The following is a 45,089-nucleotide window of genomic DNA, read 5'->3' as shown; positions in this document are numbered from 1 at the left end:
CCGATTCTGTTGAAAAACTCCCTTCGAGATTTCTGCCCACAAAAGTGCATTGCTTACGCTGAATTCTGAGCCATTTGCGGGGCAGAACTGCCTTGGATTTCACGTAGCAACGCGCAAATCAGCCACTTTTTGAGCTACGAACAGGCGACTTTGGCCAACACCGACTTTTTCAACAGAATCGGTCGACTCCGGCCTGTCGTGACCGGCAGCAGTCGACCCATTAATCAGTAGGGAACAGACCACGGTTTTGGCTTGAATGATCAAGCAGAAGCGAAATTAATCGTCGTCCCCTATTGCTATGCAGGTCTGTGACCGCACCCGGACACTTCGGCGGCACCAACATTTCTCTGGGGTGGATTACCGCCAGGGCGGTAAGCAGTAGGGCCAGCCTTGCCGCTTGATCCATATGGGTGACAGGCGCGACTCGGTCGTAGCCAGGAATGAGGAAACGGACTCGACCGGATCAACCAATCAGGTTTGGAAACGAACAACCCCTGCCGACAAGCAACGGCAGGGGATGCATGGTTTCGGTCTTGACGAAGGGCCGGCTATTGGGTGTCCCCCTTCTTGCGATCATTGACGAAGCCGTCCGACAGGGTCTTGAGGAAAGCAACGATGGCGTCCTCATCCTCTTTGTCGAGCTGAAGGTTGCCCAAGGGGACGCCGCCGAAATTTCCTCGCGTGACATTCTGGGGCACCTCGGGTGGCGGCCAGTTCTCGGACGGAATGTCCCGAGTGTTGTAGAAGTGGACTACGTCTTCGAGCGTCCGGAGAGCACCGTTGTGCATGTAGGCCTTCGGAAACCCGACGCCGGGGCGTTGATCAACGTTTCTCACAGTCGGAAACTTGAACTTCCCGTCGTTTGCCTCAGCCAGGGGAGCCCACTCCGGCCGGGTGCGCAGGAAGTCGCCCAAGCCCAAGTCGACGAAGTCCTTGCCAAGTGGATTGATGGGCGTCCCATCGTCCAGAAACTCCGTGTCCATGTCGTAGAACGGGTTTTCCGGGTTCCTCGGCGTGCCGATGTTCGCGAAGCCGAAGCTGGTGAAAAGCGGTGGCTCTCCGTTGGGCCCCGGGATATGGCTCACGTGACAGGCCGAGCAGTGTTGTCCGAACTTGGTGAGCCCGTGGAACTCCTTGTCGGTGAGGATTCCCCTCGGGTCCAGAACGCTCCTGTCGCCCTCCGCTGGACGCCCACAAGCGGCGAAAGCGTTGCCAGCTTTGAGGCACGCCGTGAAGTATGCATCGAACTTCGAGCTGAAGGGGCTGACCTCCCGTGAGCCTTCGTATGCGGCGATGGATAGGCCGATCCGGGCGTGGGTCCCTTCGATCCCGCCAGTACTGCAGTCGAGTGAGCCCGCCCCCCAGACCTGCTCGAACAGCGCGACGTATTGCGACCTGGCGACTTGCTCGCAGACGGCCTCCCGGGTCGGGTTATTCTGCTCAACAGGGTTGAGGAAAGGGGCTAGCGCCTGGTCAGCGGCCGGGTTTCCGAGCAACTCGCCCGTCGCGCGGCCGTCCCAGAAGTTACCACCGACGAACCTCCCGGTGGCCGGATTCGCCAGGTGAAACAGCGGGCTGAACGTCGCGTAAGCCGAACTCGGTGGTTTGCGGTTCCCGAAGAGATGCCGATCGGCCCCGCGAAAGACGGACCCATGCATGTTGACGCCGGCAACGCCTCCGGTCCACCCGGCAGCGGGCAGGTGGCAGGAGCCGCAAGACTGCGATTTCGCCGGCTGCGAGATGTTGTCGAAGAACAGTTCCTTGCCAAGTTGCTCCAACGGGGTCAGGACGACCTCCGAGCTGGATCGAACCACATGAGCGGCCAGCAGAATTCCCGCGGAGGTCAAAGCGAATCCGGTCCAGACCTTGAAGTCGAGCCGCGCAGGCCCTTTCTTGATTGCCTCGATCCCCTTTTGAATGAGGCGGGTCAACGTCGCATAGCTTTGCATGTGCTACCTCCAGAGACGGGCGCTTCCATGCGGTTCCACGTAGACGATAGATCGACTCGCCGCGGTTTCAGGCGAGGAGTGGAGCGGGGGGACAAACGGTGGGAGAGGGGGGCTGGAAGGTCCGCCATCGTTATGCGGACCCGCGAAAAAGGGGGCGCACACGGATTTATTTATATGACAGACCGCCTGCTTCTGGCCGCTTTCTGCCTGTTCCCACCGGCAGCTTCGGGCCGATTCTGTTAAGAAAGTAGCTGCCGCCCCATGCCGCCGGCAAAATCACGCGCTCAGTGAGCGTGGGGGCAGACAGCATGATGGGGCAGTTACCGGGAGGACAGGCGCGCCTGTTTTACTCGTTCAATCTGGACGAGCACGTCCCGCCCCAACACCTCCTGCGCAGCATCGATCAGTGCCTGGATCTCAGCGACCTGCGTGCTCACTTGGCCGACTTCTACAGCCCCATCGGGCGACCGTCGATTGATCCGGAGTTGATGGTGCGCATGCTGGTCGTTGGCTACTGCTACGGCATCCGTTCCGAGCGGCGGCTATGCGAAGAGGTGCACCTGAACCTGGCCTATCGCTGGTTCTGCCGGCTGCGCCGTGCTACCGCGAGCTGAGGGTTCCGAGGCCAAGAAAGTGGCCTCGTATCAGCTGCTGGCCCACTGCACCGAGAAGACCAATGCGCCGGCCAGTGTTAGCCAGTGGCAACGGGTGTTTGAACGGCTGGGGCTGAATCTTTCCGTGCTCGCTACGGGTTGCTGCGGCATGTCTGGCACCTATGGCCACGAAACCCGCAATCTCGAGACGTCCAAGGCCATCTACGCACAGTCGTGGGGGCGCCTGATTGAGCGACATGGCCACAACGGGAACCTGTTGGCCGATGGCTATTCATGCCGTAGTCAGGTCAAGCGAATGGAAGGGAAGGCGCTGCCGCACCCCTTGCAGGCGCTGCTAGATCATTTACGTGAGGGTGACGCGAACAGCTGCGCTTGAGGCCACTTGAGCGCTTGCGCCGTGGTGGGACGTCGTCACCGGTGTTCGCCAGGACTTAGTCTACGGGGTTAGTGAGGCATAAGAATGAGTCGTCCAACGCTGGTGATCGCTTACGCCAGCAGGTTCAGTATCCTCCTTGACTGACCGGCATCAGGGCGAGCTCGCTCCCGCAGGGTGTGGGCTTAACCCAAGGCTGTGAAATCGCTGGCGTGCAGATCCTGGACGCCCACCAGTTGGATTTCGAACTCGGGGGTGGCGTCGGCGTTGACACTGCCCTGGAGCATGCCATTGGCAAAGCGCAGTTGACCGGTGGCGTTGGCAGGGTCGAAGGCGTTGCTGCCGATGAAGGTGAAGGCGTCGACAGTTGCGGTCAGCGGGTTGGCGTCCAGGCCGGTGAAATCCAGATGATCGCCCTCGGTGCTCTTGAAACCGTTGATCACATCGCGCAAAGCCCCGACGCCCATGTCCGACAGCGCACTGAACGCGAAGACATCCGTGCCAGTGCCACCGGAGAGGTTGTCGCTGCCGGCACCGCCGATCAGCCGGTCATTGCCCGAACCACCAACCAACGTATCGTTGCCTGCACCACCGTTCAGAACGTTTGCGGCGCTGTTGCCCGACAGACTGTCGGCGTAGGCGCTTCCCGTCAGGTTTTCGCAGAATTTCAAGGTGTCGAGCCCGGAACCCGTGGTGTTTTGTTGCGCTGACGTCGACAGGTTTACGGTAACGCCGGACAGGGCACGCTCGAAGGACACCGTGTCAATGCCATCGCGCCCGTCGAGCACGTTGTTGCCGGCTCCGGCGAACAGCGTGTTGCTCAGCGCGTTGCCCGTGCCATTGGCGGCGCCAGCGCTATCGATATACAGATGCTCGACGTTGTTGCCGAGGGTATAGGCCGCCAGGCTGCTGTGCACACTGTCGATTCCTCCAGGCGCCGCACTGCTGTTGGTCTCGATCACGGTGTCTTCGGCGTTGTCGACATAGTAGGTGTCGTTGCCATCGCCGCCGCTCATGCTGTCGGCCCCGGCGGCACCGTCGAGCAGGTTATTGGCGGCATTGCCGGTGATGAAGTTGTGCCGCTCATTGCCGGTGCCGTTGATGTCCGAGACGCCGGTGAGCACCAGGTTCTCGAGATTGGCGCCCAGTGTCCAGCTGACGGAGGCCTGCACCGTATCGATCTGCGAGGTCGATGTACTGGTTTCCACCACGCGGTCGAACGCGTTGTCGACCACATAGATGTCGTTGCCATTGCCACCGGTCATGGTGTCGGCGCCAAGGGATCCATCCAGTGTGTCGTTGCCCGAACTGCCCACCAGGGTATCGGCCTGGTGGGTGCCGGAAATCATGTTCCGGGCGTTGTCGAAAATGTCCTGCACGCTGTTGTTGTCGTTGGGGTTGCCCTGGAAGCCGAGGTCATCGGCAATGTAGTCGGCCAAACGCTGGCCGACGATCTCCGCTGATTCTTCGTGCAGATGCCAGACGTCGTCGGGATACGCCAGCGGATCGACTTCGTGGCGCAAGGGGAGGTCGGTGTAGTCCACCGCCAGCTTGACGTCGGCGCGCTCGGCGGCGATGGCTTCCTGGGCAGCGCGGACATAGCCAACCCCCTCGACGATGGAGGCAATCTTCTCTTGCGAATAACCACGGGCACGCGCCGCATCCTGATCGTAGTGACCGGTTTCCATCATGTACACGCTGAAGTTGCCGAACTGGGCATGCAGGTAATCAAACACCTTCAGGGTCGCGGACTTGTACGCCGCTGCTGCCGCTGCTTTGTCCGTGGCGCGGGCGATCTCCTGCGCGGCTTCCTCGCCCTGACCCCAAATGATGCCCATGGTGACGTTATTGATCGATTGCAGTTCGCTGAGCTGGTCCCGCAGTAGAGTTACGGCGCGCAACAACGCGGCCCCGGGTTGGTTGGTGTCGGTCAGCCACCAGCACAACTCGAGTTCCCCGGCGCTGAGCGTCGACAGGCCGGTGACCGTGCTGCCGCCCACTGCCATGTCGATGCCGTTGCCATTGGCATCGGTGAACTGGCTGCGCACGTCATAGGGGGTGTAGCGGTCCAGGTCGTTGACCAGCATAGAGGTGCCGGACTGACCGTCGTCCTCGGTCATGCGCAGCAGGCGCGCATTGGATTGGCCGAGGGTGGGCAGGTAGAGGATGTCCTGCTGGACGCGCTCGCCGAACACAAAGTCGCTGGCGGTCAGAGTATTGAGGCAGTTGCCGTTGAGGGCGATTTCAAAACGATTGCCATCGGCATCCGCTTCGGCGGACTTGATGTAGGTCTTGTCGCCGGCCGCGTTGAGGGTGATGTACAACGTGCCATTGTGGCCATCACCGAGGCCAAGAAAGCCCAGGCCCGAAACATCGATCTTGTCGACACCCACGGTGAAGTCATAAATCGTGTCGCTGGCCGTGATACCACCGGTGTCGTAGTCGCGGTAACTGTCGAGCAAGTTGCTGTAGCGACAGGTGTCGGCACCGGCGCCGCCGTACAGCGAGTCGCGTCCGGCGCCGCCGTCGAGCTTGTCGTCGCCCGCGCCGCCACTGAGGCTGTCGTTACCCGCCAGGCCGAGCAGGGTGTCGGCCGAATCGCTACCCAGCAGCGAGTCACTGGCGCTGGTGCCGGTGATCACACGATTGAAGATGAAGTGGCTGGCGGTCAGGGTGCCGGTGAGGTTGCCCGAGAGAATCAGCTCGAAGCGATTGCCACTGGCATCGGCATCGTAGTCCTTGATGTAGGTGCGGTCGCTGCTGGCGCTGTAGCTGAGCTGCAGGGTGCCGCCACGGCCATTGCCCAGTCCTGTGAAACCGAGGCCGGCGAGATCGATCTTGTCCTGCGTGACGTCGAAGTCGGTGATGGTGTCATCGAAGCTTGTGGTTGCGTTGCGGTAACTGTCGGACTGAACGGTGAAACGGAACGTATCGGCGCCAGTGCTGCCGGTGAGTTTGTCGATGCCTGCACCACCCACCAGAATGTCGCCACCGGCCCCGCCATTGAGGGTGTCGTTGCCGGCAACGCCGTAGAAAATCTCGCTGGCGGCGCTGCCCAGCAGGGTGTCGTTGCCGGCCGTACCTTGCACGATGGTCATCGGCACCGTGGCGCTGACATAGCTGCCGTCGCCATAGATCAGCGTGGCGCCGTTGCTGGTGTGACTGATGGTGTTGCCGATGATGGCATTGCGATCGGTGCCGTCTTCATTGCGCTCTGCAACGCCGTAGGTCGACAGGTTGCTGCCGCTGATGATGTTGCCCTGGATGGTGTTATCGCTGCCGTTGAAGTACTTGCCGGACACGCCCAGGGTATCGTCGTAGGATTGGATGATGATCTCCGGGACGGGGCTGCCCAGGGAATTGTTGTTTAGCGTGTTGTCGATGATCTCGACGTGGTTGCTGCCGTAGATGCGCACCCCTGCGCTGGCGTTGTCGTGAATGTCTACGTCGCTGACGGTCACCTCGCTGGACAGTTTGATCAGCACCCCTTCGGCGCCGTTGCCGTACACCTCGCCACCGGTGATGGTGATGTTGCTGGGGGAGGGGATGTCCTCGCTGCCGCGCTGCACCACGATGCCAGTGCCTCTGTTGTTGTAGGCAACGTTGTTGGTGAGCGTGAAGTCGTGGGTGCTGGTAACGATGTTGAAACCGTGCCGGTCGTTGTCGTAGGCGACGTTGTTTTCGAAAGTGCTGTCACTGAGAAAGTCGGCAACGAAGCCGTCCAGGCCGTTGCCGTGGGACACGCTGTTCTTGATGACCATGTTCACGGTCTGCTCGTGGGGGTCGAAACCGTATCCGGAGCAATCCTTGATCTCGACGCTGTCGAGGGTGACGTTGGAGTCGTAGCCCGCTTCGCCGGGAATGTAGCCGTTGAACCAACCGTCGATCTTGCCCGTGGTGTTGTCGCGGTTGCCGTCGATGGTGAGGTTGCTGACGCCGAAGTCGTGGGTTTGCTCGCCATAGGCGGAGCGGATGACTCCGGTGATCTTGGTGTCGGAGCCGTCAGCCACCTTGACGGTGGTTGCGCCCATGCCGTCGCCATACAGGTAGACATTGCTCTTGAGCATCAGGCAGCCGTCGGAGGGTTCCTCACCTCCCGAAACGATATAAGTTCCGGTCGGCATGTACACCTGCCCCCCGCCTGCAGCGGCCGCCGCATCAATTGCATTTTGTATTGCCGCCGTGTCGTCAGTGATGCCATCTCCTTTGGCGCCAAAATTTTGTACATTAAAAATCATGAGTTTATCTCCGTGTCGGCCGAAAACCTCGGTAGTGCCAATATTCAATCGACAGCTACCGTTTTATGGCCCAACGGAGCGCAAAAGTTGTGACCGCATATCGGGCGATCGTCAAAAAACCGAACGAGCTGATTAGAGGTTATGTGATGTTTCGAATAAATAACGTTTTATTGACGTTCGCTCAGGTAGCGAGGTCGCAGTGGACCAGCCAAAGAGTTGGCGGAAAGCTGTGTGGAAGGGGTCTGGATAATCCGGGGCGATTCAAGCTGACGTCCGAGACCGAACGCCGGGAAACGCGTTCTTCGGAATACGTACAGAACATTTCCGGCATCGTGCGCAACCAGTTGGATACCAATGATGCGGTATTAACGCGTCACAACCCATGACGTTGCTGTTTGAACGTCAACTGCGGTTTGGAGATGTTCTGACCCATTTTCGAGTTGTGTTTCTCAACGACTTTTTGTCGAATCAAGGCCTTACGAACCTTATGAACACTTCGAACATGGCATCTGGTTTAACAGTGTGGGTCGTTTCGCCAAGCGTTGCGCCCTGTGGGCGCCTCCGCGCAGCGTCACTACAGCACCTCCCGCTGTTTCTTGAGTGACGAGGCCGTTGCACCTCAAAAGGCCTGCGCCGTTGCAAATGTTCTGTAACAACCCCAGAGCGTCGTTGCCTTCTGTCTCCAGGGGCTAGGGACGCTCGTCCCCCAGGTAAGCTCCGTTTCGTTCGCGCCGCATCAGCTCCGGCTTGCATCTTCCTCATGCTCTGGCAGGGCATGGCCGGTTACCGCTGCACACCGCGGATTAGAGTGTGTTCAATTGCAGGCCATGAACCACCAGTTGCTGACGCTGGCCGCTCAGTCAGACCTCGATATCGACATGCTCCGGGACGTGGCCGCCCAATGCACCAGCATTCAAACCGGTTGGGGCCGGTTGCACTCAGCCCTTGTCGGGACGGATGAACCCAGCCTGCTTCTGCAGTGTTACGCCGCCCAGTCGCCGGTCTCCGACGCTATCGCCAGGTTTGGGAGGTGATATGAGCCAGATCACTGAACACGTCGGCATTCGATCTACCGTGACGGGAGACTTAAAAGCGGTATCGGCTCGACTGAGTGCCGAGAATGCTGAGCAAGTCGTCGCCATTACGGTGGACCATGCCTCGGGTGAGACATTGGCCGCACTAGGTGAAGCCCTGGAAGCTGCCGCGCGTTTTATGACCGAAACGATGCTCAACCCTCAACAGGCTACCGTTGAGCAGCTAGTTTCGCTGCTGCTGCCGAAGGTACCGATCCGACCGGGAGCACTCAAGGAGGCGCAGATGCTGGCCATGGCCAAAAAGGCCATCCTGGAAAGCGGCGACTGGCTGTCTGCGCGAGACATTGCGACTCTGGCCGGATTGACCTCGGAGAATCCAAGCTCTCGCCCCAGCCGATGGAAACGAGAAGGACGGATCTTCGCTATCCGCCACAATGGCAACGACTACTTCCCGATCTACGCCTTGTCCAAGGATTCGGGGTTTCGCCCGCTTCCAGCGGTGGCCGAAGTACTGAAAGTGTTCGCAGGGCAGAAGGACGACTGGGGCCTGGCCTACTGGTTCGCATCAGTAAACAGCTTCCTTGCCGGCAATCGGCCTCAGGACCTGCTCATTACCGATTCGGACCGCGTCGTGGCGGCTGCAGCGGACGAAGTTGCGGGCATTGTCCACGGATAATCGACCGCGCCCGCGGGGTCGAGCGGAGCGCGATAGCCATTCCTGACGATGAGCGCCGCCGACTGCTCGGCAGTGAAACAGCCTTCGCGTTGCTCTTGGGGGGAGCGCGGGCGTTCATCACCGGGGAGAAGAGGAGGGCGCTGCTGGAAGGATCGCCTCACCTTTCAGATGACCTTATTGATAGCTCTTGGTCTCTGATTGCCAAGTTACCTAACGGTTTGGCGGTTTATTGCACGAAAATTTGTTTATGCGCAATTATGTGGAGACACATAATTGGCATCGAGGAAAGGGAGTGCAATGGCGGTGCCCTGATCCTGAGAATGTAGTGGGCATAATTGAACCAGGAATTGCTAGCGCTAAGTTTTCAGAACGATAGGTCAGATGCCGGCGGTTGGGCTTGAGCGATGAGGGAGAGGAGGGGAGTGCTGGGGGAAAATGGCCAGGTAAGCCCGCGCCCGTTCAATCTTCTCGAGCGTCAAGTACGGGTAGTCCTCCTGTAACACGGCGAACGACTCACCGGCGTCGAGCCGCCCCAGCGTGATATCGACCGGCAGGCGCGTGCCGCAGAAAACAGGTCGGCCGCCTTGGATCTCGGAATCGCAATGTACCGTCTCCTTGATGGCTGTGAGCTGGATCATTCGACTCACCACCCGCACCAGTTCCTTTTCCAGGTTGACCACTACGGAATCCAGCTCTATTCGGCCCATCCCCGCCAGCTCGCCCGTCTGGCGTAAGCCTTCCACGACTTCCAGCACTGCGGGGGCATAGAGCGTCGTCCAGCGCAGCATCACTTGCTGGCGGGCAGCGGCCGTTAGGATTTCCTTGAACGCTTTATAGAGGCTCACCGTCAAAGCGGCACCAAGTAGATCGAAGGTCCTGGGCCGTGAGCCTGCGAAAAATAGCGTCTGGAATTCACCGGCCTCCACCAGGTTGTCGACTGCCGACTCTGAAACCTGGGCCACGAAGCCGACCTCTGACGCGGAACCCGTTAGTCGCGTTAGCCGGTCCCTCATAGCGCTCCACCTTTAGGACGTGCGGTACGCAGATTGTGCTCCGTTTAGAAACGCGAAGCAGTCCTCTTGTCGCTGTAGGCGGGCGAGAGAGGGTCCATAGCCAGCTATCTCGTCGGGAATGAACCTGAACCGCAAAATGCAGCGATGCAGGTGCGAAGCGCCACTCACCGAACGAAAGCCATGACTCGTCCATCCGCCGTGTTCAGCGGGTTCATGTCCAGGTAGTTCCCTGGCCCGTGGAATCGCTAGCACTTGTTGGGCTCACTTTGACCCCGGCCGCAGCCCTGGGCACGAGCTAGAGCCCCGCGCAAGCAAATTTCGCGTGTCGGATTCATCAGCGCGTCACTTTCCAATTTCTCTTCACCAGGAATCTGACTTGCAAGCCGATTAGCTTGTTGATCCAGCCCGGGCATTCGGCCGGAGCTGAATGGCGCCCTGAACCCGGGGCGTGAAATTGCTGTGCATCCAAAGGCATAGCGGGTCAGCAAGTCGCCGAGCATCTTAGATTCAAGCTCGCGCACAGCCTGCGTGAGTGGCGAAGTAAATCTGGGTGTTGTCGGCGAGCGGGGCTGTTTCCAGTTTTACTTGCTCGGTTTTTCCACTTTTAGTTCACCGGACTGCACTGGAGCACTTCAATCGTCCAGGCACCCGATATTGAATTTAACATAATATAGATTATGCGAAGCCATGGTAATGAACCGCCCCAACCAGGGCAATCAGAATCAGCGCAGGTAAATGACCCAGTTACCGAAGCTAAAGCACGACACTTCGAGCATCTCGGCGCACCGCCTGGGGAGGCACACCATAACCTCGCATAAAAGCTTCGCGCATGTGTCGACGATCGCGAAACCCGGTTTCCCTCGCGATCATTTCTAGAGAGTGGCGGCTTTGCTCGATCATTAACCGCGCAGCCTCCAGCCGCAGACCTTCGATGGCCTTCGCTGGCGATTGCCCGGTTTCCGCGGTGAACACTCGGGTGAATTGGCGCGGGCTCAAGTGTGCGGTCTCTGCCAACTCCTCTACGCTGAGCGGCCGCGTCAGGTTTTGACGCACATAGTTCAGCACGTTCTGCATGCGATCCGACTTAGGGGCCAAGTCAAGCATCTCTGAATGTTGCGATTGCCCACCCGAACGGCGCTGGTGCATCACTAAATTGTGCGCAACCGAACGCGCTACGTCTGCCCCAAGGTCCTTTTCTACCATACCTAGGGCGAGGTCGAGTCCTGCGGTCATGCCGGCAGAGGTCCAGATTGGTCCGTCGATAATGTAGATGCAGTCATCGTCGACATCGATGTTCGGATAGCGCTTTTGCATTTCTTGGGCGAAAAACCAGTGGGTCGTGGCGCGGCGCCCGGCGAGCAGACCGGCCTCGGCCAAAACGAAGCCACCGGTGCACACGCCAGCGGTGCGCCGTGCTTGGCTACCGGCCTGTCGCACGAAGTCCAACACGGCCTCCACAGGCTCCGCAGTCAGTGGATCGCTGACCCCGACGATGATCCACGTGTCAGCCAGTCTGGGCGCCTCCATTGGACGCGTATCAACTGCGAGCCCCAGCGACGAGAGCACCAAGCCGCCAGCCGGCGAGAAAATCTCAATCGTGTAGAAAGGGCTCTTCACAACGAAATTGGCGTATTCGAACACCGTCTGCGTCGCCAATGTAAGCATCTGGAACCCATCCGTCAGCAGATAGCCGATGCGGTGCATACACTTTTCCTCCGATGTCCTAAAAGACGACCATAAGCGTCATTTAGGGCGTCGTCAAATCGGTGCAATATCAGCTTCAGGTTCACTCTCCCTCGGAGATCCAACATGGCTCACGCACATCCCGGCACCGCGCTCATCACGGGAGCCTCATCCGGAATTGGTGCGACCTACGCAGACCGTCTGGCGCGTCGCGGCTACGACTTGATCCTCGTGGCCCGCAATCGCGAACGTCTTAATGCCCTGGCTAACCGCATCATCCGAGAGACTCAGCGGACGGTTGAAGTACTTGAAGCCGATCTCAGCGACCGCAACGCCCTGGCCGGCGTTGAAACCAAGCTGATAGAAGACGTGGGCATAATTGATGTTGAAATAAACTTGGTCTAACTCCGGCTTTTAACTCAGTTTACCGTCTGATTTGTTGCGCCGGAACCGTGGCATCACTGAATATTCTGTCGATAGAAGTGGTGCGCTCAACCCAATATGTGACGATCCCAATGTGCGGGGAACTTCTAAACTCTAATGAAGTTCCCTTGCCTGCAAATTGAGGTGCTTACTGATGAAAACTTTTCTGGTTACAGGCGCTACCGGCGCAACAGGTTCTCCGACTGTCAAATTCCTGTTGGAGAAAGGTCATCGAGTAAATGCGTTTGTTCACAGCGAAGATGCGCGCGCCCAAAAGCTTCGAGATCAGGGTGCTAATGTCTTTGTGGGAGATCTGCTAAACCTCAAGCACGTTCGCACGGCAATGGAAGGCGTTGATGGGGCATACTTCTGCTATCCACTAACCGGGGGATTAGTTGAAGCGGCAGTGATATTTTCCCAAGCGGCAAGAGAACAAGGGATAAAGCACATTGTAAATTTGTCCCAAAAGCAATCACGTCCCGATGCGCGTAGTCCGGCCACCCTAAATCACTGGATGTCCGAGCAAGTGTTTATTTGGACTGGGATCCCCACCACTCATCTGCGTATTACCTTCTTTGCCGAGTGGATGCTCTACATTGCGCCCCTGATTCGGGATGGCCGGTATGTCACGCCATTCGACCCAGACAGCCGATTTGCTCCCTTGGCTGCAAGTGATATCGGACGCATCGTTACAGGTATCCTGACCAATCCTGAAGGGCATGGCCATCAGACTTATGAACTGCATGGGCCAGAAGAATACAGCCACCAGGAACTAGCCGGCCTCCTGAGTACTGTTCTAGGCAAGGAGGTGCGCTTTGAACAGATCCCGGTTGAGGACTTCGTCTCCCTGCTGGGTCTGGACCACGATCGCTCCTATCTTTCGCATTTCAGTGCAGTAAAGATTGACCAACGTGAAAGGCGTTTGGAAGGTTTAGACAGCATCGGTACCGCTATCATCGGCCAGCCCCTGCTGACCCCTGCGCAGTTTATCGAACTGCACCGTAATCTGCTGACTTAAACCCATCTCGGCATGGGGCATGATAACTGACTGCTCCATGCCGACTATTTTCAACTGTGACGATGTGGTCGTCTCGGCCACCTGCCAACCAAAGCGGCAGCTTCGATGCTGAACAGTACAAAGCTGCTAGATGAGCTGAAGTCACTCGAAATCGACTGTGTGAATCGCCTCGGTTTTGTAGACGCGTGCGAGCGTCAGCAATGGGGCGATTCTAGTAAAAATGCCCGCTGCAATTTTCGTTCACGCAAGTGCGTGGCTGAAGTCGCTCCGCCCTGCCCCGCTGTCTTTTCGCAGTGGTGGCTCATGGCGCCGCTAAAAGTAGTCTGCATGGTTCGAGATGGACCGAACGAGGATCTGGGCTACCTCTGTTAGGGCGCCAATGACGTCAGCTACTCCATCCATTGCCGGCGAAACCCGGCAAGCGTTCATCGAAGGCACCTGGCTGATCCCTGTATTCAGGGCAACTACTGCGTCTTGCCTTGCCCGGGAAACAACGACTCGAATCGCGGCGTCGCCCGGGCAACGAAACCCTGCCCCTGGCGCATGATGAAATAGGCGGCGACGTCATGCCGCTCGGCGAAGGCATAGCCCTCCTCTGGGCCGAGCACCATCAACACCGTAGACAAGCCATCGGCATGCAGCCCCGAAGGGTCGACCACCGTCACCGCCGCCAGCGCGTGCTTCACCGGCCTGCCGACACGTGGATCGAAGGTGTGCGAATAGCGCTGGCCACCTTCCTCGAAATAGTTGCGGTAATCGCCGGAGGTGGAAACGCTGTAGCCATCCAGTGCAATGGCGCGCTCCACTTGCTGCTCGCGCCCGCCGCTCGGTACTTCCAGGGCGATGCGCCAGGGCGAGCCATCCGGCTTGCGGCCGACCGCCTTGAGTTCGCCGGTAATTTCAACCAGATAGGCCTGGATACCCAGGGCCGAAAGCCTGTCGCCGACCCGATCCACCGCATAGCCGGCGACCATGCTGTCGAAATCCAGTTGCGCCGCCACATCCTTGCACAGCTTGTCGCCATCCAGGCGCAGGTGCTGTTGCCCTACCCGTGCCTGCTCCCGTGCCAGCGCGCTCGCATCCGGTACCTGCCCCCCCCGTGACTGCGGACCGAAGCCCCAGAGGTTCATCAATGGCAGCACCGTCAGATCGAAAGCCCCGCCACTCTCTCGGAACAGAAACCCACCGTACTCCAGCAATCGACGCATATCTTCCGGCAATGCCTGACAGCCGCCGGCCGGCAGATCGTTGAAGCGGGAAACCACGGAGTCGCCGCGCCAGGTGGAAAACTGCTGGTCGAGCGCCCCGAGTATCGTCTCGACTTCGGCCTGTACTCGCTGCGAGTCGGGCGTCTGCGCGGTGGGTACGTACTGGATCGAATACGTGCTCCCCATGGTCGGCCCGGAAAGCTGCTCGATCCGTTCGCCGCAGCCATACAGCAACGTCAACAGCATCACCAGCAGGCTTGCGCGTATCAATCGGCACCTCTCTGTTCCGGCCGCCCCACCGCGGCCTGACATCGTTCCGACGCTCCCACGTGGGCTGGGAATAGGCCTACCGTTTGTCAGGGAATATGATCAAAAACTGAACAAAACCTTCATTCGGTGCTCTTAGTCCCGTCAGTTATCGAGTGTCGCCCTCGCGTTTCGCTCAATTTCCCGGAAGCAAAAAACCATTATGTGCATTAGCGCGTAGGGGTGTTTTTTGCCCCAAAAAATTGGAGGACAGAACATGTCTAGCCATTCGTTGCAGAGCGTCGAGCGCATGCAGAACCCCGTCCGCGCCCAGCGTCAGCCGCAGCAGAAGCCCTTCTTGCGCCGCCTGCTGGCCATCGCCTCACCCTCACAGCGTAGCTGGCACGGCGGGCTCAAGCTCAGAGGCTACAAGCAATTATCCAACGCCACGCCGGTTGCCCCGATCGAGGTCGGAAACATACAGCTGGCGATCCCGCTCGAGCGGGGTCGCCGCAGTGTCCAGGCTTGCGTGCAGCCGGGACAGCATGTACGCAAGGGCGAGGTGATCGGTATTGGCGATGACAACACCCCTTGGGTGCATGCCAGCACCTCCGGCATCGTGGAACGAATTGATCTCGCCTTCGCGGCCGACTCGGCCGAACCGGTCATGGCCGTCATTCTGAACGCAGATGGTCTGGATGAGTGGATCGAACGCCCGGTGCTGGAGCTGCCGCAAACGCCCGAGGCGCTGGTGGAACGGGCATTGCAGATGGGCATAGTCGGCCTTGGTGGGGCCGGTTTCCCGACTGCCCTCAAGCTGGCAGGTGCCCAGCACCCCGATCTGCTGCTGATCAACGGTGCCGAATGCGAACCCTTCCTTACCTGCGATGACCGTCTCATGCGCGAACGCGCCGAGGCGCTGATCGAGGTCGCCGACTATCTCGCCGAGCTGATGGGAGTAACGCTGACCCGCTTCGGAATCGAAACCAACAAACCTGAGGCGATGGCCTCGTTACGTGCCGCCGCTCGCCAGGCGCGTACCCCGGTCGAGATCTGTCCGCTGCCGGAGCGTTACCCGGCAGGGGGGCAGCCGTTGATGATCAAGAGCCTGAGTGGCCGCAACCTGGCGCCGGGGACCCTGCCCGCCGATATCGGCGTATTGGCGCTGAATGTCGCGACGCTCTACGCACTGGGACGGGCCGTCTTCCACTCCGAACCACTTGTAAGACGCGTGTTGACGCTGACCGGGGACTGCGAGCGCCCCGGGAATGTCCTGGTGCCGGTGGGTTACCCGGTCAGCGCACTGCGCGAAATTGCTGGCGCGGCCCCCGAAGGCGAGTTGACCCAGGTCGGCGGTCCGATGATGGGACAGCCACTGCCGGACCCCACTGCCGTCATCAGCAAGACCAGCAGTTGCCTGATATTCGGCGCCGAGCGCTACCTGCCGGCACCGCAACCCGCAGGTAGTTGCATTCGCTGTACGCGCTGCGTGGATGTCTGCCCGATGTCGCTCAGACCGCTGGATCTCTACGATGCCGCCCAACGCCTCGACAAGGGCAGCCTGCAGGAACTGCGATTGGATGCCTGTATCGAATGCGGCAGCTGCAGCAGCAGCTGTCCGAGCAATATCCCGCTGCGCGAAACCTTCCGCCAGAGCAAAACGGAGCTGCGCGCATGAGCCTGATACGCCGTCCTACCCCGCACAAACTCCGCACGGTGATGCTGCTGGTCAGCTTGTGTCTCATGCCGGGCACCGCCCTGTACGCCTGGCAATTTGGCAGCGTGGTCTGGTTGCAGACCTTCTGGTGCGTGCTGCTCGCCCTGGGCTTCGAAGCCGGCCTGCTGCGCCTGCGCGGACAAAAGGTACGCGAGGGTTTGAGCGACCTGAGCTGGCTGGTGCTGGGCCTGATACTGGCTCGGGCATTGCCGCTGCTGGTGCCGCTGTGGATGATCGCCGTGGCCAGTTTTGCCGCTCTCGCCCTGTGTAAGCACGGCAGCGGAGGCCTTGGTCGCAACCGCCTCAACCCCGCCATGGTTGGCCTGGGGATCATCGCCATCTGCTTCTACCAGCAGTTGTACCCCGCGCCCTCGAACTATGCCCCCTGGACCCTCACCCTGGACGCCAAGGCGGTTCTTCTACAACAGTTGCAGCTGGCGCCACGCCTTAACCTCGATGCATTCGTGGGCGCCACTCAGTTGGCTAAGAACCAGTTCACACTGATCACCCCCAATCTGTCGGGGTACGGCTACATTGCCGGCGGATTAATACTGGCTGTCCTGCGGGTGATCCGAATCGAGATTCCGCTGGCCATGCTCGCTAGCACCGTATTGCTGTGCCTGGCAGCCGGCCATACTCCGCAGGAAAGCCTGTACAACCTCAGTCTCGGTGGCTATCTCTTCACCGCCTTTTTCATCGCCACCGATCCGGTCACCAGCCCCAATACACGTGGCGGTCGCATCCTCTTCGGCGTGGCCATTGGCGCGGTGACTGAATTGATTCGCGAATTCGGGCTTTATGCCGATGGTCTCTGCTTCGCCGTTTTGGCCGCCAACCTGCTGGTGCCGCAGATCGACCGCTTGGTGCTGCGCATACAGCGCCCCTGGTACACACGAACAGCTGGCGCTGAGGGCGTGCGTAGCGCCGTAGGCGGGCGCGAAGGGTGAGTGCAGCGAGTAGCCAGGCGATGACGACCTGGGTCGGAGTACTGTCCTGCTCGCTGGCGACGGCAAAGACCACATCGAGGAAAGCGGTTTCGCGAGCGCTCTTCTCGGCACACACCAGCATGCCCAGTTTGGTGGCACGGGAGTTGTCGGAGCCGGCGTGTAACTTGCCGGTCAGGAAGCCACCCACCGGGTAACGGCCAGGCCGACTGCTGCGGCCTGTCCTGCCTGGTAGCCATTGGCAGTGTCGAATTCTGCACCTGATCGAGCCGCGCATCGCCGGCGCCATGGAGGACGAGAGACGGAGCCGGAATCCGGTAGCGGCCCACCTCGTCAGCAAGCACTACAAGGGGCAGCCCATCACCGCAGGTGGCTTCACCGGTGAATTGGCCAAGGCGATTCTCGAAGCAGGTGATGCCGATCTGGTCGCATTCGGCCGCCGCTTTATCCTCCAACCCTCAGTCTCGCGTAAAGCCCGATCCAGGGTGACGATCGCTCCAGCTCCGCACTTGCCCTGAGAATCGTATCCTCATCACCGAAGCGCCCAACCAACTGGATGCCGACGGGAATTCCTTGCTGATTCCAGTACAAGGGTACATTGGCCGCAGGTTGGCCCGAGGCGTTGATGATCGCGAGGAACATCGTGTATCGCGCCCCTTTCAGCCTGAATGAACGGAAGTCGTCGTTCATTGACAGGGTCCCCAGTGTGACCGGCAGCTGCGTGAGCGTTGGGGTCAGTAGCAAATCGAACCCCTGCATGTATCGCTCCATCTCCCGCGAAATCTGCTGGAAGCAGGCTATGGCCGAGATGTAATCGGTAGCCCGCAGCGTCTTGCCGTAGTGGTAGGCCCCGAGAATCGCGGGCTCGAGAAGTCCGCGCCATTGCTCGCTCGGCCTGCCTACCGCAGCAGTCTCGATGGAGACGACGGCGTTGGCAGCGATTACGTCGATAAGAGCATTCGCAAACCCGTCGAAGTCGATATCAGGTGGGCTGATCTCGACCACTTGGTGGCCGTTCCGAATGAGTAGCCTTTCAGCCGATTCCACGGCAGCCAGGCAGTCAGCGTCGAGGGGAATGTCATTCCACGTGGACACCCACTTGGCGACACGCAGCGGACGATCGAAGGGCTTGTCCAGCCCTGCCAGGAAGGACTCCGGCATGCGAGGAGCCGCGTAGGGCGCACCTGGATCGGCCCCTGCGATCGCATCGAGAACCGCAGCGGTATCCCGGACCGTACGGGTGATGACGCCATCGGTTGCGAGACCGCCCCACCCCTCCCCGCGCGCCGGCCCCATGGGTAGAAGCCCACGCGAAGGTTTCAAGCCAAAGACGCCGCAGCAGGATGCGGGGATTCGTATGGACCCTCCTCCATCGCTACCGTGGGCGATGGGTACCACGCCCAATGCAACAGCCACCGCCGAGCCGCCGCTGGAGCCTCCTGGCGACCGCGCAGGATCCCAAGGGTTGAGCGTCGGACCACCATTGGCGACGGCCTCGGTTGTAGGTGCCATGCACAGCTCCGGGACTGTCGTCCTGGCGAAGCTGATAAAGCCGGCCGCCTCGAACCGCTCCACCAGGGTGCTATCGAAACTGAACCGGGTGTCGCGAAACATCCGCGAGCCCATGGACGATGACAGGCGCCTGGAGGCAAGCCCGGAATCCTTCAGCAGGAAAGGCAGGCCTCCAAATGGCCCGACCAGCTGCGCCGTCCTGGCCATCTCCAGGGCTTCCTCGAAACGCTGGTAGCACAGCGCATTCAAGGGCATCGCCCGTTCCCGGGCGAGTTGCACCGCTATCGTCATCAGTTCGAAGGCAGAGGTCTCACCCTTGCGCAGCAGGGAGGCAAGTGCGAGTCCATCAAGCCTGCTGTAGTCCGCTGGACGCATAAAAGACTCCTGACAAAAGCTCCGTAAACTGTGGACGGGCTACCTTTGGCAGCTACAAGGCTGCCCTTCATGCAATTGCCGGGACATGCCCTGGTCTCGGTAGACCGATTCCCATTGATCGGCAGGCCTGGTGGCCGACGGGGTTCTCCTTGCTTCGAGACCAAGGTGACGCACACCCTCCAGCACGAGCAGGCCAACGGCGATCCAGATAGGAATGTAGGTCAGCCATTCCTCAGTCTGGATTTGCTCGCCAATGACCAGAGCCACGCCCACCATCAGTACAGGCTCAACGTAGCCCAGCAATCCAAAGAGCCCGAAGGGCAGTATGCGGCTGGCAACGATATAGGTCATGAAGGCTGTAGCACTGATCACGGCCAGAATCACGATCAGGATGAATAGGCGCGGACTCTGCGCGAAATGTTCGACGCCAGCGCCCTGCCCCATGATGATCCAGGTAGCGAAAGGCAGGGTCAGCAGCATGTCGAACCAGAGGCCGCCCAGGTGATCGGTTCCCAGCTTTCGGCGCAGGATGAAATAGATCGGCAGGCCAATGGCGACCAGCAGCGTTTCCCAGGAGAACCCACCTACCTGGTAAAGCTCATGCGCTACGCCGAGGGTGGCCGAGAGAGCTGCCATTTTCTGCAGCGGCGTGAGGCGCTCCCGATAGAACAGCCGGCCGACCAGCAGCATCGCAAGGGGCAGCAGGAAATACCCCAGGGACACCTGGAGCCCACGGCCATTGAGGGGAGCCCAGAGGAACAGCCACAGCTGAATCCCCAGCAGCGCGCTGCTCATGCAGAGCGCCAGGATCAGACTCGGCCTTTTTCTCAGGCGCTCGGCTATCTCGAGCACGCGCTTCCATTCCCCGCCGATCAGCATGAAGAGCGTGACACAGGGCAGTGTCAGCAGCATGCGCCAGCCAAATATCTCCACTCCAGTGAGGGGAGCCAGCAAGGTGGCGAAGTAATACAGGCTCGCAAACATGCACGACGACGCGACCGACAGAGCCACAGCCTTGTTCAAGTGACCTCCGTAAAGCATTCAGGGACGGGTGAAGGGACTGTCAGGGCGCCCCGATCGTCCAGGGAGCGCCATTGACGAATTTCGACTCGATCCATTCCATGAATGCGAGGGTGGTGGCAGGTGAAAACCTCGCCGAGGGACGTACCAGATAGATCGCCCCCTGAGAATCGAGCTGCCAGTCCGGCAGCACATGAACAAGTCGGCCAGCCGCCAGATCGCGGCTCATCAGCCATTCACCCGCCCCAATGATTCCCGTACCGGCCCGCGCCGCGGCAAGCAGCGATTCACTGTCGTTGGAGATGATCGATCCTCGGGTCACCACCGTTTCCTGCCTATCACCGTTGGACAGGCGCCATTCCGGGAAGGACGCGAAGCCGGTAAACCCCAGGCAGTCGTGGGAGTCGAGATCCCCCGGCGAGCCCGGCACCCCATGCTCCTCCAGGTACCCGGGCGATGCGCACAGGATGCGGCGATGATCGCCCAGCTTCCGGGCAACCAGGCGGCTGTCGCTCAGCTCCCCGATCCGGATGGCCAGGTCGTAGCCTTCGGCGATGATGTCCACGAAGCGCTCGCTGTAATCCGCCACGAGCGACACCTGGGGGTGGGCCTTGAGGAACTCCGGCAGCATGGGCGCCAACCACAAGCGGCCCATTGAGGCGGGCAACGCCAGGCGCAGCATTCCGCGCACTTCTGCTGCGCCGGACGATGCCTCCTGCTCCGCTTCCTTGATCGCCCCTATGGCCGCTCGCAGGCGCTGCTCCAGTTGCGCACCAGCACTGGTCATCCGGACCTGGCGAGTCGACCTTTCGATCAGGCGAACCCCCAGCCGCTTCTCCAGGGCAGCCACGCGCTTGGATACCACCGTGGGATGCCGCTGTAACAAACGGCCGGCGGCTACAAACGAACCTTCCGATGCCACGGCGAGCAAGGCAGCGATTTCGTCACTCTGTCCGGAGTCGAGCAAATCCTGTGTCATGGCTTCAGGATAATCGCGCCGGATGATTGCCCTGACTCCAGTGCGGCGTGGGCTTGTGCGGCGTCTGCAAGCGGATATTTGCCCCAGATGCGCGGCGTGACGACACCTGAAGCGATTGCCTCGAGGAGGTCCCGCGCACGCTCCTGGTACTCGAAAGCGGTAGCGGTATGCGCGGCCAACGATGGCCGAGTCAGAAACAATGACCCCTTCCTATTGAGTGTCGCCAGTTCCACAGGCGCTGGTGTGCCGGAAGAGGCGCCGAACGACACCATGGTGCCGCGCGGTCGCAAGCTATCCAGGGACGCCTCGAAGGAAATGCGACCGATGGGGTCATACACGACATCCGCCTTTCGGCCATCGGTGATGCGTGCGATGTCTGCCGCAAGAGTGAGCGGATTGAACACCAGGACGGCATCGCAACCGAGGCCCTTCGCCTTCTCCACGCTGGCTTCCTTCGACACCACGCCAATAACGAACGCACCAAGATGCTTGGCCCATTGCGCCATGATTTCGCCGAGCCCACCCGCTACGCCGTAAAGCACCATGGTCGTGCCTGGGCCGACGGGATAGGTGGTCTTGAGCAGATACTGGGCCGTGATTCCCTTGAACATCACGGCGGCGGCATCATCGAACGACATCTCGTCCGGAATTCTGACCAGTCGCTCGGCGGGGTACAGCCGTGCGCTGGCATAGGCGCCGATCGGGCCGGTCGCATACGCCGCGCGATCACCCACGCGGACACTGGTGACACCCGGTCCGACTGCCGTGACTCGGCCTGCACCTTCCAGCCCCAGACCGGAAGGAAGAGCGATGGGCACTGCGCCATTCCGTTGCGTCACATCCAGGTAATTGACACCGGCGGCTACCTGCTCGAGCCAAGCCTCGCCAGGCCCGGGTTCGCGCTCGCCCAGGTTCTCGATCCGCAATACCTCGGGTCCGCCGAGCCGGTCTAACCGAATTACTTGAACCATCTCTGTCTCCACGTGCTGAACATGGCCCCGTGACGAGGATGGGATGGATTATGTGAGCCTTGCCCGCATTGAACAATTTGGTTCACTTGCATTTGTTTGCTGCATGTAGTGCAGCAATAGGCGACTCGATCCTTTCGACGCTATTGCTGGCGGCGCCCGCAGGTCTGGCTGTCGTTCCGGCAGTTCTTTTTTCCTGAAGTACCAGTCCCGACCTTCTGAGGCTACTTGGCACTAATCGCCATAGCGATTCATTCTAGAAATGGCGAAACATGGAGCTAACTTTCTTTCGTGGATGCTGGTCAGAGTTTCATCACCGGCTGTTCATCGATTGCAGGGTTCTTTGCCAGGTTCGATCCAAGCGCTCGAAAACGGCAAGCAAGACATTACATGAACCGCAGTTCGAGACAGGTCAGTACGAGGCATTTTGGATAGCCTCGCCTTGTCGCAAGAAAAAACTTCCAGGAAGGATCAGATACCGACTTTTAAGCCGGATGCCGCCTTTTGTCAGGGCGCATTCGGCTTCCCGGTTATTTTGCCGAGCACAAGCATTGAGTCGATTCACTTATCGGTTATGCATTTTATTGGCGTACGTAATGAACCTAATGAAATTGACGACTAAGGAGAATAAAAATGCGTCTAAGCATTTTTGGGCTCGGCTATGTCGGTGCGGTCTGCGCCGGCTGTCTTTCCGCGCGGGGTCATGAAGTTGTGGGCGTGGACATTTCGTCCACCAAGGTAGCGTTGATCAACCAGGGGAAATCCCCAATCGTCGAACCGGGATTGCAGGAGCTGCTGCAGCAGGGCATTCAGGCCGGTCTCCTGCGGGGTACTACCGATGTATCGGAGGCCATCGCCGCCACGGATGTGTCGCTGCTCTGCGTCGGAACGCCGAGCAAGAAGAACGGCGACCTGGCCCTCAATTTCATCGAAGGCGTCTGCCGTGAAATTGGTTTCGCCCTGCGCGACAAGTCAGAGCGGCACACGGTCGTCGTGCGCAGCACGGTGTTGCCGGGCACGGTGAAAAACGTGGTGATCCCGATTCTCGAAGACTGCTCCGGCAAGCAGGCGGGCGTGGACTTCGGCGTCGCGGTCAATCCCGAGTTCCTCCGCGAAAGCACCGCGATCCAGGATTACAACTTTCCGCCGATGACGGTGATCGGCGAACTGGACCGGCATTCCGGCGACTTGCTGCAGTCGCTCTACGAAGAGCTCGATGCCCCTGTGGTGCGCAAAAGCATCGAAGTGGCGGAGATGATCAAGTACAGCTGCAACGTCTGGCATGCGACCAAGGTCACCTTCGCCAATGAGATCGGCAACATTGCCAAGGCCGTTGGCGTCGATGGCCGCGAGGTGATGGATGTGGTCTGCCAGGACCACAAGCTCAACTTGTCCAGGTACTACATGCGCCCTGGTTTCGCCTTCGGCGGCTCCTGCCTGCCCAAGGATGTGCGCGCCCTCTCCTACCGCGCCGGCCAGCTGGATGTGGCAACGCCGCTGATCGGGGCCCTGATGCACAGCAACGAGGCGCAGGTTCTGCACGCCCTCGACATCATCGCCGGTTACGACAAGCGCAAGGTCGCCCTGCTCGGCCTGTCGTTCAAGGCCGGTACCGACGACCTGCGCGAAAGCCCGCTGGTACAGCTGGCCGAGATGCTGATCGGCAAGGGCTATGAGCTCAGCATCTATGACCGCAACGTCGAGTACGCCCGGGTCCACGGTGCCAACAAGGACTACATCGAATCGAAGATCCCCCATGTGTCGTCATTGCTCAACAGCGATTTCGACAGCGTGATCGCGAATGCGGAGGTCATCGTCCTCGGCAATGCCGATGAGTGCTTCCGGGCTCTCGTCCAGCAAGTGCCGGAAGGCAAGCATGTCGTAGACCTGGTTGGCTTCATGGCCCATGGCAGCGACGACAGCCGCGAAGGCATCTGTTGGTGAACAACTGAAACCGGGTGGCGATGGCTTGGCCGAATAGACGAAGCCATCGCCCTATCCGAAACAGATCACGGACGCAGACGATGGAGAGGCTCACGCAGGGTTTCATCGATATCGCCGGGTGGTTGTTCTACCTCAGCCTGCTGATGGTCCTTGCCCTGGCCGTACCGCAGACGCTTTTCGATCCCACGTCCAGGGACTTCCTCCTGCTGCTCGGCGCGGTCGGCATCTGGCGCTATTCCATGGGCCTCACCCATTTCCTCCGCGGCCTGCTGTTCCTCTACGTCGTCTTCCCGCACTACCGGCGCAAGGCGCGTCAGCTCGTCGAGGCGACCGCCCTCCCCCACGTTTGCCTGCTGGTCACCAGCTTCCGCATCGACGCGCTGACCACCGCCATGGTCTACCGCTCGGTGATCGAGGAAGCCATCGCCTGCGGCCACCCCACCAGCATTGTCTGTTCCATAGTCGAGCTGTCCGACGAGTTGCTGGTGAAGCGCCTGTGGGCGAGGTACGACCCGCCGGCACGGGTCAAACTGCACTTCGTGCGCATCGCCGGCACCGGCAAGCGCGACGGCCTGGCCAATGGCTTTCGCGCCATTTCCCGGCATCTGCCGACGCCTGACGCGGTCGTAGTGGTCGTCGATGGCGACAGCATCCTCAAGCCGGGAATCATTGGCAGGACCGTTCCTTATTTTCGCCTGTTCCCCAGGCTCGGCGGGCTGACCACCAACGAATTCTGCCATGTGCATGGCAGCTACATCATGCGCGAGTGGCACAGGCTGCGTTTCGCCCAGCGCCACCTCAACATGTGTTCGATGGCACTCGGCAAGCGAGTGCTGACCATGACCGGGCGCCTGTCGATGTTCCGCGCCGAAGTGGCGACGGACCCCGGCTTCATCGCCGACGTCGAGAGCGACTATCTCGACCACTGGCGACTGGGCCGTTTCCCCTTCCTCACCGGCGACGACAAGTCCAGCTGGTACAGCCTGATGCGCCTGGGCTACGACACCTTCTACGTACCGGATGTGGCGATCGACACCATCGAGCACCCGCCGGAAAAGAGCTTCTTCAAGGCCAGCCGCAAGCTGATGTTCCGCTGGTACGGCAACAACCTGCGGCAGAACTCCCGGGCGATGAGGCTCGGCCCGGGGCGCCTCGGTCTGTTCACCAGCCTGGTGCTGTTCGACCAGCGCGTGTCGATGTGGACCTGCCTGCTCGGCCTGGCCGTGGCGCTCATCGCCAGCCTCAAGTACAGCATCGCCTACCTGCTGATCTACCTGCTCTGGATCGGCTTCACCCGCCTGGTCCTGACCCTGCTGCTGACGGTCACCGGCCATCCCGTCGGCCCGGCTTACCCGCTGCTTCTTTATTACAACCAGATAGTCGGCGCGCTGGTGAAGATCCATGTCTTCTTCCGCCTCGACCAGCAGTCCTGGACGCGCCAGAAAACCAGGCTCAACCGCGACCTCGGCGGTTTCCAGCGCTGGTTCAATGTCTGGTCGTCACGTTCGATGACCTTTTCAGCCGCCAGTCTGTTCATTGCCACGCTGTTGCTGGTGGTGTGAGCCAAGCCAATGGAATTGAGTAGGAACGTCGCCATGAACACAGCCGTCAACGTCGTGCATGAATCGGAAATCCAGCGCCAGCACGCCCGGGTGCGGATGCCGGCGAGGATACGTTTCGCCGGAAAGAACCAGCACCTGGTCGAGCACAGCCTGCAGGAGCTTTCCGCCGGCGGCTTCAGCTACCTGGCGGGAAAGCACCCGGTCGCGGTCGGCGACTACCACAAGGGCGAACTGATATTCGCCATCGACGACCTGGCGCTGGTCATGCGCGTCGAGTTCCAGGTGCGTTCGGTGGATCCGACCAGCAACCGTGCCGGTTGCCAGTTCCACAACCTCAAGCCGCGCGACATCGTCACCCTGCGCCACCTGATTTCCGCGCACCTTTCCGGTGAACTGGTCAGCGTCGGCGAGTTGCTCAGTACCCTGCAGCGCGACAACTTCGGCGCACCGCGCAAGAACAAGGGCCACTCGGGGCTGGGGCGGTTCGGTCGCTTTCGGGCAATGATCCTCAGTCTGGTCGTGCTGGTCATCGGCGTGGTGGCCTTCGTCTTCATCGCCTCAGCGCTATACGACCTGTACTTCGTCACCCATGCCCAGTCCGCACTGGTCACTGTCCCCAGCATGGAGGTGACCATGCCACGCGAAGGTACGGTGCAAAGCCTGATCGGCGAAGACGGCGTGGTGACCAAGGGGGCACCGGTCGCCACCTTCAAGACCTCGATGATGGATATGTTCAAGGGCCAGCTGGCCGACAGCCAGATCAAGCCCGAGCGTCTCGAGGAGTTGTTGGGCCGGCAGATGAGTGGGACGGTCACCAGCCCATGCGATTGCACCCTGCTCCGCCAACTGGTGGCCGACGGACAGTACGCCGGCAAGGGCGACGTGATCTTCCAGTTCGCCCAGCGCGGCAGCCAGGCCAGCATCGAAGCCAAGTTTCCCTATGCGAAGTTCAGGGCGGTCGCCCCGGGAAACCGGGTCAGCTTCGTGGTCGCGGGTGAAGAGCAGGAGCGCGGCGGTAGCATCGTCAGCAGCAACCTGAACTCCGCCACCATCAACGACCTGTCCACCGATATCCGTGTACAGATCAAACCTGACGAGCCGCTGGACAATGCCCTCGCCGGCCGGCCGGTGGAAGTCAGCGTCACTCGGGGGCCATCGCTTGTATGGCTGATCTACTAGCTCCAGGCGCTGGGGCCCTTTGGAGGACCTGCTCGTGGCTGAGATACCTGTACGCCCTCTCCTGCTCCTAGGCGTTCTGGGCCTGGCCGGCTGCACCGGCCTGCCCGATCAGCGCCTGGCCCAGGAGGCCATGGCCCGCGGCGACACCGCCACTGCCGAACAGAACTATCGCCAGCTCGCCGACCTCGGTTACGCCGACGCCCAAGTGGGCCTCGCCGACATCCAGCTGGAAACCGGCGACCCCGAGCAGCGGCGCCAGGCCGAGGCAACCTACCGCCAGGCCGCCGCTACCTCACCGCGCGCCGCCGCGCGCCTGGGACGGCTGCTGGCGAGCAAGCCGGACGCAACCGAAGCGGAGCAGCGGGAAGCTGAAACGCTGCTCAAGGATGCCATGGCCGCCGGCGAGCAGAACACAGCGCTGCCGCTGACCCTGCTCTATGTGCAACACCCGCAGACCTTCCCCACGGTCAATGCGCAGCAGCAGGTCAACCAGTGGCGCGCCGAGGGCCAGCCACAGGCGGAACTGGCGCAAGTGCTGCTGTACCGGGCCCAGGGCAGCTACGACCAGCATCTCGATGAAATCGAACGCATCTGCAAGGAGGCCCTGACGGTGCAGGATGCCTGCTACGTCGAATTGGCCACGGTTTACCAGAAGCGCGGGCAGCGCGAACAGCAGCAAGCCCTGATCGCTCAACTGCAAACTGCCTACCAGAACGGCCGGGTGCCACCGCAACGGATCGACTCGGTGGCCCAGGTGCTGGTCGACCCGGCGCTCGGTAAACCTGATTTCGAGGCCGCCAAGGCGCTGCTGGAACCGATCGCGCCGAGCTATCCGGCGGCCTGGGTGAGCCTCGCTCGCCTGCTCTACGACGCCCCGGACCAGGACAATACCGAGCAGGTGCTGGACTATCTGCAACGCGCCAGCGATGCCGGCGAACCACGAGCAGAGCTGCTGTTGGGCAAGATCTACTACGAAGGCAAGCTGGTACCGCAGGACCCGGCCAAGGCCGAGCAGCACCTGCTCAAGGCCGCGGCTACCGAGCCGAGTGCCAACTACTACCTGGGGCAGATCTACCGCCGCGGCTATCTCGGCGAGGTAAATCCGGACAAGGCCCTCGACCACCTGCTCAGTGCCGCCCGCAGCGGCCACGCCAGCGCCGATTACGCCCTTGCGCAGCTGTTCAGTCAGGGCCGTGGCATCCAGCCGGACCTGGTCAACGCCTACATGTTCAGTCAGCTCGCGGTACAGGCGGGCAAGCCCGAAGCGCCGGCCTATTCCACGCAACTGGCGCAACAGTTGTCGCCAGCCCAGCGCGCCGAGGCGCAAAAGCGGCTACAGGCGGAGCGGCAGTTTCGCGGTGATAGCACTATGCTCCGTGCTGCTGCCGGCGGTGACGTTCCCAGTGTCGAACCGCCCGCCGGCGGCACCGCCGAACTTAGTCCCCAACGGAACAGACCATGAAACGAAAACAATGGATTCGCGTTAGCCTGACCGTTCCACTACTCTGCGGCGCTCCGGTATGGGCCGCGGCGATGAACGACAAGCCGTTCGGGCTCGACATCAAGATCACCGCCCAGTCCGAGGACGACCGCGACCTTGGTACCCGCGACGGTGGCGACGTCAACGGCATCGGTATCGACGTACGGCCCTGGGCCTACTTCCAGCGCGGTGACTGGAGCGCCTACGCCATGGCCCAGGCGGTGGCCGCCACCGACACCATCGAAACCGACCCCCTGCAGTCCCCCGACCTGGACGAGGGTTCCAGCAGCGTCAGCGACAATGACAACGACCGCCAGGCCGATGACAGTTACCTGGCGATGCGCGAATTCTGGATCGGCTACTCCGGGTTCACTGCCTACCCGGGCGAAGAGCTGCGCTTCGGTCGCCAGCGCCTGCGCAACGACGACAGCCTCTGGCGCGACACCAACATCGAAGCCCTGAACTGGACGTTCGACACCACCCTCCTCCGTGCCCATCTCGGCCTGGCCGAACGCTTCAGCGAGTACCGCACCGATATCGACGAACTGGCGCCGGAGGATGAGGACCGTCAGCACCTCTATGGCGACATCGCCACCCAATGGACGCCCGGCCACTGGGTCGGCCTCAACCTGCACTACAGCCACGACGACGGCGACTTGCCCAGCCCCGGCGAAGAGGTCGAGCAGTTGGACAAGGACACCACCGGAGACCTTACCTGGGTCGGTTTGAGCGCCAACAGCGACGCGTTCGACTGGCGTAATCAGCAGACACTGAACTACTGGGCCAGCGTGATCTGGCTGAATGGCGACCGCGACCAGTTGCTCACCACCAGCGGGCCCGGCGGCCAGCCCATTGCCAGCGGCGAGGAGAGCGCCAATGTCAACGCCTGGGGCACCGACCTCGGCCTGCGCTGGAGCTTCGACCCGAGTTGGCGGGCCGGTATCGCCTACGCCCGTGGCAGCGGCGGCGGTGATGACGGCGAGGACAACTTCCAGCAGACCGGCCTGGAGAGCAACCGCAACAGCTTCACCGGGACGCGCTCGCGCGTGCACCGCTTCGGCGAAGCCTTCCGTGGCGAATTGAGCAATCTGCAGGTGGCCACCCTGTTCGGCTCCTGGCAGCTGCGCGATGAGTATGACGCCAGCCTGGTCTACCACCGCTTCTGGCGCGTCGACGGCGACCAGCCACTCGGCGACAGCGGCGTCAACGCCGCCCTGGTCGAGGACGACAAGGACATCGGTCAGGAAGTCGACCTGGTGCTCACCCGGTACTTCAAGGAGGGCCTGCTGCCGGCCTCCATGAGCCAGGCGATCGACGAACCCTCTGCGCTGGTGCGCTTTCGTGGCGGCCTGTTCCTTTCGGGCGATGCCTATGGCAGTGGCGTCGACTCGAACATGCACCGCGCCATCGTCGATGTGATCTGGCGTTTCTGACCCCAGAGGAGGACCGTAACGATGTTCAACCGGTGGTGCGCAACTCGCTCCCTCGTCGTCCTGCTGATTGGTGCACTGCTGACCGGCAGTGCGCTGGCAGGACAACCGAGCGTGCCGCTGGTGGACACCAAGGAGGTTCCCAAGGCCAGGAACTATACCGTCACCAGTGTGCCGGTCGAATCGCTGACCCTGGCCGAGCCCAAGCTGCCGGACATGTCGGGCTACACCGCTGCCGCGGTGCAAGCCAGGATCCCGCGTGGCGAACCCGGCCAGGTGACGCTGCGGCGCATGCTGCAGCAGGACACGCTGAAGCAATTCGTTGGCGGCAACAACCGCCTGGCCGAGTGGGTCAGGCGCCAGCGCGGCATGCCGCAGGCCATTTTCATCGAAGGCGGCTACGTCGACCTCGCCACACTGGCGAAAAAGTTGCCCAAGCAGCATTTCAGCGTCAGCGCCGAGGGCATCTACCTGGCGCGGTTGCCAATAGTCGTGGCCCGCGGCGCGACCCTGCACATCGACCGCCAGACCCTGCGTCTGTCGCAGGAGCGCGGCGCCTTCCTGATCAACGACGGCAAGCTGTTCATTACCGACAGCAAGGTCATCGGCTGGCGCGAAGCGGAGAATGCCGCTGCGGGCCTGCGCAAGCCCGGGGAGTTCCGCCCCTTCCTGCTGTCCTGGGGCGGCACCGAGACCTACATAGTCAAGAGTTTCCTCGGTAGCCTCGGTTACAACAGCAACAAGTCCTATGGCATGTCGCTGTCGCAGCACACGCCGGATATCAATAAACGCCTGCGGCGCCCTGCGCCCATGGGCTGGCTGATCGATTCGGAGTTCGCCGACCTCTGGTTCGGTTTCTACTGCTACGAAGCCCGGGATGTGGTGCTCAAGGGCAACACCTTCCGCGACAGCCAGGTCTATGGCATCGACCCGCACGACCGCTCGCAGCGGTTGATCATCGCCAACAACACCGTGCGCGGGACCCGCGAGAAGCACGGCATCATCATTTCCAGGGAAGTCGACGACAGCTGGATCTTCAACAACCAGATCCACGACAACCACCTTTCCGGCATCGTTCTCGACCGTAACAGCGTCAACAACCTGGTGGCCTACAACGAGGTGTACGACAACCGGGCCGATGGCATCACCCTTTACGAAAGCTCGAACAACCTGTTCTGGGGCAACCGGGTAATCGGCAATGCCCGCCACGGCATCCGCCTGCGCAATAGCGTGAACATCCGACTGTACGAAAACTTCGTCGTCGGCAACGGTTTGAGCGGCGTCTATGGGCACACCAGGAAGCTCTCTGATAAACGCCGCAACCCCAAGCTCGACCCCTACGACACCAAGGTGTCGATAACCCTGGTCGGCGGTCAGCTGTCCGGCAACGGCAGCACCCCGCTGACGATCGATTCGCCGCTTTCCATCGAGTTGTACCGGGTGGACATGGCGCTGCCGGGAAAATCCTCGGGTATCAGCCTCAGCGGCATCCTGGGTGAGCGCCAGGACGAAATCCTCGATCTGCTGGTGCGCCAGCGCAAAGCCGTGCGAATCGCCCTGGTGGAAAGCCAGGCGGGACTTCAGGACTGAGGTGACCCTCATGAACGCAAGTCAACTGTCATACCTGCCACTGGCCCTGACGATGCTAGCCGCCAGCGCCGTACAGGCAGAAGGCCCGGTCTATCAGGCCACGCCCTGTTGCAGCCTGTGCCCGGCGGCACATGACGCCAGCCGGTACACCACCAATTACCAGAAGAACTTCATCACCCTGGTGCAGGCCCAGGGCGACTGGCTATTCCGCACCCGCGAAGACCTGCGCACCGAGTTCGATACCTCGCCGGCCGGCTACCGTCGGCTTCAACGCTTGCACGACGCCTTCCAGAGCAAGGGCATCGAGCTGGTACTGGTCTATCAACCGACCCGCGGCCTGGTAAACCGGGACAAGCTCAACCCCGCACAGATGGCCAGCTTCGACTATCAACGGGCACTGACCAACTACCAGGCCATGCTCGGCCGCTTCAAGCGGATGGGGTTCGCCGTGCCGGATCTTTCGCAGTTGGCCGGCGAGCATGAGGAGCATGCCTTCTACTTCCGCGGCGACCAGCACTGGACCCCATACGGCGCGGATCGCACAGCCAGGCTGGTGGCCGAGACGATCAAGCGGTTGCCGGTCTACCAGGGCATCCCGAAACGCGAGTACGTCAGCAAGGTGACTGGCCGCATGGGCAAGAAAGGCACCCTGCACAAGGTTGCCGGGCAGCTGTGCGGCACCAGCTATGCCACCGAATACACGGACCAGTTCGCCACCGAGCCGAAGGATGCGAGCGGCGGCGACGAGCTGTTCGGCGACACCGGCAACCCGCAGATAGTCCTGGTCGGCACCAGCCATAGCGGGCCGAACTACAACTTCGCCGGCTTCCTCGCCGAACACCTGGGCGCCGACGTGTTCAATGCAGCCTTGCCCGGTGGGGGCCTGGAAGAGGCCTTGTTGCAGTTGCTCGGCAGTCAGGAGTTCCTGAACAGCCCGCCGAAGATCCTGATCTGGGAACTCTCACCGCTCTACCGGCTGGACCAGGAAACCATCTACCGGCAGATCTTCGCCATGCTCGACAACGGCTGTGTCGGCAAGCCGGCGATACTTTCGGCAAAGACCCGGTTGCGTCCAGGCAGCAACGAGGTGTTGGTCAACGGCCAGGACGGCCTGAAGAATGTACGTAACGGCCAGTACCAGGTGGACATCCGCTTCGCCGATACCTCGGTGAAGACCCTGCAAGCCTCCCTTTGGCACCTCAACGGCCGGCGCGAGACGCTGAAGATCGAGAAACCCGCATCCAGCGAGACCGATGGCCGCTTCGCCTTCGAGTTGCGCTCGGACCAGGACTGGGCCGATCTGATCCTGCTTTCCCTCGAGTTGCAAGGACCGCCAGTGGGCAGCAAGCCGCTCGCTGTCGAGGTCAAGGTGTGCCAGCGCAACCGTTTTGCCGCACCCGCACAGCAGACGGCCCAGAGCGAGCCGTGAGGACCACATGATGCGCGCGCAACGTCTGCTGCCCTGCCTTCTGGCATGCGCCCTGCTTGCCAGCGGCACTGTGCAAGGTGCCGGACTGGTGCCGCCGCCCGGCTATTACGCAGCGGTCGAGCGGGACAGGAAGGGCGACCCGCAGGACTGCACGCTGACGACGCCTGAGCCCTATACCGAGGCCCTGGTATTCCGCAGCAAGTACGAGGGTTCGGACCAGGCGCGCGCGACCCTCAATCGCGAGGCCGAGCAGGAGTTCCGCGCCAAGACCAAGGCCATCAACGACCTCGAGCGCGGGGTCAACAAGCAAGTGATGCGCTACATGCGCGATGGCCAAGCCCAGAGCCTGCAATGCACCCTGCAATGGCTCGGTGATTGGGCCCAGGCCAACGCCTTGCTGTCCACCGACTTCAATCACACCGGCAAGTCGATGCGCAAATGGGCCCTGGGCAGCCTGTCTGCGGCCTGGCTGCGGCTGAAGTTCTCCAGGTCGCAGCCTCTTGCACCCTACGCCCGGCAGAGCCAGCTGATCGAGTCCTGGTTCGTCAAACTGGCGGAGCAGACGATCAAGGACTGGAGCGACCTGCCGCTGAAGGAGATCAACAACCACTCCTACTGGGCCGCCTGGTCGGTGATGGCCACCGCCGTGGCGACCAATCGCAGCGACTTCTTCGACTGGTCGGTGGCGCAATTCCGCGTGGCCACCGGCCAGGTGGACCGGGACGGCTTCCTGCCCAACGAACTCAGGCGCGAGCAGCGCGCCCTCGCCTACCACAACTACAGCCTGGCGCCCCTGGCGATGATCGCCGCCTTCGCCCAGGCCAACGGCGTCGACTTGCGCGAAGACCACAATGCGGCGCTGCGCCGCCTGGCCGAGCGGGTGCTGCAAGGTATCGAGGATCCGGACGACTTCGCCGACAAGGCCGGCAAGCGCCAGTCCATGTCCGAGCTGAAGGAAGACGGCAAGTTCGCCTGGCTGGAACCCTACTGCACGCTCTACCGCTGCAGTGCTGAAACGCTGAAGTGGAAGCAGTCGATGCAGCCATTCAGGAACTTCCGCCTCGGCGGTGACCTGACCCGATTGTTCGATCCAGCGGCGGCGAAGAAGGGCTGACACGGGCGGTGCGCACGGCGGGCGCATCGCACAAACGAGCTTCACGGCGACGCAGAGCGCCTTCCCACCCCATGCACGGGGTGATGCAACACCCCGATCGTGCCAAGAGGCGGCGGGCGAAAGACCTTGCAACACCAGGGGAGGAACGGGTGGGCCGCTTGGCCCTGACAGTTCTTCAATGGAGGAAACGCGGATGGTGTTTTCATCCAACGTGTTCCTGTTTCTGTTCCTGCCGACCTTTCTCGGCTTGTACTACCTGTGCGGGGCACGCTATCGCAACCTGCTGCTGACCATGTTGCTCGGCGGCCTGTGGCACGGCGCCAACTTCACCTTCGTGCTCTGGGGTGCCTGGCACGGATTCTGGCTGGCGATGGAAGGCGCCCTTGGCGTCGACGCCGCCCCGCTGCGTTTCAGCCCGTTGAAGTGGGTCGTTACCTTCCTGGTGGTGATCCTTGGCTGGGTGCTGTTCCGCTCGGAAAGCCTGCAGGTCGCCACCCTGGTCATTGCCTATGCCAGCCTCGCCTTCTTTGGTCTGCACGACTTCCATACCAGGCCGCTCGCCCATGCCGCACCGAAGGCGGCGGCCGACGAGCCCGCCGGCGCGGCCATGCTCCCTGCGGGACGCCTGGTCGCCTGGTCCGCCACGCTGCAGCGCCCGCTGCTGCCGATGCTCAAGTACCTGCAAACCGACGCGTTCAGGGACTCCCCGCCACAACTGGTGATCTGGGAATTCCCCGAACGCTATCTACCGATGGCCCCCGACCTCAGCCAGTTCGATCCGGCCTGGATCGACCAACTCGAGGCCAATGGCGCGGCAGGACGAAGTCTGGCTACCCAGGCCGATTGATTCGGCCCCTCGAGGAGCAACCGACCATGAAACCCATGCCCCACCCTCGTTCGCGACAATCCCTGATCGCCACCGGCGCCCTGCTGCTCGCCAGCCTGTTCACCTGGCAGGCCCAGGCCGACGACGCCGCCCTCTACGGCCCCGCCGCGCCCAAGGGTTCGACCTTCGTGCGCCTGTACAACGCCAGCAACCAGGAGGTCAGCGCCAATGTCGGCAGCGCCAGCCTCGAGGATGTCGGCCCACTGGCCAGCACCGACTTCAGCTTCCTCCCCGGCGGGAACTACAGCGCCCAGGTCGGCAGCCAGAGCCTGCCGGTAAAACTCGGCGCGGGCCGCTACTACACCCTGGTCAACCTGCCCACCGGCCAGCCCAGGCTGGTGGAAGAGAAGCCGTACCGGAACAGGCAGAAGGCCTTGGTGCGGGTGCAGAACCTCAGCGATACGTCGCTCAGCCTGAAAACCGCCGACGGCAAGACCCCAGTGGTGGAGAACGTCGCGCCGCAGAGTTATGGCGACCGCGAGATCAACCCGGTCAAGGTCAACCTGGCGCTGTTCGCCGGCAACCGGAAAGTCAGCGACCTGAAGCCGGTCTCCCTCAATCGCGGCGAGGTCGTGTGCCTGTACGTCACCAGCAGCGGCGGCAAGCTCGCACCGGTCTGGGTCAAGCGTCCGCTGGCCAATGAATGAAGCGCCTATGTCGCGCAGCAGCTTCAAGATCACAGTAGGAGAAACAGCATGATTCCCGTCATTCTCTCAGGTGGTTGCGGCTCGAGGCTCTGGCCGCTGTCACGCCGGCAATTCCCCAAGCAATTCCTCGTGCTCACCGGCGAGCACACGCTGTTCCAGCAGACCCTCCAGCGCCTGGCATTCGAAGGCATGCAGGCGCCCTTGCTGGTCTGCAACAAGGACCACCGATTCATCGTCCAGGATCAGCTCGCCGAACTGAAGTTCACCACCCAGGCGATCCTGCTCGAACCCTTCGGCCGCAATACCGCTCCGGCGGTGGCCATCGCCGCCATGCAGCTGATCAATGACGGCCGCGACGAACTGCTGCTGGTGCTCCCCTCCGATCATGTGCTGGAAGACCAGGAGGCTTTCCAGCAAGCCGTGGCACTTGCCAGCAGTGCCGCCGAGAACGGCGAGATGGTGCTGTTCGGCGTACCGGCGAGCAGGCCGGAAACGGGCTACGGCTACATTCGCTCCGAACCCGCCCCGCAATTGCCGGATGGGGTGAGTCGCGTCGCCCAGTTCGTCGAGAAACCCGATGCGCAACGCGCCAGTGAATTCGTCCAGTCCGGCGACTACTTCTGGAACAGCGGCATGTTCCTGTTCCGGGCCAGCCGCTACCTCGAGGAACTGAAGGAGCACGCCCCCGAGATACACGATGCCTGCCAGCAGGCACTGGAGCACAGCAGGCATAACGGCGAGTACATCGAGATAGACGAAACCACCTTTGCCAACTGCCCGGAAAACTCCATCGACTACGCAGTGATGGAGAAGACGGCGCGCGCCTGCGTGGTGCCGTTGGAAGCCGGCTGGAGCGACGTCGGCTGCTGGGCGTCGATCTGGGATGTGCACGAGAAGGATGCCGACGGCAATGTCATCAAGGGCGACGTCGTGCTGCAGGACAGCCACAACTGCCTGGTGCATGGCATCGGCAAGCTGGTCTCGGTGATCGGCCTGGAAGATATCGTGGTGGTGGAAACCAAGGACGCCATCATGATCGCCAGAAAGGACCGCGTGCAGGAGGTCAAGCAACTGGTCGAGAAACTCAAGACGCTGGGCCGCAGCGAAACCGAGAACCACTGCCAGGTCTACCGGCCGTGGGGCTCCTACGACTCGGTCGATACCGGCGGGCGTTTCCAGGTCAAGCACATCACCGTCAATCCCGGCGGCCAGCTCTCGCTGCAGATGCACCACCACCGTGCCGAACACTGGATAGTGGTTTCCGGCACCGCCCAGGTCACCTGTGACGACAAGGTGTTCCTGCTCACCGAAAACCAGTCCACCTATATCCCCATCGCGTCGGTACACCGCCTGACCAACCCGGGCAAGATTCCGCTGGTGCTCATCGAAGTGCAGACCGGCAGCTACCTCGGCGAGGACGACATCACCCGCCTGGACGACGTCTATGGTCGCAGCGAGGAACACCTCGAAGTGCCCGATATCCCCAGCACGCCCTGAACCCACGGCCAGGTAGGGTGCGCCGCGCGCACCAGCGGATGGGCGTGGTGCATGGGCTAATCAATGGCACGTCGTGCGAGGGACCAGATGTCGGAGAAGTACCTTGGCCGTCCGGGTACGCCTCCTCTACGGGCATGGATGTCGGTTTTCTGGGCGACACGGGCCGTCCATCCGCCGCCATGCCGCCAAGGCTACAGGCGACCGAACACCTCACCGATGCTTGCCACGGGCATGGCGGGACCGTCACGAGTAGACTGTGAGTCGCCAGGGTATTGATCGGCCAGTAGCAACAGGGTACCGACGACGGCGAAGCAGATCAGGGTGAACAAATAGTGGCGCATTGCGCTCCTCCTGCATCCTGCAAGTAGCCAGGATGTTGCAGACTCTTATTGTTGGAGCCTGCACCCTCGCCTTTCTGGGCTTTGCTGTCTTCGCATAACGTGCCAAAGAACTGGCATTTCGTGACACGGCCTGGACGTCCGTCTGAAACTGGCCCGAACTTTAATCCCGCGCCTGGCGTGGGCCCGCGGGACTACCTTGCCGCAGTGAAGGTCCGGCGGCTCTCGGCGGGGATTGACGTGGAGCAGTCCCACCCTCGCCCTGCCCTCAGTTGCCCTCAGTTGCCCGCTGACAGGCCGCAGTCGATCGCCATGTCCGCCCCGGTGATCGAGCGCGCACCGGGCTGGCAGAGGAAGAATGCCAGCTCGGCGACTTCTTCCGGCTGGATGAAACGGGCGCGTCCGTCCTGTGGGTACTTGTCGAGCAACTCCCGGTAGTAGGCCTGCGGGTCGCCGTTGCCGTAGCGCTCCGCCTGGAATCTGAGCATGGGCGTCTCGATATCGCCCGGAGACACGGCATTGCAGCGCACGCCAAAAGGCGCCAGGTCCAGGGCGAGGGCCTTGGTCAGCAGGGTCACGCCACCCTTGCTCGCGCAATAGGCGGCGGCATTCCGGTTGCCCTGGCGGCCAGCATCGCTGGAGATGTTGAGGATGGCGCCTTCGGCCGCTTTCAGGTGCGGTATCGCGGCGGAACACATGAAGAAGGTGGCCTTGAGATTGACGTCCAGGACCAGGTCGAAATCCTCTTCGCTGAACGCATCCACCGGCCCCTCCCGCCAGACGCCGGCCGCATTGACCAAAGCGTCCAACCGTCCACTCGCCGCAACCGCCGCCGCGACCACCTCCTTGCAGGTGTCCGGCCTGCGGATGTCCCCGGCGTGGGCGCCTGCAAGCGGAAAATCCGTCTCCAGCCTGGCCAGCCCTTGTGGGTCCAGGTCGGTGGCGAAGACCCGCCAGCCGCCCTGGGTGAAACGCTGCACCAGGGCGCGCCCGACACCACCCGCGGCCCCTGTGATGAGTACGACCGGAATCGTCATGAGTTCCTCCTAGGGCGCCTTGTTCTCGATCAGGCAGTTGCCGCCATCGACCACCAGCAGCTCACCGGTGATGTAACTCGCTTCCGGCGAGGCCAGGAAGGCGACGGCGGCCGCCACTTCAGCCGGGCGCCCTGCCCGCCCGACCGGGACATAGCGCGCCGCCTCCACCTCTTCCGGCGTGCTCGACCCCGTGGCGATCCAGCCCGGAGCGACGCTGTTCACCGTGATGCCCTGCCCCGCCACTTCAAGGGCCAGGCCCATGTTCAGCCCCACCATGCCGGCCTTGGCTGCGCTGTAGGCCGCTTCGCCCGGGTTGCCGCCGCGGGTGCCAGTGGTCGAGCTGATGTTGACGATGCGGCCGTAGCCCCGAGTCCGCATGCCGGGCAGGACTGCACGGGTCAGCAGGAAGGCCGTGGTCAGGTTGCGGGCGATGGAAAGGTTCCAGGTGTCGAGGTCCATGGACACCACTTCGGCAAATGGCTCGGGACTGCCCTGCATGGCCATCCCGGCGTTGTTCACCAGGATGTCGATGCGGCCCCAGAGCGCTTCGGCCCATTGCCCGAACGCTCGCACCTGGCTCTCGTCGGTGAGGTCGACAACGCGCCCCTCGGCTTCGAAGCCTTCGGCGCGCAGCTCTGCCACGCGGTCGACGATGCGTTCGCTGCTCGCGGTGACGATCAACCTGACGCCCGCGGCCCCGAGCCGGCGGGCGACCGCCATGCCGATGCCGACCTCGCTGCCGGCGCCGCTGACCAGCGCCACCTGCCCTCGCCACTCTGCATTGAACATGCTGCTCTCCGAAATGCTGTTGTCGTGACCATGGAACTTACGTTCACGACTCTGATATGAAAAGACGACTGTCATCAGAAAAACTGAAAACCAAATGGCCTTCGCCAGCGCATCCCTGAAAGTGTTCCTCGCCGTACTGGACGGTGGCTCCCGCTCCGCGGCCGCCCGAAAGCTCGGGCGCTTCCCTTTGGCGGTGAGCATGGCGACCTGGACCTGATGCGCAAGCTGGCCGAGACTGAACCGCGAAGGTCCTGAGCGCATCCCGCGCACCATCTCCAGGGGCATCATGTCCAGCTTCGCCGAACTGCTGCAGCAGGGCCCGGCCCACGCCTGGCTGTACTTCCCCAGCGCCATCCTCCTGGGAACCTTGCACGGCCTCGAACCGGGGCACTCCAAGACCATGATGGCGGCCTTCATCGTGGCCGTGCGCGGCACCGTGAAGCAGGCCGTCCTGCTGGGCCTGGCCGCGACCGTTTCGCATACCGCCGTGGTCTGGCTGGTGGCCCTGGGCGGCATGTACCTGGGCCGCAACCTGGATGCCGAAGCCAGCGAGCCCTACTTCCAGCTCGCCTCCGCCGTGATAATCGTGACCATTGCGCTGTGGATGCTCTGGCGCACATGGCGTGGCGAGCAGATGTGGCGCCTCGAGCAGGAAGACCAGTACCGCCAGGCTGCAACCCGGCGCCTCGACACCGGCCACGGCGGCGTCGAATTATCGATATTCCAGAACGGCCAACCACCGCACTGGCGCTTGCAGGTGCTGAGTGGGCACGCTTGGCAGGCCGCCGAGGTCAGCCTGCAGACCACCCGCGCTGATGGCCGCATGCGACGTTTCGCCTTCGTGGATCGTGGCGGCTATCTGGAGTCGGTGGAGGAGGTTCCGCAGCCTCACCAGTTCACCGTGCGTCTGAGCCTGGGCCATGCCGGACACTCCCATGACTACGACCTGGACTTCCATGGGCCTGGCCAGGATCGAACCCCTGCCGAACCGCAAGGGCTGGAGCTGTCGCCGGACGACTACCGGGATGCCCATGAGCGCGCCCACGCCAGTGACATCCAGCGGCGCTTCGCCAATCGCAATGTCACTACCGGGCAGATCGTGCTGTTCGGCCTTACCGGTGGCCTGATTCCGTGCCCTGCTGCCATCACCGTCCTGCTGCTGTGCCTGCAGGTGCAGGCGATTACGCTGGGGGCGGTGCTGGTGTTGTGTTTCAGCCTCGGCCTCGCCCTCACCCTGGTCAGCGTTGGCGCCGCCGCTGTGGTGGGGGCGCGCCAGGCAGCGAATCGCTGGCCCTGGCTAGGAGGGTTTGCGCGGCGTGCGCCGTACCTGTCCAGCCTGTTGATCGTTGGCGTGGGTCTCTATGTGGGTGCCCAGGGCTGGGTGGGCCTGAGCGCCCGGATCGGCTGACCCGGGCGCCCGAGGTCTCACATCTGCGGCGGCCAGTTGTGGCTCTCGCCCTGGCAGTCCTTGCACCAGGCATAGAGCGCGTCATAGAGGACCAGGCCGTGCTGGAGCATCTCGTGGTCATTGGCAAAATTGTGCGAAAGCCCCAGGGAAATCGCGTAGAGGCCCGCCGACTGGGGAGTGAGATCGAGCCGCGCGGTGTCGGCGCCGCGGACGATTTGCGCCAACCGTTGCAAGGCGGGGTCGCTCAGCCCGTACTTATCCAGGAAGGCGTCGAAGCTGCACAGCTCCCCGACATGACTGAGTTCGACGCCCGGGATGTCGTAGGGTGACGCCTCCTGCTCGGCGGCGACTCGCAGTACCTCGGAAGCGGGCACATAGAGAAACTCGGGTTGCGGATCGATGAAACGCTTGATCAGCCAGGGGCAGGCGATCCGGTCGATCTTTGGACGTTCACGGGTAACCCATTTCATGGAATACCTCCCGCCTGGTTCTACAGGCCTCGGGTAGGCCGGCCGGCGTCGCGCCAGCCGGCAAAGCCGTCGATCAGGTAGCGTGCATCCAGCCCCATGGCCTCGAGCGTGGCGGCGACCCCCTGGCTGAGCTCATGGCCGTGGGCGCAATAGAGCACCACTGGCCGATCCCGTGGCACCGAATCCTTCCAGGAGAACACCGACTCAGGCTCCAGCCATCGGGCGCCGGCGATCTCGGCGGCGTCAGCCAGCCGGGCGCTCGCCCGGCGCACATCGAGCAGGGTGAAGCTGCGGTCCGCCGCCTGCCATTCCGCCAGTTCGCAACTCGTTATCCGGCCCATCGCACACCCCTCAGACTCGCAACAGATGCACCGCCAGTCCCACCAGGGCACAGCCCAGCAGCACCTGGATCACGCCACGCTTGAAGCGGAACAAGGCCACGGCCGCGGCCAGGGCGATCAGTGCCGAAGGCCAGTCGAACCGGCCGGCGAAGCCTTGCGGCCAGAGCACGTGGTAGCCGAAGAACAGCGCCAGGTTGAGGATCACTCCGACCACTGCGGCGGTGATGCCGGTCAGCGGCGCGGTGAACTTCAGCTCGTTATGGGTGGACTCCACCAGCGGCCCGCCGGCGAGGATGAAGAGGAAGGACGGCAGGAAGGTGAACCAGGTGACCAGGGCCGCCGCCAGCGCTCCGGCGAGGAAGGCCTGGTCAACGCCGAACATCGGCTGCACATAGGCGCCGACGAAACCGACGAAGGCCACGACCATGATCAGCGGCCCCGGCGTGGTTTCCCCCAGGGCCAGGCCATCGATCATCTGGGCCGGGGTCAGCCAGCCGTAATGGCCGACCGCGCCCTGGTAGACATAGGGCAGCACCGCGTAGGCGCCGCCGAAGGTGAGCAGCGCGGCCTTGGTGAAGAACCAGCCCATCTGGGGCAGGGTGCCGTCCCAGCCGAAGGTGGCGGTCAGGATGCCCATGGGCAGCAGCCACAGCACCGCGCCGGTCAGCGCCAGCAGCGCCAGTCGCGACCAGCGAAAGCGCGCATGCTCGGGCGTCGGCGTGTCGTCGTCGATCAACGCCGGGCCATAGGACTGCTTCGCTGCGCCGTGGCCTCCGCCGACACGGAATTTTTCGGGCGCCACCCTGCCGCCGATAAAGCCGGCCAGGGCGGCGCCGAGCACGATCAGCGGGAACGGCACATCGAGCGCGAAGATGGCGACGAAGGCCGCTGCGGCGATCGCCCACAGCCAGTCGTTCTTCAGCGCCCGTGAGCCGATGCGATGGGCGGCCTGGACGACGATGGCGGTCACCGCCGGCTTGATGCCGTAGAACAGCCCGGCCACCGCCGGCACATCACCGAAGGCGATATAGACCCAGGACAGGGCGATCAGGATGAACAGCGAAGGCAGCACGAAGAGCGCCCCGGCGATCACGCCACCCCAGGTGCGGTGCATCAGCCAGCCGATGTAGGTGGCGAGCTGCTGGGCCTCCGGCCCGGGCAGCAGCATGCAGTAGTTCAGGGCATGGAGGAAACGCCGCTCGGAGATCCAGCGGCGTTGCTCCACGAGCTCCTGGTGCATGATCGAAATCTGCCCGGCGGGACCGCCAAAACTGATGAAGCCCAGCTTCAGCCAGAACCAGAACGCCTGCAGCAGGCCGACCGGAGCGGCGCTGGATAGAGCCTGTTCTGTTTTGTGCATGGCGGTATCACTCATGGGCGTTGTCTTCCGCAGCGAAAGCCGCCAGCAGGCCATCGAAGATGGCACTGGCAGCGGTCAGGAGTTGATCGTCATCGCCGATGGTTTCGCGCAGCCCCGCCAGCACACGTTCGATACCGGCAGCTTCGGCCGGCTGCGCGCCGCCCACGTCGAGGTAATGCACCAGCGCAGCCACCCGGTCGAGGGACGCCAGCTCGAGCTGGAAGCTCGCCTGCAGGGTTTCGAAGGTGACGCGCTTGCCAACGTGACTGAAGGTGGCGCCGTCGAAATCGAAACCCAGCGCGTCCGGCGGGCAGTCCTGGGGGGCCGCCAGCCAGAGGATGCGCGCGTCATGGTCGATGAACCGCCGGATGAACCAGGCGCTGGCCAGGCGGTCGACCCAGGGCCGCTTGCGGGTCGCCCAGAGACGGCCCTGGTAATCGCCGCGGTCGAGCACGGCGATTGGCTGGTCGTGGCTGCTCGGCTCGTCTGCCGACAGCGCACGGCTGATGGCGGTCTCCAGCTCCTGCAGGGCCACATCGGCCCGCTGCCGGGCTTCGCCGGGAAAGAAGTCGATCGCCGCCAGTTGCGCGAAGGCCTTGCGCAGTTTGCGTACCTGTCGGGTTGAAGCCAGCGCGTTCTCGCCGCTCAACTGCCCGCGGCAGGCCTCGACCTCGGTGCACAGGCTCGCGTAGTCCTCGCTCCGGTCGAACATTTCGATGAAGCGTTCACCCTGCGGGTCATGGATGGGCAACAGGTAGGCGGTGCCATTGATCGCAAGGATGTCGCGCTCGATGGCGACGAGGGTATCGCGGCAGCTGTCGTTGTTCGGCAGCAGGTACACGCCGTCCCGCAGCACTGCCGCGCCGCTGGCCTTCAGCGCCCGCCAGGCGCGCATGCGCGCGGTGGCGTTGGCAGTGGGCAGGCCGATGACCAGGGATAGCCATTCGTTCATGTAGAGATTCCAACAGATTATGTTGTACTCTCTACACCTCAATCACTTTTCCTGCAACACCCTTTCTATCCGCGGTGATTACCGCGGAAGAAGTCGATCAGGCCCTGGGTCGAGCCATCCTCGGCCGGGGCTTCGTCCTGGCCGGTCAGGCGCGAGTAGACGCCCTTGCCCAGCTCCTTGCCCAGCTCCACGCCCCACTGGTCGAAGGCGTTGATGCCCCAGAGCACGCTCTGCACATAGACCTTGTGCTCGTACATGGCGATCAGCGCGCCCAGGCGACGCGGGCTGATGCGTTCCATCACCAGGGTGTTGCTCGGGCGGTTGCCCGGCACCACCTTGTGCGGCGCCAGGCGCTGCACCTCGTCCTCCGCCAGGCCCTGGGCGCGCAGTTCGGCCTCGGCCTCGGCGCGGGACTTGCCGAGCATCAGCGCCTGGCTCTGCGACAGGCAGTTGGCGAACAGCCACTGGTGGTGGTCGGCCACCGGGTTGTAGCTGGACACCGGCACGATGAAGTCGGCGGGGATCAGCTGGGTGCCCTGGTGCAGCAGCTGGTGGTAGGCGTGCTGGCCGTTGCAGCCGACCCCTCCCCAGATCACCGGGCCGGTGCCGGCGCTGACCGGCGTGCCGTCCTGGCGCACGCTCTTGCCGTTGGACTCCATGTCCAGTTGCTGCAGGTGGTCGGTGAAGTTCCGCAGGTAGTAGTCGTAGGGCAGGATGGCGTGGCTGCGCGCGCCCCAGAAGTCGCCGTACCAGACGCCGAGCAGGCCGAGGATCACCGGGATGTTGCGTTCGAACGGCGTGCCCTGGAAGTGCTGGTCCATGCTGTAGGCGCCGGACAGCAGCTCCTTGAAGTTGGAGATGCCGATGGACATGGCGATCGGCAGGCCGATGGCGGACCACAGCGAGTAGCGCCCGCCGACCCAGTCCCACATGGGGAAGATGTTCTCTTCGCGGATGCCGAAGGCCACCGCCGCTTCGCGGTTCGAGGAGACGGCGATGAAGTGGCGGTACAGCTCTTCCTCGCTGCCGCCCTGGGCCAGGTACCAGGCACGGGCGGCCTGGGCGTTCTTCAGGGTTTCCAGGGTGCCGAAGGACTTGCTGGAGACGATGAACAGGGTGGTCTCGGCATTCAGCTTGCAGGCCAGCTCGCGGAACTCGCTGCCGTCGATATTGGCCAGGTAGTGGCAGCGCACGCCCTTCTGGGCGAACGGCAGCAGGGCTTCGGAAACCAGCTGCGGGCCGAGGAAGGAGCCGCCGATGCCGATATTGACCACGTCGGTGATCGGTTTCTCGGTGTAGCCGCGCCACAGGCCGTTGTGCACATGGCCCACCAGCTCGGTCATCCGGTGCAGCACGCGGTGCACCTCGGGCATCACGTCGACGCCTTCGACCTGGACCTTGTCGCCGATCGGCCGGCGCAGGGCGGTGTGCAGCACCGGGCGGCGCTCGGAGCTGTTGATCACCTCGCCGCGGAACATCGCCTTGATGGCATCGCCCAGCCGCGCCTCCTCGGCCAGCCTGACCAGCAGCGCCAGGCTGTCGGTGCGGATCAGGTTCTTCGAGAAGTCCAGCAGCAGGCCGCAGGCGTTGAGGCTGAAGTGCTGGAAGCGTTCGGGGTCGTCGGCGAAGGCCTGGCGCAGGCTGAA

At 62.4% G+C, this 45,089-nt stretch carries 33 protein-coding genes and 5 pseudogenes; 21 read left to right on the top strand and 17 right to left on the bottom strand.

The annotated features are described in order from the left end of the window. Window positions 1–548: 548 nt before the first annotated feature. Window positions 549–1,949: a cytochrome c peroxidase gene (locus E8F11_RS28335; RefSeq protein ID WP_280292237.1), complete on the bottom strand. Its 1,401-nt coding sequence runs from the start codon at window positions 1,947–1,949 to the stop codon at window positions 549–551. Window positions 1,950–2,257: 308 nt separating this feature from the next. Between E8F11_RS28335 and E8F11_RS28330 the strand changes: the two are divergent. Further along, a pseudogene (locus E8F11_RS28330) lies at window positions 2,258–2,542 on the top strand (transposase); the annotation flags it as partial. Window positions 2,543–2,588: 46 nt separating this feature from the next. Continuing rightward, window positions 2,589–2,939: pseudogene (locus E8F11_RS28325) on the top strand ((Fe-S)-binding protein); the annotation flags it as partial. 182 nt (window positions 2,940–3,121) lie between these two features. Here E8F11_RS28325 and E8F11_RS28320 read toward each other — a convergent pair. Then, the gene (locus E8F11_RS28320; protein ID WP_280292236.1) at window positions 3,122–7,174 is read right to left on the bottom strand and encodes a glycosyl hydrolase family 28-related protein; all 4,053 of its coding nucleotides are present in this window, start codon (window positions 7,172–7,174) and stop codon (window positions 3,122–3,124) included. A 1,035-nt stretch (window positions 7,175–8,209) separates the two neighbouring features. Between E8F11_RS28320 and E8F11_RS28315 the strand changes: the two genes are divergently transcribed. Beyond that, entirely contained in the window at window positions 8,210–8,884 is a 675-nt protein-coding gene (locus E8F11_RS28315; RefSeq protein ID WP_280292235.1) for a hypothetical protein, read from the top strand. A 377-nt stretch (window positions 8,885–9,261) separates the two neighbouring features. On the opposite strand, the gene E8F11_RS28310 is transcribed toward E8F11_RS28315, so the two are convergent. Then, the gene (locus tag E8F11_RS28310; protein ID WP_280292234.1) at window positions 9,262–9,846 is read right to left on the bottom strand and encodes a DUF433 domain-containing protein; all 585 of its coding nucleotides are present in this window, start codon (window positions 9,844–9,846) and stop codon (window positions 9,262–9,264) included. 804 nt (window positions 9,847–10,650) lie between these two features. Then, the gene (locus E8F11_RS28305; protein ID WP_280292233.1) at window positions 10,651–11,601 is read right to left on the bottom strand and encodes a GlxA family transcriptional regulator; all 951 of its coding nucleotides are present in this window, start codon (window positions 11,599–11,601) and stop codon (window positions 10,651–10,653) included. Between the two features lie 105 nt (window positions 11,602–11,706). Between E8F11_RS28305 and E8F11_RS28300 the strand changes: the two are divergent. Together E8F11_RS28300 and E8F11_RS28295 are read left to right on the top strand one after the other, a co-directional pair. After that, window positions 11,707–11,949, top strand: a pseudogene (locus E8F11_RS28300) (SDR family NAD(P)-dependent oxidoreductase); the annotation flags it as partial. A 208-nt stretch (window positions 11,950–12,157) separates the two neighbouring features. After that, on the top strand, window positions 12,158–13,021 hold the full coding sequence (locus E8F11_RS28295; RefSeq protein ID WP_280292232.1) for an NmrA family NAD(P)-binding protein: 864 nt from the start codon (window positions 12,158–12,160) through the stop codon (window positions 13,019–13,021). Window positions 13,022–13,485: 464 nt separating this feature from the next. Here E8F11_RS28295 and E8F11_RS28290 read toward each other — a convergent pair whose 3' ends face one another. Continuing rightward, window positions 13,486–14,475: an FAD:protein FMN transferase gene (locus E8F11_RS28290; RefSeq protein ID WP_280292308.1), complete on the bottom strand. Its 990-nt coding sequence runs from the start codon at window positions 14,473–14,475 to the stop codon at window positions 13,486–13,488. Window positions 14,476–14,785: 310 nt separating this feature from the next. Here E8F11_RS28290 and rsxC point away from each other — a divergent pair, with 310 nt between their 5' ends. The 3 genes from rsxC to E8F11_RS28275 all read left to right on the top strand — a co-directional run bounded on the left by rsxC (window position 14,786) and on the right by E8F11_RS28275 (window position 17,654). After that, a complete protein-coding gene (gene rsxC, locus E8F11_RS28285) occupies window positions 14,786–16,153 on the top strand; it encodes an electron transport complex subunit RsxC (protein ID WP_280292231.1) in 1,368 nt (455 codons plus the stop codon). After that, window positions 16,150–17,139 carry an RnfABCDGE type electron transport complex subunit D gene (locus E8F11_RS28280; RefSeq protein ID WP_280292230.1) on the top strand — a complete coding sequence of 330 codons (990 nt, stop codon included), beginning with the start codon at window positions 16,150–16,152 and terminating at the stop codon, window positions 17,137–17,139. Before rsxC ends, E8F11_RS28280 begins: the two co-directional genes overlap by 4 nt. A 284-nt stretch (window positions 17,140–17,423) precedes the next feature. After that, the gene (locus E8F11_RS28275; RefSeq protein ID WP_280292229.1) at window positions 17,424–17,654 is read left to right on the top strand and encodes a hypothetical protein; all 231 of its coding nucleotides are present in this window, start codon (window positions 17,424–17,426) and stop codon (window positions 17,652–17,654) included. Here E8F11_RS28275 and E8F11_RS28270 read toward each other — a convergent pair. The 4 genes from E8F11_RS28270 to E8F11_RS28255 are packed head-to-tail and all read right to left on the bottom strand — an operon-like array spanning window position 17,581 to window position 21,993. After that, window positions 17,581–19,023: an amidase gene (locus tag E8F11_RS28270; RefSeq protein WP_280292228.1), complete on the bottom strand. Its 1,443-nt coding sequence runs from the start codon at window positions 19,021–19,023 to the stop codon at window positions 17,581–17,583. The two genes, E8F11_RS28275 and E8F11_RS28270, sit on opposite strands and share 74 nt — an antisense overlap. Window positions 19,024–19,062: 39 nt before the next feature. Further along, window positions 19,063–20,046, bottom strand: coding sequence for an EamA family transporter RarD (gene rarD / locus E8F11_RS28265; protein ID WP_280292227.1), 984 nt, complete (start codon window positions 20,044–20,046; stop codon window positions 19,063–19,065). 40 nt (window positions 20,047–20,086) lie between these two features. Beyond that, the gene (locus E8F11_RS28260; protein ID WP_280292226.1) at window positions 20,087–21,022 is read right to left on the bottom strand and encodes a LysR family transcriptional regulator; all 936 of its coding nucleotides are present in this window, start codon (window positions 21,020–21,022) and stop codon (window positions 20,087–20,089) included. Further along, window positions 21,019–21,993, bottom strand: a complete 975-nt coding sequence (locus E8F11_RS28255) for a quinone oxidoreductase (protein WP_280292225.1) — start codon at window positions 21,991–21,993, stop codon at window positions 21,019–21,021. Before E8F11_RS28255 ends, E8F11_RS28260 begins: the two co-directional genes overlap by 4 nt. Before the next feature lie 630 nt (window positions 21,994–22,623). Here E8F11_RS28255 and E8F11_RS28250 point away from each other — a divergent pair. The 11 genes and pseudogenes from E8F11_RS28250 to E8F11_RS28200 all read left to right on the top strand — a co-directional run bounded on the left by E8F11_RS28250 (window position 22,624) and on the right by E8F11_RS28200 (window position 36,748). Beyond that, window positions 22,624–23,934, top strand: coding sequence for a UDP-glucose/GDP-mannose dehydrogenase family protein (locus E8F11_RS28250; RefSeq protein WP_280292224.1), 1,311 nt, complete (start codon window positions 22,624–22,626; stop codon window positions 23,932–23,934). Between the two features lie 80 nt (window positions 23,935–24,014). Continuing rightward, a complete protein-coding gene (locus tag E8F11_RS28245; protein WP_280292223.1) occupies window positions 24,015–25,496 on the top strand; it encodes a glycosyltransferase family 2 protein in 1,482 nt (493 codons plus the stop codon). Window positions 25,497–25,529: 33 nt separating this feature from the next. Further along, window positions 25,530–26,675 carry a PilZ domain-containing protein gene (locus E8F11_RS28240; protein WP_280292222.1) on the top strand — a complete coding sequence of 382 codons (1,146 nt, stop codon included), beginning with the start codon at window positions 25,530–25,532 and terminating at the stop codon, window positions 26,673–26,675. Window positions 26,676–26,709: 34 nt separating this feature from the next. Then, window positions 26,710–28,137, top strand: coding sequence for an alginate biosynthesis TPR repeat lipoprotein AlgK (gene algK, locus E8F11_RS28235; RefSeq protein WP_280292221.1), 1,428 nt, complete (start codon window positions 26,710–26,712; stop codon window positions 28,135–28,137). Beyond that, window positions 28,134–29,588, top strand: a complete 1,455-nt coding sequence (locus E8F11_RS28230; protein WP_280292220.1) for an alginate export family protein — start codon at window positions 28,134–28,136, stop codon at window positions 29,586–29,588. Before algK ends, E8F11_RS28230 begins: the two co-directional genes overlap by 4 nt. 21 nt (window positions 29,589–29,609) lie before the next feature. After that, a complete protein-coding gene (gene algG / locus E8F11_RS28225) occupies window positions 29,610–31,175 on the top strand; it encodes a mannuronan 5-epimerase AlgG (protein WP_280292219.1) in 1,566 nt (521 codons plus the stop codon). Window positions 31,176–31,227: 52 nt separating this feature from the next. Further along, window positions 31,228–32,604 carry an alginate O-acetyltransferase gene (locus tag E8F11_RS28220; RefSeq protein WP_280292307.1) on the top strand — a complete coding sequence of 459 codons (1,377 nt, stop codon included), beginning with the start codon at window positions 31,228–31,230 and terminating at the stop codon, window positions 32,602–32,604. A gap of 10 nt (window positions 32,605–32,614) precedes the next feature. After that, complete coding sequence (locus E8F11_RS28215; protein ID WP_280292218.1) at window positions 32,615–33,718, top strand: mannuronate-specific alginate lyase; 1,104 nt, start codon at window positions 32,615–32,617, stop codon at window positions 33,716–33,718. A gap of 271 nt (window positions 33,719–33,989) precedes the next feature. Further along, window positions 33,990–34,565, top strand: a pseudogene (locus tag E8F11_RS28210) (hypothetical protein); the annotation flags it as partial. Between the two features lie 26 nt (window positions 34,566–34,591). Beyond that, window positions 34,592–35,251 carry an alginate O-acetyltransferase AlgF gene (locus tag E8F11_RS28205; RefSeq protein WP_280292217.1) on the top strand — a complete coding sequence of 220 codons (660 nt, stop codon included), beginning with the start codon at window positions 34,592–34,594 and terminating at the stop codon, window positions 35,249–35,251. A gap of 48 nt (window positions 35,252–35,299) precedes the next feature. Next, window positions 35,300–36,748, top strand: coding sequence for a mannose-1-phosphate guanylyltransferase/mannose-6-phosphate isomerase (locus tag E8F11_RS28200; RefSeq protein ID WP_280292216.1), 1,449 nt, complete (start codon window positions 35,300–35,302; stop codon window positions 36,746–36,748). Between the two features lie 191 nt (window positions 36,749–36,939). On the opposite strand, the gene E8F11_RS28195 is transcribed toward E8F11_RS28200, so the two are convergent. The 3 genes from E8F11_RS28195 to E8F11_RS28185 all read right to left on the bottom strand — a co-directional run bounded on the left by E8F11_RS28195 (window position 36,940) and on the right by E8F11_RS28185 (window position 38,912). Further along, window positions 36,940–37,089, bottom strand: a complete 150-nt coding sequence (locus E8F11_RS28195; RefSeq protein WP_280292215.1) for a hypothetical protein — start codon at window positions 37,087–37,089, stop codon at window positions 36,940–36,942. Between the two features lie 275 nt (window positions 37,090–37,364). Further along, window positions 37,365–38,123 carry an SDR family oxidoreductase gene (locus tag E8F11_RS28190; RefSeq protein ID WP_280292214.1) on the bottom strand — a complete coding sequence of 253 codons (759 nt, stop codon included), beginning with the start codon at window positions 38,121–38,123 and terminating at the stop codon, window positions 37,365–37,367. A 9-nt stretch (window positions 38,124–38,132) separates the two neighbouring features. Continuing rightward, window positions 38,133–38,912 carry an SDR family NAD(P)-dependent oxidoreductase gene (locus E8F11_RS28185; RefSeq protein ID WP_280292213.1) on the bottom strand — a complete coding sequence of 260 codons (780 nt, stop codon included), beginning with the start codon at window positions 38,910–38,912 and terminating at the stop codon, window positions 38,133–38,135. Between the two features lie 94 nt (window positions 38,913–39,006). Here E8F11_RS28185 and E8F11_RS28180 point away from each other — a divergent pair. Both E8F11_RS28180 and E8F11_RS28175 read left to right on the top strand, forming a co-directional pair. After that, window positions 39,007–39,117: pseudogene (locus E8F11_RS28180) on the top strand (LysR family transcriptional regulator); the annotation flags it as partial. Between the two features lie 81 nt (window positions 39,118–39,198). After that, window positions 39,199–40,320: a nickel/cobalt efflux protein RcnA gene (locus E8F11_RS28175; protein ID WP_280292212.1), complete on the top strand. Its 1,122-nt coding sequence runs from the start codon at window positions 39,199–39,201 to the stop codon at window positions 40,318–40,320. 17 nt (window positions 40,321–40,337) lie between these two features. On the opposite strand, the gene E8F11_RS28170 is transcribed toward E8F11_RS28175, so the two are convergent. The 5 genes from E8F11_RS28170 to pgi all read right to left on the bottom strand — a co-directional run. Continuing rightward, window positions 40,338–40,790: a chromate resistance protein ChrB domain-containing protein gene (locus E8F11_RS28170; protein WP_280292211.1), complete on the bottom strand. Its 453-nt coding sequence runs from the start codon at window positions 40,788–40,790 to the stop codon at window positions 40,338–40,340. A gap of 20 nt (window positions 40,791–40,810) precedes the next feature. Beyond that, window positions 40,811–41,131 carry a rhodanese-like domain-containing protein gene (locus E8F11_RS28165; RefSeq protein ID WP_280292210.1) on the bottom strand — a complete coding sequence of 107 codons (321 nt, stop codon included), beginning with the start codon at window positions 41,129–41,131 and terminating at the stop codon, window positions 40,811–40,813. Between the two features lie 10 nt (window positions 41,132–41,141). Next, a complete protein-coding gene (gene chrA / locus E8F11_RS28160) occupies window positions 41,142–42,491 on the bottom strand; it encodes a chromate efflux transporter (RefSeq protein WP_280292209.1) in 1,350 nt (449 codons plus the stop codon). Window positions 42,492–42,498: 7 nt separating this feature from the next. After that, window positions 42,499–43,443 carry a chromate resistance protein ChrB domain-containing protein gene (locus E8F11_RS28155; protein ID WP_280292208.1) on the bottom strand — a complete coding sequence of 315 codons (945 nt, stop codon included), beginning with the start codon at window positions 43,441–43,443 and terminating at the stop codon, window positions 42,499–42,501. Between the two features lie 65 nt (window positions 43,444–43,508). Further along, the coding region (pgi, locus tag E8F11_RS28150) for a glucose-6-phosphate isomerase (protein ID WP_280292207.1) at window positions 43,509–45,089 on the bottom strand (1,581 nt) is incomplete at its 5' end.

Origin of the sequence: Pseudomonas sp. BN417 (genome assembly GCF_029871205.1) — a bacterium.
GTDB lineage: Bacteria > Pseudomonadota > Gammaproteobacteria > Pseudomonadales > Pseudomonadaceae > Metapseudomonas.
The sequence above is the reverse complement of the archived record's forward strand: the minus strand, read 5'-3'. Positions and strand labels throughout refer to the sequence as shown.

Excerpts from the sequence above, each read along its gene's own strand:
- E8F11_RS28250 (WP_280292224.1), top strand. The coding sequence starts at position 22,624 with ATGCGTCTAAGCATTTTTGGGCTCGGCTATGTCGGTGCGGTCTGCGCC.
- E8F11_RS28200 (WP_280292216.1), top strand. The coding sequence starts at position 35,300 with ATGATTCCCGTCATTCTCTCAGGTGGTTGCGGCTCGAGGCTCTGGCCG.
- E8F11_RS28290 (WP_280292308.1), bottom strand. The coding sequence starts at position 14,475 with ATGCTGTTGACGTTGCTGTATGGCTGCGGCGAACGGATCGAGCAGCTT.
- E8F11_RS28335 (WP_280292237.1), bottom strand. The coding sequence starts at position 1,949 with ATGCAAAGCTATGCGACGTTGACCCGCCTCATTCAAAAGGGGATCGAG.
- E8F11_RS28205 (WP_280292217.1), top strand. The coding sequence starts at position 34,592 with ATGAAACCCATGCCCCACCCTCGTTCGCGACAATCCCTGATCGCCACC.
- E8F11_RS28275 (WP_280292229.1), top strand. The coding sequence starts at position 17,424 with ATGGAGGACGAGAGACGGAGCCGGAATCCGGTAGCGGCCCACCTCGTC.
- E8F11_RS28270 (WP_280292228.1), bottom strand. The coding sequence starts at position 19,023 with ATGCGTCCAGCGGACTACAGCAGGCTTGATGGACTCGCACTTGCCTCC.
- E8F11_RS28255 (WP_280292225.1), bottom strand. The coding sequence starts at position 21,993 with ATGGTTCAAGTAATTCGGTTAGACCGGCTCGGCGGACCCGAGGTATTG.
- E8F11_RS28185 (WP_280292213.1), bottom strand. The coding sequence starts at position 38,912 with ATGTTCAATGCAGAGTGGCGAGGGCAGGTGGCGCTGGTCAGCGGCGCC.
- E8F11_RS28305 (WP_280292233.1), bottom strand. The coding sequence starts at position 11,601 with ATGCACCGCATCGGCTATCTGCTGACGGATGGGTTCCAGATGCTTACA.
- E8F11_RS28195 (WP_280292215.1), bottom strand. The coding sequence starts at position 37,089 with ATGCGCCACTATTTGTTCACCCTGATCTGCTTCGCCGTCGTCGGTACC.
- E8F11_RS28230 (WP_280292220.1), top strand. The coding sequence starts at position 28,134 with ATGAAACGAAAACAATGGATTCGCGTTAGCCTGACCGTTCCACTACTC.
- E8F11_RS28280 (WP_280292230.1), top strand. The coding sequence starts at position 16,150 with ATGAGCCTGATACGCCGTCCTACCCCGCACAAACTCCGCACGGTGATG.
- E8F11_RS28240 (WP_280292222.1), top strand. The coding sequence starts at position 25,530 with ATGAACACAGCCGTCAACGTCGTGCATGAATCGGAAATCCAGCGCCAG.
- E8F11_RS28190 (WP_280292214.1), bottom strand. The coding sequence starts at position 38,123 with ATGACGATTCCGGTCGTACTCATCACAGGGGCCGCGGGTGGTGTCGGG.
- E8F11_RS28220 (WP_280292307.1), top strand. The coding sequence starts at position 31,228 with ATGCTAGCCGCCAGCGCCGTACAGGCAGAAGGCCCGGTCTATCAGGCC.
- E8F11_RS28245 (WP_280292223.1), top strand. The coding sequence starts at position 24,015 with ATGGAGAGGCTCACGCAGGGTTTCATCGATATCGCCGGGTGGTTGTTC.
- chrA (WP_280292209.1), bottom strand. The coding sequence starts at position 42,491 with ATGCACAAAACAGAACAGGCTCTATCCAGCGCCGCTCCGGTCGGCCTG.
- E8F11_RS28320 (WP_280292236.1), bottom strand. The coding sequence starts at position 7,174 with ATGATTTTTAATGTACAAAATTTTGGCGCCAAAGGAGATGGCATCACT.
- E8F11_RS28165 (WP_280292210.1), bottom strand. The coding sequence starts at position 41,131 with ATGGGCCGGATAACGAGTTGCGAACTGGCGGAATGGCAGGCGGCGGAC.
- E8F11_RS28315 (WP_280292235.1), top strand. The coding sequence starts at position 8,210 with ATGAGCCAGATCACTGAACACGTCGGCATTCGATCTACCGTGACGGGA.
- E8F11_RS28215 (WP_280292218.1), top strand. The coding sequence starts at position 32,615 with ATGCGCGCGCAACGTCTGCTGCCCTGCCTTCTGGCATGCGCCCTGCTT.
- E8F11_RS28170 (WP_280292211.1), bottom strand. The coding sequence starts at position 40,790 with ATGAAATGGGTTACCCGTGAACGTCCAAAGATCGACCGGATCGCCTGC.
- E8F11_RS28295 (WP_280292232.1), top strand. The coding sequence starts at position 12,158 with ATGAAAACTTTTCTGGTTACAGGCGCTACCGGCGCAACAGGTTCTCCG.
- rsxC (WP_280292231.1), top strand. The coding sequence starts at position 14,786 with ATGCAGAACCCCGTCCGCGCCCAGCGTCAGCCGCAGCAGAAGCCCTTC.
- E8F11_RS28155 (WP_280292208.1), bottom strand. The coding sequence starts at position 43,443 with ATGAACGAATGGCTATCCCTGGTCATCGGCCTGCCCACTGCCAACGCC.
- E8F11_RS28260 (WP_280292226.1), bottom strand. The coding sequence starts at position 21,022 with ATGACACAGGATTTGCTCGACTCCGGACAGAGTGACGAAATCGCTGCC.
- algG (WP_280292219.1), top strand. The coding sequence starts at position 29,610 with ATGTTCAACCGGTGGTGCGCAACTCGCTCCCTCGTCGTCCTGCTGATT.
- E8F11_RS28175 (WP_280292212.1), top strand. The coding sequence starts at position 39,199 with ATGTCCAGCTTCGCCGAACTGCTGCAGCAGGGCCCGGCCCACGCCTGG.